The following is a 56,486-nucleotide window of genomic DNA, read 5'->3' on the forward strand; positions in this document are numbered from 1 at the left end:
CAGGGAGGGCCGATCCCCGAACGGTTCGTCGGCACGACGTCAAAGCCGAAGGTACCGCGTGAGCGGCGCGAGGACGGTCCGGCAGCAGCAGAGGTGCGCTGGCCCGCACTGCGGCTCGCTCGCCCGGAAAAAAAGCTGCCACGTTTGACCGTGACAGCCTTTACAAATTTAATCTTAACTGATCAGTATTAGCCCGGCAGGCGCGTTTTTATTTAATCCGATGCGGTTAATCTTCCTGCTGGAACTGCGCCATCACGGCCTGCTCACACTGCTGTTCGTTAACGCGCAGTTTGGCACGCTCATCATCTCCCAGCTGCAGCCAGGCACTGGCCACTTCACGCGCGGACTCTTCATCAAATTCAGGCTGATTCATCGCCGACGGCGACTGACTGCGCGCCACGGTCGATTTCATCTGTTCGACATACTGATCCGCACTGGCGACCTTTTTCTCGCCGCTGACAATGTGGCACAGCTGACTGGCATAAACATTCTGCTCAGTGTCAGCCTCGTCCGCCGCCAGCGCGCTGCCGGTGGCGAGGATGCTCAGCAGCACTATCTGAGTTACTTTCATTCTTAACTCCTGTTAGTTCGGGTTAAACCTTACGCTGAAGGGCTTCTAGGCGTTTCTGACGCCAGTTCAGCAGCGGCGACACGGTGGTGCCGTGGACCACCACGCTGCAGACCACCAGCGTTAACGCCATATTGGTCATAATTTCCATCTGCGGGCCTTCCATACCGTGCGTCCAGGCATAGGCGATGTAGTTCAGACTGCCAATCCCGCGGATGCCCAGCCAGCCAATCAGCAGACGCTGCCCCAGCGGCAGTCCGGCGCGCAGCGTCACCAGCCAGACGGCCAGTGGCCGCACCACCACAAACAGCACCAGGCCAATCAGCACGCCGTAGATGTTCCAGTGCTGCGCCAGTGTGACGCCCAGCACCACCATCATGCCAGCCGCCAGTAAACGTTCAATAGTATCGCCAAAAGAGAGGGCGTCGCCTACCACAAACCCTATCGACTTCACCATATTGTTGTCGCCCTGATGCGCCAGGCGTTTATTAGGGTTCACCAGTGCTTCAGAGGGCAGCACGCGCTCGTCGTCAGAGAGATCGTCCGGCTGATGGCGACGGAATACGCCCATCTCAGCACGGCGTAATCCCAGCCCGGCGGCGAAGGCAGCCAGGAAGCCGGAGGCACCCAGCCACTCCACCAGTGAATAACTCAGCGCAATCAGCGCCAGCGCCAGGAAATCATTGGGCGCCACATCGCCATTGGCATTGCGCAGTCGGGTCGCCAGCAGGCCAATCAACTGCCCCAGCACGAAACCGATGATCAGACCGCCGCCAATTGCCCAGAGCACCTCGACCGCACCCCAGTGCCCCAGCATCGCCACGCTCAGGCTTTCGCCATTAAACAGCAGCAGCGCCAGCATCAGCAACGGCAGCGCGGAACCATCATTCATACCCGCTTCACTGGAGATCGCCACGCGCAGCGAGTCATCATCCTGCGCATCGTTGACCGAGATTAAGCTCGCCAGCACCGGATCGGTCGGCGCAACAATGGCACCAAACGCCAGCGCAATCGGCCAGTCTAATCCCACCAGGAAGTGCGACAGCAGGGTCATCGCGGCCACGGTCAGCAGCATGGCGGGAAAAGCCAGTTTCAGCCCGGTGTGCCAGCAGTTGTTTTGCAGCGGCTGACGCAGCTTGAGGCCGGTGATGAACAGCGAGGCAGCCATGGTGATTTCAGTGATGTGCGCCACGGCTTCGGAATGGGTAACAATATCAATGTGGATAACATCAAATCCCCATGGGCCGCACAGCATGCCCGCGATAAGGAACAGACCAAATGAGGTGACTGGCCCCCGGTGAATCCAACCGGAAGCCAGCGACATCAGCAGCAGAAGGCCGCCCGTCGCTGCTGTCCAGGCTAAAAAGTTCATAACACTCCAGATTATTTCGGGTTTATGAATAAGCCTGGCACATTTTTTGACGGGCGAGGTGTCAGTTTTTCAGGTGTCGACTGGCGAAGCGGACCGCCAGCGCGGCTGCACCGGCTAAGGTCGAGAGCGCAACCACGCCATTCCAGCCCCAGTGTGCCAGCGCCAGACTTCCCAGCGCCGCACCGGTGGCCATACCGATAAACACCACGGTAAACAGCAGCGCATTCAGGCGACTGCGTGCTTCCGGCGCCAGGCCATAGACCAGCGTCTGATGCGCCACCAGCGTGGCCTGCACTCCTAAATCGAAGCCGATGGTGCAAAGGACAATCAGCGCCAGCTGGGCCGGCATCGGCAGCGGCGGCAGCAGAAACATCAGCGCAAAGGAGATTGTCACCAGCGCGGCGCCAGCCTGCGTGACCCTGGCCGGACCGATGCGGTCAGCAAAACTGCCCGCCAGCGGTGCCGCCATGGCACCCGCCGCACCGGCTAAACCAAACGCCCCGGCCACAGCACTGTCCAGATGAAAGCGGTCGCTGAGCATTAACGCCAGCGTCGACCAGAAGGCGCTAAAACCCACTGACAACAGCCCCTGAGCCAGTGCGGCACGACGCAGCGTCTGATGGTGACGCCACAGGTGCACCAGCGACAGCAACAGGCGCGGATAGCTCACCGAGGTGCCTGGCGCGAAACGCGGCAGTACCCGCCACAGCGTGAGCGTAATCAGCAGCACCGCCAGCGCGGCAATCATATACATGGTGCGCCAGCCGAAATACTCTGCCACCACCCCGCTGACCACCCGCGACAGCAGGATGCCCACCAGCAGTCCGGTCATCACCGTGCCGACTGTTTTACCCCGGCTGCGTTCCGGCGCCAGCGCCGCCGAAGCGGGCACAATATCCTGCGCCACGGTGGCGGTCAGGCCGGTGATAAAACTGGCAATCAGCAGCGCGCTGAGTCCACCGGAAAAACCACACAGCAGCAGCGCCGCCACCAGCATTAAGCCTTTGATAAAGATAATGGTCCGCCGGTCATGGCGATCGCCCAGCGGAGCCAGCAGCAGGATGCCCAGCGCATAGCCCGCCTGGGTCAGCATCGGCACCATGCCGACCGCGCCGATGCCGGCGTTAAACTGCTTGCTGATGATATCCAGCATCGGCTGGCTGTAGTAGATCGACGCGACGCTGAGTCCGGCACCGGCGGCCAGGGTAAACACCAGCGGCGCAGAGAGCGGTTCATTTTGAGTCTGGGTCTGTATGGCTGACATGCTGTAATCCTCATCATTTCGTCCTGCCATTAAAGCGCATTGCGGTTATACGCGGTAGACTGACATCAGGCAAAACCGTTATACATGGTGCGTATGAACAATCCTAACAGCAGCGATCGCATCGATCTGATGCAGACTTTTATCCGTATTGTGGAGAGCGGCAGCTTATCCGCCGCCGCCGCGCAGCTCGGCACGACACAACCCACCGTCAGCCGCCGACTGCAGAGCCTGGAGCAGCGGCTGGGCCTCAAGCTTATCCTGCGCACCACCCATGCGCTGAAGCTTACCGATGATGGCGAGCGCTGCTACGCCCAGGCGCGGCAGCTGCTGGCGACCTGGCATGCGCTGGAAGATGAGCTGACCGGGGCCAGCGATGACCCGGTCGGTACGCTGCGGGTTCGCGCCCCGCACGCCTTTGGCCAGGATCAGCTGATCGCCCCGCTGGTGGACTATCTGCACCGCTATCCCCGGCTTAATATTGAGTGGATGCTGAATGACCGCACGCCCGACTTTATGGCGGAGAATGTGGACTGCGCCATTCAGGTCGGCGCGCCAACCGATCCTTCGGTGGTGGCGATACTGCTGGCAGAAGTGCCGCGTATTGTGGTGGCCGCCCCGCACCTGCTGGCGCAGCAGCCGCCGATAGAGCGGGTTGAACAGCTGCGCGATCTGCCGTGGCTGGCACTGACCAGTTTTTACCGTAACGAAGTGGCGTTGCAGAAGATTGACGATGGCCAGCCGGTGAACCTGGCGATTACGCCCCGACTGAGCAGCGACAGTTTATATGCGGTGCGTAAAGCGGCACTGGCGGGGATGGGAGCCGCGATCGTCTCGTCCTGGGCGGTGCAGGAAGATCTGGCGGATGGCGGCCTGGTTCAGCTGATGCCCGCGTGGCAGGCACCGCCGCTGCCGGTGTGGCTGACTTATCCCTGGGCGAGTTACTACCCGGCCAGGCTGCAACACTTTTTTGCCATGATCAAAGAGGTGATGCCGCAGCTGGCGGGTACGCGTCCGGCCTCACAGCCAGCGGGTCGTTCAGGGGGAGCAGAGCGGAAAGGGTAAAGCAGGCGCCCGCCTCAGCGGGCCGCCAGAGAGGTTACTTCGGTTTTTTATCGCTGCGCGACATCTGATCCAGCCAGCCCATCACAAAGGCGGAGAGCACAAAGGTCAGGTGGATAATCACGTACCACATCAGCTTGTCGTTTTCGACGTTGCGCGCTTCCATAAACACCCGCAGCAGGTGAATCGAGGAGATGGCGACAATGGAGGCGGCGACTTTGTTTTTCAGCGAGCCGGAGTCCATCTTGCCCAGCCAGCTCAGCTTCTCTTTATCTTCGTCGATATCGAGCTTAGAGATGAAATTCTCATAACCCGACAGCATCACCATCACCAGCAGGCCGCCAACCAGCGTCATATCCACCAGCGACAGCAGCAGCAGGATCAGATCGTTTTCCGCAATGCTGAAAATGTTGGGCAGCAGGTGGAAAATTTCCTGGAAAAATTTAATGGTCAGCGCCAGCAATCCCAGCGAAAGTCCAATGTAAACCGGGGCCAGCAACCAGCGCGATGCATACATCAGGTTTTCGGTAAAACGTTCCATACAATCCCACGAATAATCAAACAGGTCCGGGAGTATAACCGATCAACTGTGAAGTTATTTCAGCCCTTCGTCAGAAATTTCAGGGACCGGCGGCAGCGGCAGCGAGAGACGAAATGCCGCGCCGCCTTCGGCCCTGTTCTCTGCCCAGATCTGACCACCGTGGCTCTCGATAATGGTTTTACAGATTGCCAGACCCAGCCCGACGCCCGGCACCGCCGACTCTTTGTCGCCCCGCCAGAATTTATCGAATATCCGGCTTAAATCGTCTTCGGCAATGCCCGGTCCGCTATCCCAGACCGAGATCTCCAGCCGTGACGCCGCACGCCAGGCGCGAATGCCGCGTGGTGCGCTGTTACCGGCATACTTCAGGCTGTTCTCAATCAGGTTGGTGAAGACCCGCTCCAGCAGCGTGCTGTCGCCTTTGATCAGCACGATGTCGTCCGGCAGATCGAGCCGGACCTCATGCCCTTTCAGTGATGGTGCCATGCTGCTCAGCGCCCCGCCGACCACCTCTTCCAGCGCCAGCCACTCCTCACGCAGATTGAGGCCGCCCGACTGAATGCGCGCCATATCCAGCATGTTGCTCACCAGCCGGATGGTGCTCAGCGTCTGCTCGCGGATCTGACTGGCCTGCGGCACATATTTTGAGTTGTCGCTGGCCAGGTCAAGCATCAGCATTTCCGCCTGACCAAACAGCACGGTCAGTGGGGTGCGCAGGTCGTGGGACAGCGCCGACAGCAGCGCGTTGCGCAGCTGTTCACGCTCCGCCGAGAGCCGGGACGCCGCCTCGCTATGCGACAGCGCCATTCGCTCCAGTGCGTTAGCAATCAGCACCGTAAAGGTTTCCACCAGCCGCTGCTGCTCGGGGATCATCAGCTGACGCAGGTTCTGCGGCTCCACCACCAGCAAACCCCGGCAGTGCGCGCCACTTTTCAGCGGCAGGATCTGATAAGGCACCGCCGGTAAGGTATCAGTGCCCGCACCCGCAGGCTGGCCTTTGCTGTAACTCCATTTAGCAATCGCGCGATCCGGCTCGCTGGCTGGTAACGCATCGCCCACCGGTTGCAGTTCGCCCTGCTCATCCGGCAGCAGCAGCAGGCAGCGCGCCTGTAACGTGGCATCCAGCACCCGCTGGCTGGTGGCGGCGATATCCTGCGGCGTTAACGCACTGCCCAGCGATTTCGCCATCTCATAGAGCTGGCGCGCCCGCTGCTCGCGGTAGCGCGCCACCCGCGCCTGATAACGCACGCCTGCCGTGAGATTGCCGACGATTACGCCTACCGCCAGCATCACGCCAAAGGTGACCAGATATTGCAGATCGGAGACCGCCACCGTGCCGGTGGGGGCAACAAAGAAGAGGTCAAAGGCGACGATATTCATCACCGTGGCGATCACCGACGGCCAGCGACCATAGCGCAGCGCCACGATCACCACCGCCAGCAGATAGATCATTACGCAGTTGGCGGGATCGAAACCGATCAGTACCGACTGTCCGGCGGCGGTTACAAGGATACAGAGCACCAGCGCCATCATTACGCCGCGCAGCTGAATACGCCATTTTTCGCTGGTGACGCGGCCATCCGGCAGCGGATGCGGCGCATCCTTCAGCGGCTCATCCAGCGCCACCACCAGCAGATCGAGATCCGGCCCCAGCTGGCCGAGCCGTTCGGCAAAGCTGTCACGCCGCCAGCGCCGCAGCGGGCGACGACCGGTGACAATTTTGCCCAGATTGTGCGCGCGGGCGTAACCCAGTACCGCTTCGGCTTCATCGGGTTCAGAGAGGGTCGCGGTTTCCGCGCCCAGCTCCTGCGCCAGCTGTAACGTACGGAGAATCGCCCGTCGCCGCGCTTCCGGCAGCCGGTGCAGCCGGGGCGTTTCGACATAGACCGCGTGCCATTCACTGCCAAGCCGCGCCGCCAGTCGGGCGGCGGTGCGCACCAGCTTTTCACTGCCGCTGTCGTCGCCAATGCAGAGCAGAATGGCGTCGCGGGTGTGCCAGACGCGCTCCCGTCCCTGCTGATCGCGCCAGGCGCGCATCTGATCATCCACCCGATCGGCGGTGCGACGCAGGGCCAGCTCACGCAGGGCGAACAGGTTACCTTTGCGGAAAAAGTTTTCGATGGCGCGTTCCGCGCGGTCGCCAATGTAGACTTTGCCCTCTTTCAGCCGCTGCCGCAGATCGTCGGGCGGCAGATCGACCAGCACCACTTCGTCGGCGCTGTCGAAAAAGGGATCGGGCACGGTTTCGCGCACCTGAATGCCGGTGACGCCGCCTACCACATCATTGAGGCTCTCAAGATGCTGTACGTTGACGGTGGTCAGTACATCGATGCCCGCTTCCAGCAGCTCCTCAATATCCTGCCAGCGCTTGGGATGGCGCGAGCCCTGCACGTTGGTGTGCGCCAGCTCATCCATCAGGATCACCGCCGGATGGCGAGCCAGCGCGGCATCAAGATCAAACTCTGCATGACGCGAGCGGCCGGTTGCGCGACGCGGCAGCAGAGTTAACCCTGTCAGCAGCTGTGCGGTTTCCGGCCGGTCATGGGTCTCTACCACGCCGATTAAGACATCCAGACCCTGCGCACGCAGCCGCTGTGCCTCCTGCAGCATGGCGTAGGTTTTACCCACGCCAGCACAGGCACCAAAGTAAATTTTCAGCTGCCCGCGATGAGTCTCGCGGTTAGCCTGCAGCAGCGCGTCGGGATCGGGACGCTGGGGTTCGTGGTTCATCGCTTCCTTAGAGCCTATGCCAGTAGGCGTAATTGTTGCAGACAGTCTGGACACGGACAGCGCGGAACAACCGGAGCGTACACGTAGTACGTGAGGATTGTGAGCACTGCCCAGGTTCAGACTGACAAATAAAATAGCCTAATGGGATAGGCTCTTAACACCATTACAGTTCGTTGAGCGCCATATTCAGCTGCAACACGTTGAGGGTCGGGGTGCCGAGGAATGGCAGCAGCGGACGATGCGTCATCTTATCAATCAGCGCCTCGACCTGCGGCAACGGCAACTGGCGGCTGGCGGCGATACGCGGTGCCTGCCAAAGGGCGGCCTGTGGCGAAATATCCGGGTCCAGCCCGCTGGCTGACGCGGTGACCAGTTCAACCGGGACGGCGGCCGGTGCCTGCGGATTCGCGGCCCGCAGCGCAGCGACGCGATCGGCTACCGCTTTGTCCAGCGCCGGGTTGCTGGCGGCCAGATTGCTGCCCCCTGAGGCCAGCGGATTATAAGGTTTATCACCACTGGCTGAAGGGCGGCCCCAGAAATAGTTGGGCTGGGTAAAGTTCTGGCCAATCAGCGCCGACCCGCGCGCCACGCCATCCTCCTCCAGCAGCGAGCCGCTGGACTGGGACGGAAACAGCCACTGCGCCAGACCGGTGGTGAGCAAAGGATAAACCACGCCGGTAACAAGCGTAAGCAGCAACAACAGTAAAATTGCCGGACGTAACTGACTCATTTTTCTCTCCTCAGGCCATGCCTGAAAACACTAACAGCAGATCGATCGCTTTGATGCCGACAAACGGCACCAGCAGGCCACCCAGACCGTAAATCAGCAGGTTGCGGCGCAGCAGCGCAGCAGCGCTCAGTGGGCGGTAGCTGACGCCTTTCAGGGCCAGCGGGATCAGGAAGACAATCACCAGAGCGTTAAAGATCACCGCCGACAGAATCGCACTGGCTGGCGAGTGCAGGTGCATCACGTTAAGCATGTTGAGCTGCGGATAGGTCGCCGCAAACGCCGCCGGAATGATGGCGAAGTATTTCGCCACGTCGTTGGCGATACTGAAGGTGGTCAGCGAACCGCGCGTCATCAGCATCTGTTTACCGATATGCACCACTTCCAGCAGCTTGGTCGGGTTCGAGTCGAGATCGACCATGTTGCCCGCCTCTTTCGCCGCCTGGGTACCGGAGTTCATCGCCACCGCCACATCCGCCTGCGCCAGTGCTGGCGCATCGTTGGTGCCGTCGCCGGTCATCGCCACTAAACGCCCTTCCGCCTGATACTGGCGGATCAGCGCCAGCTTGGCTTCCGGCGTGGCCTCTGACAGGAAGTCATCCACGCCCGCTTCCGCGGCAATCGCTGCGGCCGTCAGCGGGTTATCGCCGGTGATCATCACCGTTTTGATACCCATTTTGCGCAGTTCGGCAAAGCGCTCTTTGATGCCACCTTTGACGATATCTTTCAGCGCCACCACGCCCAGCACGTTCGCGCCCTCTGACACCACCAGCGGCGTGCCGCCACTGCGTGCCACCTCTTCCACCTGCGCATTGACCTCGGCCGGGAAACGGCCATGGTTCGCTTCGATGTGGCGCCGTACCGCATCGACCGCGCCTTTGCGGATCAGTCGATCCTGCACGTTTACGCCGCTCATGCGGGTCTGCGCAGAGAACGGAATAAAGCTGGCACCCATGCTGCTGAGATCGCGCTCACGCAGATTAAATCGCTGTTTTGCCAGCACCACGATACTGCGCCCTTCCGGCGTCTCATCGGCCAGCGAGGCGAGCTGTGCGGCGTCGGCCAGTTGCTCTTCGCTGACGCCCGGCGCGGGCAGGAACTGGGTCGCCTGACGGTTACCCAGCGTGATGGTGCCGGTTTTGTCCAGCATCAGCACATCCACATCGCCCGCGGCTTCCACCGCACGCCCGCTGGTCGCAATGACGTTAGCACCCAGCATCCGGCTCATCCCCGCCACGCCAATCGCCGACAGTAAGCCGCCGATGGTGGTCGGGATCAGACAGACCAGCAGCGCCACCAGCACCGTGATGCTGACCGGCGTTCCGCCCCATGCAGAGAACGGCCAGAGTGTCACGGTCGCCAGCAGGAACACGATGGTCAGTGACACCAGCAGGATGGTCAGGGCGATCTCATTCGGGGTTTTACGGCGTTTCGCGCCTTCCACCATGGCGATCATCCGGTCAAGGAAGGTTTCGCCCGGGTTGGCGCTACAGGTGATCACCAGCCAGTCAGAGAGAATGCGGGTCCCGCCGGTGACGGAGGCGAAGTCACCGCCCGACTCGCGGATCACCGGTGCGGACTCACCGGTAATGGCGCTCTCATCCACAGAGGCACCGCCCTCCATCACTTCACCGTCGCAGGGGATGATGTCGCCCGCTTCCACCAGCACGGCATCGCCTTTGCGCAGCTCATCGGCACTGACCTGCTGCCACTCGGCGCCATAGCGCGCCGCTGAGAGTTTTTTGGCAAAGCTGGTCTTTTTCACCCCTTTCAGGCTGCTGGCCTGGGCCTTACTGCGCCCTTCTGCCAGCGCCTCCGCCAGGTTGGCAAACAGCACGGTGAACCAGAGCCAGACCGCGATCGCCCCGGTAAAGCTGGCGCTGCCGCTGATCCGGCCGGTCAGCATCGCCAGCGCCAGCAGCGAGGTCAGAATGCTGCCGAGGTAGACTACAAACATCACCGGGTTACGGAACTGCACCCGGGGATCGAGCTTTTTCACTGCATCCCAGGCCGAGGTACGCAGCAATGCTGCGTCAAATAACGCCTGTTGTTGACGACTCATGAGGATTGTCCCTGAACAAGTTGCAGATGCTCAGCCACCGGGCCCAGCGCCAGAGCAGGAATAAAGGTCAGTGCACCCACCAGCAGCACCGTGCCGATCAGTAGTCCGATAAACAGCGGACCGTGGGTTGGCAGCGTGCCGTTACCCACCGGCTGCACTTTTTTCACCGCCATCGCACCGGCAATCGCCATCACCGGAATGATGATGCCGAAGCGGCCCAGCAGCATGCAGGCAGCCAGTAGCAGGTTCCAGAACGGCGTGTTAGCACTCAGGCCGGCAAAGGCGCTGCCGTTGTTGTTGGCCGCCGAGGAGACCGCGTAGAGCACTTCGCTGAAGCCGTGAATGCCGGGATTGGCCATGGCACTGCGTCCGGCGTCGGTCATCATCGCCAGTGCGGTACCGATCAGTACCAGCGCCGGTGTGACCAGAATCGCCAGCGCGGTCATCTTCATCTCCCAGACGTCGATTTTTTTGCCCAGGAATTCCGGGGTACGACCGATCATCAGCCCGGCGATAAACACCGCCAGCAGCACAAACAGCAGCATGCCGTAGAGACCGGCACCGACGCCGCCAAACACCACTTCGCCCAGTTGCATCAGCCACATCGGCACCATGCCGCCCAGCGCGGTAAAGGAGTCGTGCATGGCATTCACCGCACCGCAGGAGGCGGCGGTAGTGATAACCGCGAACAGGCTGCTGTTAAGAATGCCAAAGCGCGTCTCTTTACCTTCCATGTTGATGGCGCTGTCAGCACCCAGCTGGAGGAAATGCGGGTTGCCCTGCAGTTCGGCCCACATGACGACCGAGACCGCCGCCACAAACATCAGCGTCATCGCCCACAGCAGCATGTGGCCCTGACGACGGTCACGCACGCTTTCGCCAAACGCGAAGCAGAGCGCCGCCGGGATCAGGAAGATGCTCAGCATCTGCACCAGGTTAGTCAGCACCGTCGGGTTTTCAAATGGATGGGAGGAGTTGGCGTTAAAGAAGCCGCCACCGTTGGTGCCCAGCATTTTGATCGCTTCCTGCGACGCTACCGGTCCCATCGACAGCGTCTGCTGCACGCCTTCCAGCGTGGAGAAACTGTGATAAGGCGCGAAGTTCTGGATGCTGCCCTGGCTGACAAAGAACAGCGCCATCAGCAGGCTGATAGGCAGTAAGACATAGAGCGTGATGCGCGTCAGGTCGCGCCAGGCGTTACCCAGGGTCGCAGAGCTGCGATTAGCGAAGCCACGGATCAGCGCAAATGCCACGGCGATACCGGTCGCGGCTGAGAGGAAATTCTGCACCGTCAGGCCCACCATCTGACTGAAATAGCTCAGGGTGCTTTCGCCGCTGTAGGATTGCCAGTTGGTGTTGGTGACGAAGCTTACGGCAGTGTTCAGCGCCAGATGCCAGCTCAGGCCAGGCAGCTGCTGCGGATTCAGCGGCAGCGCGCCCTGCATCAGCAATATTGCCAGCAGCACCACGAAACCCAGCGCATTGAACAGCAGAATCGCCAGCAGGTAGTGCGGCCAGCGCATGTCCGATTGTTGCGCGCCCAGCAGTCGCCACAGCGGCGCTTCCAGCCGGGCAAACACCGGCTTGTCAGCCACTAACGACGCCAGACCCCGTCCGAGCGGCTGCGCCAGCACCATCAGCAGCAGCAGATAGAATGCGATGAGTAAAAAACCATTGGCCGCCATCAGAAGGCCTCCGCATTTAACAGGGCATAGATCAGATAGCCCAGTAACAACACCACCAGCACAATGCCGGTTATTACGCCCACGCTCACAGGAACCTCCAGAGGATTGGATTTATGGCTTAGCTTGCGCGGAGGCGTATAAAGAAGGGGTTAAAATGCAGCGGGCGGGCGTAAAAATAGTGTAAAAATGGCGAAAAATCAGGCGACTTCCAGCGCCCAGATACGATTGAGATCGACGTTACCCCACAGCGTGCTGTCCTCTGCACCCACAATGCTGTCGGTGCAGAAGCTGTCGCCAAGGTCGAGCTCTTCCGGTTTCACTTCACGCTGGGCGTGCAGTGACCAGAAGACATGCACGCAGGGACGCATCAGCGATTTTTCGCCCGCTTTCACCACCAGCGCCACCCGGCCGGAGGCCAGACGCACCAGCGATCCCACCGGATAGATGCCGATGGTCCGCACGAAGGAGTGCAGCAAGCCAGGGTCGAAATGTCCGCGCCAGCTCAGCATCTGGTGCATCGCCTCGGCGGGTGTCCAGCCGTTGCGATAGGAGCGGGTCGAAGTGACGGCATCATAGACATCGCACACCGCCGCCATGCGGGCGTAGAGCGAAATCGCCTCGCCTTTCAGGCGGTGCGGATAGCCGCTGCCATCATATTTCTCATGATGATGCAGGGTGATATCGAGCAGATCGTCATCGGCGTCGGCTTCTATCAGCATCTGCGCACCGACCACCGGATGCTCACGCATCACCCTGAACTCCTCTTCAGTCAACTTGCCCGCTTTGTTCAGGATCGCCAGCGGCACGGCCGCTTTGCCGACATCATGCAGTAAACCGCCCATGCCCACCCGACGCAGTTCCTGCTCATCCAGCCCGAGTTTTTTACCCAGCGCAATCATCAGCCCGCAGACCGCCATGGAGTGCAGATAGGTGTAGTCATCATGATTTTTCAGTCGCGCCACGCTCAGCATGGCAGAGGGTTCACGCGTGATCGATCCGGCGATTTCATCCACCAGATCCATCATATAATCGAGCTTCAGGCCGTTACCCAGCCGCGCTTCGTTGAACATCGCCAGCACTTTCGGTTTGCCCTGCAAAAAGATCTGCTGTGCCTGATCCAGTTCCTGGAAAAACGGGGTGCGGCCAATGGTTCTCTTCGCGACCGTGGAGGCGATCGGCGCCTGCACCGATCGATCGAGGTCGATCCAGAGCTGGCGGATCCCTTCAGTGCGAAGCATGGCGATTTGTCGGGGATCGGTGATCAGCATCTCATTATGAATGCGCTGGTCTTTTATCCACCAGACCTCCAGCTTGTGGATAAACATCCCTGGGCGCAATTCATCAATGGTAATCAGCTTTATCACGCTATCACTCTTTAATATCAGCGGGTGGTAAGGTGATATCGGCAGCCGGACAAATTTTCTTCAGGCTGTTTTGTGCGAAGGTGAGGGTCTGGTGAGTGGTCAGAGGAGAGGCGTCCTGCCTCGCCCCCGTTTCAGCAGGGGGGTTAAGACGCCGCTGCGGTTACACTACCCGGGTCAGCACCGGCTCACCACGGGCAAACGCCAGCATATTCTCAAAGACCAGGTCAGCCATCGCCGCCATGGTTTCGCGGGTACTGCTGGCGATATGCGGCGTGATCACCACATTGTCGCGCTGGCGCAGTGCGTCAGGCACCTGCGGCTCCTGTTCAAACACATCAAGCCCGGCACCGGCGATCTGCCCGGTTTCCAGCGCATCCACCAGCGCCTGCTGATCCACCACGCTGCCGCGCGCAATGTTAATCAGATAGCCCTGCGGTCCCAGCGCCTGCAGCACTTCCGCATTGATAATGTGGCGCGTCGCGGCACCGCCCGGCAGGGTCAGCACCAGGAAATCGGCCTGCTGCGCCAGCGCCACCAGGCTCTCATGACGGGTGTAGGGCACATCGGGCCGTGAACGCGGATTGTAATAGTGAATCGCCATATCAAACGCCTGCGCGCGCCTTGCCACCGCCTGACCGATATTGCCCAGCCCGACGATACCGCACACCTTGCCACCGATTTTGCTGCTCAGCGGAAAGCGGCCCTGCGTCCAGTGACCGGCGCGTGTGAAGCGATCGGCCTCGCTGATGCGGCGCGCCACATCCAGCAGCAGCGCCATCCCCAGATCGGCGACGCAATCATTGAGCACCTCCGGCGTGTTGGTCACCACAATGCCGCGCGACCGGGCGGCTTCCGTATCAATGCTGTCATAACCGACGCCGTTACTGCAGATCGCTTTCAGGTTTGGCAGCGCGGCGATCAGCACGGCCGGTGCGCCCATCACCGCGTTGCCGCTGGTGACCAGCATGTCGATATCTGCGCCCTGCTCAGCCAGAAAGGCTGCCTCATCTTCCGCCTCCCACAGCCGGAACGCGGTGAACGTCTTTTCAATGTTCTCTATCAGCTGTAGTGGCAGGAATTTCCCTCTGATCAGCACCTTACATTGCTTTAATGCCATCTTCTTTCTCCTGATTGTTATAGGATGCCGGGCGATCGCTCTCTTCACCGACGCGTTCAATCGGTCCCATCACCAGCAGGAACAGCAGCGCCGCTACCACGCAGTGTGCCGCCACAAACGCCAGCCCGATGCTGTAGCTGCCGGTCAGACCGACGATGATGCCGAACAGCAGCGGCGTGGTGAAACCGGCAATATTGCCGATGCCGTTAAAAATGGAGCCGGCCAGGCCCACCGCCTCTTTAGGTGCGGTGTCGCTGATCACCGTCCAGGTGCCTGCACCGGCCGCTATACCTTTACCGAAAAAGGCGAAGGACATAATGGCGATAATGCCGCCGTTACCGGGAATAATCGCCGCCAGCACCAGGCTGGACGCCATCAGCATGCCGACGATATAGGGCGTTTTACGCGCCCAGGAGACGCTCCAGCCCCGGGCGATTAACTTGTCTGACAGGTAGCCGCCGCTGATCCCGCCCAGAAAACCAAACAGCGCCGGAGCCACGGTGGCGAAGCCCGCCTCCATGATGTTCATGCCGCGCGCCTGCACCAGATAGATCGGAAACCAGGTAATAAAGAAGTAGCTGAGCGCGATGATGCAGTACTGACCGAGATAGGCGCACCAGAGCATGCGATTAGTGAGCAGCTTTCTGAACATCGCTTTACTGACCGGTGGCCGCGCTTTCAGCGTCTGCGCCGAGTCGATATCCACCAGCGCACCACCGTCGACGATGTGGCGCAGTTCACTCTCTGACACGCCAGGGTGATTGCGCGGCTCCCGCATCCAGGCAGCCCAGACAAACACCGCCAGCAGGCCGATGCCGCCCAGCACAAAGAACGGCCACTCCCAGCCAAAGCGCGACACCAGCCAGCCTGACAACGGCGAGAAGATGGCGACGGCAAAATATTGCGCCGAGCTGAACAGCGATGAAGCCCGTCCCCGCTCTGCGCCAGGGAACCACATAATCACCACGCGCGCATTGGCGGGAAAGCTGGGTGCCTCGATCAATCCCAGCATAAAGCGCAGACCAAACATCAGCATCAGCGCGCCGGTCATGCCGCTGGAGAACTCACCAACGAATCCCATCGCCAGCGTCGAGACTGACCAGAGCGCCAGCGTGACGCCATACACTTTTTTAGCCCCGAAGCGGTCAAGAAACAGTCCGCCGGGGATCTGACCAATAACGTAGGCCCAGCTGAAGGCAGAGAGGATCAATCCCAGCTGGATCGCTGACAGGCCGAACTCCTCTTTGATCGCCGATCCGGAGATCGAGAGGATCGAACGGTCAGCATAAGCCACGACCGACAAAAAGAGGATCAGGCAGAGGATCCAGATGCGTACATGAGACGTCCGGTGAGTCGTTTGGTCTTTAAGCATGAGCTGAATTCCTTAAAAAGCGGCAGGTTGCGCCACGAGGTTTTTTTCAGGAATAACGCTGAGATTTCCCGCTTAAGGAAATATAGATAGGAGGCTAACGATGGATCATTGTGCGGATGTTGAGATCGTCAGGCCCGATTCAGCGGTTTTCTGACAACCACCACAAAGGCCAGTGCGATGCTGCACAAAAGCGCAAAAAGCCGCGACTGCCTGCCGCAGAGTGTGCGCCACGTCGAGGATTTCATCGGCGCGGCCAGCTATGACGCGGCGATTTTACGGCAAAGTGTGGCGGCGCTAGCAAGAGTGAAAAGGGCCGGTTGTCAAACCCGGCGACAGTTCATAAGCTGCAAATGATAATCTTTGTCCATTTTTATAATAAATGAAAAATATATTCCACTCAGTTAACCTCGGGAGTCTGCAATGAAAAAACGTGCATGGGCAATACTCTGTCTGCTCTCTCTTTCCACGTCGGCGCTGGCAGAGAAGATTGGCGTCTCAATGGCCTATTTCGACCAGAACTTTCTGACCATTATCCGCCAGTCGATCGAGAAAGAGGCCAAAGCGCATCAACTGGATGCGCAGTTCGAAGATGCACGCGGCGACGTGGGCCGTCAGACCGATCAGGTGCAGAGCTTTATCAGTTCCGGGGTGGACGCGATTATCGTCGATCCGGTCGACTCCGCCAGCACCCCTGCCCTGACCAGGCTGGTGCAGCAGGCTCACATTCCGCTGGTCTACGTTAACCGCACGCCGGGCGATAAAACCCTGCCGCCGGGCGTGGTGTTTGTCGGCTCTGACGAACGCGAATCGGGCACGTTGCAGATGGAAGCGCTGGCGAAGCAGGCGGGTTATCGTGGCAAGGTCGCCATTATCATCGGTAACCTCAGCGATGCGGGTGCGCTGCAGCGCACCAAAGATGTCGAGCAGGTGGTGGCAAAGTATCCCAACATGAAAGTGGTGCTGAAGCAGACCGCCAACTATTCGCGTAATGAGGGCATGGATTTAATGCTCAACTGGCTGTCGAACGGGGAAGAGATCGATATTGTCGCCGCCAACAACGACGAAATGGCGATTGGCGCAACCATGGCAATTGCCCAGGCGAAACCGAAGAAAACCATTCTGGTGGGCGGCATTGATGCCACGCCGGATGGCCTGAAAGCCCTGGCAAGCGGCAAACTGGCCGTCACCGTGTTCCAGGATGCTGTGGGTCAGGGCAAAAAATCGGTCGAGGTGGCGCAGCAGATGATCAAAGGGGAAAAAGTCGATTCCCACCAGTGGATCCCGTTTGAACTGGTAACGCAGCAGAACATGCAGCAATACAGCAATAAAACTCCGTAATGAAAAGCGGAGCGGCAGCGCTGCCGCTCCGGTTATCACTTCTCGTGCAGCAGTTTCGCCATCATCACCACATCGCGCAGCTGACCGTCGCGCAGGGCAGCCTGCCGCATCACCCCTTCACGCTCAAAGCCCAGCCGCTCATAGAGCCGCAGCGCCCGTTCGTTGTCGTGAAACACCTCCAGCTCCATACGCGTAATCCCCAGCCAGTTACGGGAATAGTCGAGCGCGGTGCGGATCAGGCGCTCACCGACGCCGCGACCGGCGTAATCGGGATGCACACCCAGCCCAAAGCTGATGCAGTGGCGGGTGCGCGGCTTGTTATCCACAAACAGCGTCAGCTCACCGGCCAGCACGCCCTCGATCTCCGCGACAAAGGCGATAAACCCCTCAGCATCCATTCTGGCGATTTTTTTCTCCCAGGTGGCAACGCTGGGAAACGGCAGCTGCAGCGTCCAGGGATAGACATCGGGATGACTGTAGAGTCGCTGATAGGCGGCGGCATCCTGCGGTTCCCGTGCCCGAATAATGATTTCCATATTTTCTCCTTTTAGCCGAACGGGGTTCATGCACTAAGCTGTAGCTCTTTACCGGACGGAAAGAGTATCGCTATGTTGTATCGCCGTTTTGAGCGTTTTATCAATATTTTTCATGACGCGCCCACCGACTCGCCCCCCTCAACGGTCTGGTCGTTTTACCTCTACTATCTGCGGCAGGTCTGGCCGAGTTTCGCGGCACTGCTGGTAGTGGGACTGGCGTCAGCCCTGATTGAAGTGTCGCTGTTCAGCTATCTGAGCCGCATTATCGATATGGTCAATCACTCCACGCCCGCCAGCCTGTTTCGGGATAACTGGCCGATACTGCTGTGGATGGGGGCGGTGGCGCTGATTCTGCGGCCGATTTTTATCGCCCTGCACGACATGCTGGTGCATCAGAGCATCAGCCCGAGCATGACCAGCATGATCCGCTGGCAGAATCACAACTACGTGCTGCGCCAGAGCCTCAATTTCTTCCAGAACGATTTCGCGGGTCGCATCGCCCAGCGCATTATGCTGACCGGCAGTTCACTGCGCGATTCCGCGGTGCAGCTGGTGGATGCCATCTGGCACGTGCTGATCTACGCGGTGACTTCACTGGTGCTGTTTGCCGGTGCCGACTGGCGGCTGATGATCCCGCTGATTCTGTGGATGGTGGCCTACAGCGCCTCGCTGCGTTTCTTTGTGCCGCGCGTTAAAGCGCGTTCGGTGGTCTCCTCAGAGTCGCGATCTAAGCTGATGGGCACCATTGTCGATGGTTATACCAACATCGCCACCATCAAGCTGTTCGCTCACAGCGATCTGGAACGGCAGTATGCGCGTGAGGCGATTCAGGAGCAGACCGAAAAAACCCAGAACGCCGGTCGCATGGTCACCAGCATGGATCTGACCCTGTCGGCGCTGAACGGCCTGCTGATTGTCTCGACCTCCGGGCTGGCGCTGTGGTTATGGAGCCAGTCGCTGATTAGCGTCGGGGCGATTGCACTGGCGACCGGTCTGGTGATCCGCCTGGTGAATATGTCCGGCTGGATCATGTGGGTGGTCAACGGCATTTTCGAAAATATTGGTACGGTACAGGATGGCCTGAAAACCATTGCGCAGCCGCTGAGCGTGCAGGATGCGCCGCAGGCGAAGCAGCTTAAGGTGACGCGCGGCAACATCCGCTTTGAGGATGTGCGCTTCGATTATGGCGGTGGCCGTCAGGTGATTAACGGCTTTAATCTTGACATCAAACCTGGTGAGAAGATTGGGCTGATTGGTCCCTCGGGCGCCGGTAAATCGACGCTGGTGAACCTGCTGCTGCGCCTCTATGACCTGAACGCAGGGCGGATTGTGATCGACGATCAGGATATCGCCGCCGTGACGCAGGAGAGCCTGCGCAGCCAGATTGGCATGATCACCCAGGACACCTCGCTGCTGCACCGCTCAATCCGTGAAAACCTGCTGTATGGTCGTCCCGACGCCAGCGAAGAGGAGCTGCAGCTTGCGATTCACCGCGCCCGCGCCGATGAGTTTATCCCGCTGCTCTCCGACTCGCTGGGTCGCACCGGGCTGGATGCGCACGTGGGCGAGCGCGGCGTGAAACTGTCGGGCGGTCAGCGTCAGCGTGTGGCGATAGCCCGCGTGCTGCTGAAGGATGCGCCGGTTCTGATCATGGATGAGGCCACCTCGGCGCTCGACTCCGAAGTGGAAGCGGCGATTCAGGAGAGCCTGGAGTCACTGATGCAGGGCAAAACCGTTATCGCCATCGCGCACCGCCTGTCGACCATCGCGAAGATGGATCGGCTGGTGGTGCTGGATAAAGGCGGCATTGCCGAGATGGGCAGCCATCACGAGCTGCTGGCGCAAAACGGTCTCTATGCCCGGCTGTGGCAGCATCAGACCGGCGGTTTTGTCGGCATCGATTAATCGCCGCGTCGATAGGGTAAGGCGTCGCGGGCTTCTTCCGCCCAGCCGCGCACGCCTTCCCGCTCCTGCACCAGAAAATCAGCGACCGCATCACGCAGGCCGGGATGCAGCAGATAGTGCCAGGAGTGGGTAATCTGCGGCTCGAAGCCGCGCACCAGCTTGTGCTCGCCCTGTGCGCCAGCATCAAACCGCGTCAGCCCCTCATCCAGGGCCAAATCCATTCCCTGATAGAAACAGGTTTCGAAGTGCAACCGGTCAAACTCCGCAAGACAGCCCCAGTAGCGGCCATAGAGCGCGTTGCTGTCCCGCAGATAAAACGCCATGGCGGCCGGTTGCTGCTGTAAACGGGCGATCACCACCACAATGTTCTGCGGCATGCGTTCCGCCAGCAGGCTGAAAAAGTCACGCGTCAGATAGGGACGCTGACCGCGCACCGCATAGGTGTTGGCGTAACAGGTATAGACAAAATCCCACTGATCTTCGCGCAGCTGATAGCCCAGGTAGCGGTCAAACTCAAAGCCGCTCTGCATCACCTGCTCACGCTCTTTACGCAGCTGTTTGCGCTTGCGCGACATCAGCGAATCCAGGAAATCCTGAAAATCGCGGTAGCCACGGTTATGCCAGTGATACTGACAACCGAGCCGGGAGAGCCAGTCGGGCTGATCGGCCAGCAGCTGGTTAGCCTGCGCATCGGTAAAGTTGATATGTGCCCCGCTTAAGCCCTGCTGTAACAGGCTCTCAGGCAGGGCCGACAGCAGTTGCGCTGCGGCAGCGGTTTCGCCCAGCAGGCGCGCACCGCTGACCGGGCTGAAGGGGATCGCGCCCAGCCATTTCGGGTAGTAGCGGATCCCGGCGCGCTGGCTGGCATCCGCCCAGGCGTGGTCAAAGACGTACTCGCCCTGTGAATGGCGTTTGCGGTAGCCTGGCAGCGCGGCGCGGGTCACGCCCTCCTCCCGCCACAGCAGATGATCGGGCTGCCAGCCCGCCTCTAACCGCACGCTGCCGCTCTGTTCTAACGTGAGCAGAAAGGCGTGGCGCAAAAAGGGCTGGTCATCAGGCAACAGCGCATCCCACTCGGCGGCCGGGATCTCCGCCAGTGACGTCAGGTGAATCAGCGACATGAATTACTCCAGAGAACGTCGGGCAGAGAGTCAGTCAAGCAGGTTTTCCGCGTCAGCGAAAGGGTTAAGGCACGCAAAGTGAAGGCTGCATCAGCGGAGCACAGCTTCTATACTGCGACTTTATCTCCACAGGACACCGCCATGGATCGACTCGATTGTGACCGGATGTTTGTCACGGTGCTGGAAACCGGCAGCTTTTCTGCGGCGGCGTTACGTCTTGGCACCAGCAGCAGTCAGGCTTCCAAGCTGGTTTCAAAGCTGGAGCAGCGGCTCGGCGTCCAGCTGTTTAAGCGCAGCACGCGCGCCCTGTCGCCCACCGATGTCGGGCGCAGCTATTATGAGCGGGTCAAAAACCTGCTCGATGCGTTTGAAACGCTGGATGCCAGCGTGCGTGAAAGCGCCACCACGCCTACCGGCAGGCTGAAAATCAGCGCACCCGGCTCCTTTGGTACTGTGGTGTTGTCTGAGGTGCTGGTGGCGTTTGCCCGACGCTATCCGCTGATTGAACTGGATGTCAGCTTTTCAGACCGGTCCGTCAACATCGTCGATGAAGGCTTTGATATGGCGATCCGTATCGGCACCCTCAGCGACAGCAGCCTGGTCGCGCGCAAGCTGGGTGAGGTGCATGTGCGCATCGCCGCCTCGCCGGTCTATCTTGAGCAGTTTGGCACGCCGCAGCACTGGCGCGAGATGCCCCAGCATCAGTGCATCATCGACACCAATTTTCGCGATCCCTGGCACTGGCCGTTTGCCGGCGGCAGCGGCGGCAGCGGCGGCAGCGAGATTGTCACCGTACCGGTCCGCGGGCGTCTGCGCTTCGCCAATACCGAAGCCTGCCTGCAGGCCGCGATGGCCGGACTGGGCATTGCGCGGCTGCCCGGTTTTATTGCGGCTCCCGCGCTGCAACGCGGTGAGATTGTCCGGCTGCTGGAGAATTTTGACACGCCACCACTTGGCCTGTTTGCGGTTTATCCGCCCGCCCGTCATCTGGCACACCGGGCGCGCCTGCTTATCGACTTCCTGGTGAGTCACTTTACCCGTTTTCCGCCCGCGTAATTTCTTCCAGAATGGAAGAAATGATTGTCTTTATGACCGGATTATCAGCCGTTTAGTCATCAGTTAAGCTGCTTCTCACATTACAGAGGAGTCGCGCGATGTTAGTAGAAGGCAAATGGAGTAGTGACTGGCACCCGGTGCAGTCGACCGATAAACAGGGCGGATTTGTCCGTCAGACGTCCGGTTTCCGGCATTTTATCAGCAGCGATGGCTCCACTGAATTTGCGGCAGAAGCAGATCGCTACCATCTTTATGTGGCGCTGATCTGTCCATGGGCGTCGCGCGCGTTAATTGCCCGCAAGCTCAAAGGGCTGGAGTCGCTGATTAGCGTGACGGTGGTTGAACCGCAGCTCGGTGCCCAGGGCTGGCGCTTTGGCAATTTTCCCGGCGCACAGCAGGACCCGCTGAATCACGCGCAGTACCTGCATGAAATCTATACCCGCGTCGCGCCCGATTACACGGGCCGGGCCACCGTGCCGGTCTTGTGGGACAAGAAAAACGGCACCATTGTCAGCAACGAGTCCGCTGACATTGTGCGTATGTTCAACAGCGGCTTTGGCGATCTGGCCGATAACCGCATCGACCTCTATCCCGCCGCGCTGCGTTCTGAGATTGATGCGCTGAATGAGAGTCTCTATCCGCGTCTGAATAATGGCGTTTACCGCGCCGGGTTCGCCACCACATCGATCAGCTACCAGCAGGCATTTAATGACGTCTTCAGCCAGCTCGACGAACTGGAAGCCCTGCTCAGCGATGGTCGCACCTTCCTGCTGGGTGAACGGCTGACTGAAACCGATATTCGCCTGTTCGTCACCCTGATTCGCTTTGACGTCGCCTATCATGGCCTGTTCAAATGCAACCTGCGCCGGATACGCGACTATACGCTGCTGAATCGCTATCTTAAGAGCGTGCTGTCAGTCTCCGGCGTGCGAGAGACGGTCAGCATCGATCATATCAAACAGGGTTACTACTCAATCAAGGCACTGAACCCGAACGGAATCGTTCCGGCAGGCCCGGATCTGAGTGAGTACGGTCTTTAAAGGAGCAATAATGGCAAAAGCACTGGTAATTTTTCTGCATGGCGTAGGCAGTAACGGCGACGATCTGGCACCGATTGGCCGTCACTGGGCGACGCTGTTGCCGGATGTGATTTTTGCCTCACCCAATGCGCCCGAACGTTTTACCGCCGGTTTTGGCTGGCAGTGGTTCAGCCTGGAGGAGGTGACGCCAGAGAACCGGCCAGGTCGGGTACGGGCCGCGCGGGCGGCGTTTGACGCGACCCTCAGCGACGTTATCGCACAGCACGGCTTCGCCGACCGCTGGCAGGATGTGGTGCTGGTCGGCTTTTCACAGGGGTCGATCATGGCGCTGGATGCGCTGGCATCTGGCCGTTATCCGCTGGCGGGCGTGGTCGCCTTTTCGGGTCGTCTGGCGGTTGACGGTGAACTGACGCCACAGCCTCATCTGCCCGCGCTGCTGATCCACGGCCAGGCCGATGAGGTGATCCCGTGGCAGGAGAGCGAATCTGCCGCAGCACGACTCAGGGCCGCACTGGTGCCGGTAGAAGCGCGATTTGAACCTGCCACCGGCCACACCATCTCCGCTCAGGGTGCCATGCATGCCGCCGCGTTTATCGCGCAGTGCTTACAGGATTAACCCCAGCAGCGCTTTAATGCCTGCCAGGCATGACGGGCAGCGACCTCAGGCGGCAGGCGTTTCAGCGCATCATTAAAGACTTCAATGCCCACCGGTCCCTGATAGCCCGCGCTTTTGAGCTTATCGACAAAGCGTTCAATGTCGATAATGCCATCGCCGGGCAGCAGACGCTGATGCTTTGCCATCGCCATCAGGCTCTGCTTATCCTGCGCAGGCATGGCGGCCATATCACACAGCTGCACTTCATAGATGCGATCGGCAGGGATACCGTCCAGCTGTGAGGCATCGCCGCCCAGTGCGCAGATATGAAACAGATCGACCACCAGCCCGATATTGGGCTGATCGAGCCGCTGCAATCGCTGCCACGCCAGCGGCAGGGTGTTATCCACGCTGCACCAGGCCATCGGCTCATACATAATGCGCATGTTGTAGCGCGCAGCTTCAGAGGCCATCCAGCGCAGGTCATCATCAATCTGGTCGGCGCAGCAATCCTCACGGGTGCTGGCCGGCGCCTGAATGGTGTCGCAGCCCAGCGCCTGGGCAATCTGAATAAACTGGCGCAGCTCTTCGCGCTTCTGTCCGCGCAACGCACTGGGTGCCCCGGTGAAATCGCGCAGCACCTGGAGATTGGTAAAGCCAGGTCCCTGCCGGGCAGCGATCTCAGCCAGTGCCGCCGCGCCGCCCTCGCACGCCTCGACATCCTCGCGCCAGATCTCCACCTGATCGAAACCGGCGTCACGCGCCGCCTGAAGTTTCTGGCCGGGCTCACCGTTTAACAGCACCAGGTTAAGGAAAGTGGGGTTAGTTCGCATTGCTCGGCTCCTTAATCGTCCGGAATAATCGGTGACGTTCAGCTTCTGCGCCCGTTCATGCGGGATGGTCGGGCGTAAAACCTGAAACAGTATCTACCTATTAAGGAGTATGACAAGCGCCGCTTAGCCGGATCAGCCCAGCATCGTGACCAGTGCGAAACCGGCAAACGCCATCAGCAGCGAACCGATCACATGCACCAGCGCGCTGGTCATCGCCCAGAAATAGTTCCCTGATTGTAGCAACCCCATTAATTCCGCCGTAAAAGAGGAGAAGGTGGTCAGCCCGCCGCACAGTCCGGTGACGATCAGCAGTTTCCAGAATGGGTCGAGGTCGGGATGGCGAACAAACCAGGCCATCGCGCCGCCGATCACCAGACCGCCGATCAGATTCACCAGCAGTGTGCCAGGTGGCAGATTGGGAAAGAGCGAATTAAAGCGCATCGCAAAGAGCCAGCGCAGTACACAGCCGGCAGAGCCGCCGATCATCACAGCCAATAACGGTTTCAACATGTCTTGCTCCTGATTGCAGATTGACGCCGGGCTGAGGGGGAAAGGCAGAGATAAACTGCGCCTGACACCTCAGCTCCCGCGAAAGGATTGAGTGTCAGGCGTCATCAGCCGGTGTAAAGCCCACCGGCGGTTGGGGAAGGTGGCACGCCATCACCTTGAGCCGGTGATAATACGACGCCCGTTTCAGGCTGGCAACAGTGAGGTCATGGCGGCTGAAAACCTTGACGCGCACGCCACAGACGGAGTAATGCTGATGGTTTACAGCCTGTTGCGGAGACCCTATGCGTACCCTGATTTTTGATACCGATATCGGCGTGGATGACGCCTTTGCGCTGGCCTATGCGGCGCGGACGCAGCATCTGCTGGGGATTACCACGGTCTTCGGCAACGTGGCAGTGGGTCAGGCGGTGAAAAACGCCCGACTGTTTTGCGGGAAAATGGCGATTAACGCGGAGGTCTATCGCGGCTGTTCACGACCGCTGGCGCTGCCACCCTCTGCGCCTGCCAGACTGCACGGTGAAGATGGGCTGGGCGATGCGTTTGATAATACCTGCAGCGATCAGGCGCCGGGCGCGGTGCAGTTTATTATCGACAGCGTGCGGGCGCAGCCGCATCAGATCACCCTGGTGGCGATTGGTCCGCTGACCAATATCGCCACGGCCATTAATCAGGCACCGGATATTATTCCGCTGGTGAAAGAGCTGGTGATCATGGGCGGCGCATTTGGCACCGACGGGCACAGTGGCAACGTGACGCCCTTCAGCGAATTTAATATCTGGAAAGATCCGCATGCTGCCGATCAGGTGCTCGCCTCGGCGCTGAACGTGGTGGTGATCCCGCTGGATGTCACGCACAAGGTGCTGATCAGCGGCGATGAGGTTCAGCGTCTGAATCAGCCGGTGCTGAGTGCGATCTGTCGCCCTTACCTGGCTTATAGCCTGCAGAAAGAGGGGTTCGAGGGTATGGCGCTGCACGACACCCTGGCGGTGGCGTGGCTCACTCTGCCACAGGCGTTTACCCTGACCGAAAGCCCGCTGCGGGTGATCACGGAGGGCATCGCCTGCGGTCAGACGGTGCGTAAGCTGAGCGCGCTGGCCTCCCGCCAGGATCCCTTTAACGGCCTGCCCGCCCAGCGTATCGCACTTGGCGTGGATGCTGACGCGGTGCGGGCGCACTTCTTTCAGACCCTCACCGCGCCCTGAACCACGCGAACCGACTGGCCGCGTTACCGGTCGAAATGAATCACGCCTTTGATCAGCTCGCGGTTGTTGATAATTTGCGCCTCAAAGGTTTCATCCAGCGTGGAGAAGGCCAGATGGTGATTCAGCATCATTTCGGCGCGCAGCTGGCCGCTGGCCATCAGCGCACGCACCCGATCGAAATCTTCACGGGTGGCGTTGCGGCTGCCCATCAGGGTGGTCTCTTTTTTATGGAATTCACTGTCCGGGATCACCAGATCGCCTTTGTGCAGACCGACATAAACGATAGTGCCGCCGTGTCGCATCAGGTTGACCGCATTGTTCATCGCCGCCGGGCTGCCGGTGGCGTCGATCACCTTCAGCGCCAGACGGCCACCAAACTCCTCGCGCAGCGCGCTGTAAAACGCTTCATCAGCCGGATTCAGTGCCGCCAGGCCGAGCTGGTCAGCAACATGCTGGCGACGAAATACGCTGGTATCCGCGACCACCACCTGCGCGCCGCTGGCGGCGGCGATAGCGGCAACACCCAGCCCAATCGGTCCGGCTCCCACCACCAGCACCTGCTCATCCGCCACAATTGCGGCACGACGCACCGCATGGGCGCTGATGGCAAAGGGCTCAATCAGCGCAGCCGCTTCCGGCGCGACATCATCCACCGCCAGCAGCGTGCTGACCGGCACGCTCAGGTAGTCGCAGAACCCGCCATCCTGATGCACACCAATCACTGAGATCTGCTCACAGCAGTTGGTCTTGCCGCTCTGGCAGGCGTCACAGCGCAGGCAGGAGATGTAGGGCATTAACGCTACCCGCTGGCCCGGCTGAAAGTCCTCCGCATCACTTCCCGGCGCCACGACTTCGGCACAGATTTCATGGCCCAGCACCCGTGGATAGCTGAAGAATGGCTGATTACCGGACCAGGCGTGGATGTCGGTGCCGCAGATTCCCGCGGTGAGGATTTTAATCACTACCTCGCCAGCGGCGGGCGTGGGGATATCGCGGGTGGTCCATACCATCTTACGTGGTTCAGCGATGACCAGTGCTTTCATTGTTGTCATGGTGATTCTCCGGTTGTCCTGCAGGCAGTTATGGCGAATCCTGCACGCGCTGCGGTGTTCGTTTGCGGGAAGTGTGAAGCACCGCGATTTTTTTGGGCTTTGAATGGTTTTTAATGCATAAAAAACCGGAGAGTGAGATGAGCCGCAGCCAGAATTTGCGCCAGAACGTCATCAACCAGATGCTGGAAAGCATCGCTCAGCACCACATTCGTTCACCGCTGCCGCCCCAGGCGGCACTGGCGGAAATGTTTAATATCAGCCGGACTACGGTGCGCCACACCCTGCACTATCTGCATCAGTGCGGCGTGCTGGATAAGGTGGATCAAACCTGGGTTATCGTGCGCGATCCGCGCCAAGATGACGGTTTTAGCGCGTTAACGCCGCCGATTGAGCAGCAGGCCAGCCACTTTGAGCAGATGTTTTTTAATATGATTAATCAGCGGCAGCTGGTGCCCGGCGATACCTTCAGCGAGCTGCAACTGGCGCAGCAGGTGAAAGTCAGTCCGGTGGTGGTGCGCGAATTCCTGCTGCGCTTTATGCGCTATGACCTGCTGGAGCCGGTCAGACGCGGCCAGTGGCGGATGAAAAAATTCACCCAGGATTACGCCGAGAAGCTGTTTGAACTGCGCGAGATGCTGGAAACCCATGCCCTGAGCCGTTTCCTGAATCTGCCCGCAGGCGACGAGCGCTGGGTTCAGGCGCGGGATCTGCTGGATCGTCACCGATCGATGCGCGATACCATCGCCAGCAACTATCGCCACTTTGCCGCGCTGGATCGTCAGATGCATTCGCTGATTTTATCCGCCGCCAACAACCCGTTTTTCAATCAGTCGCTGGAGATTATCTCGGTGATCTTTCACTCGCATTATCAGTGGGATGAGAGCGACCTCAAGCAGAGAAATATTGTGGCGCTGGAGGAGCATATGGCGATTCTGACCGCGCTGATTGGCCGTCAGGATGTCGATGCCCTCTGTGCATTACATAATCATCTGGCGACCGCTAAAACCTCGATGGTGCGCTCAATCGGTCAGTACAATTAAAAACCGATTAAAAACCACAAAGCATTAGCTCCCGCACGATTCAGAAACATCTTTGCAACATCCTTAACCCTTTGCTCTTAGTCTCGACTGCAACGTCACGGCGGCCTTTTGCCGCTGCGCGCAGACCCCTTCTCACCATAACGATAAGTACCCAGTTTCGGGAGAGTGCAATGGAAAAGACTTCAGTAACCGGCCGCGACAGCGCAGCTGGTGACACGCCACCAGACCAGGATTTCGTGCCGATGCGTAGCGACGTGGTGCGTTCACCGCGTATCCGCAAGATTCAGATCACGGCGATGCTGCTGTTGCTGTTCGCCGCCATCATCAACTATCTGGATCGCAGCTCGCTGTCGGTCGCGAATATGACCATCCGCGAGGAGATGGGGCTGAGCGCCACCGAAATCGGCTTCCTGCTCTCCGCCTTTTCGCTGGCTTACGGCCTGGCGCAACTGCCGTGCGGCGCGCTGCTGGATCGTAAAGGGCCGCGCATTATGCTCGGCATTGGCATGTTTATCTGGTCGCTGTTCCAGGCCGCCTCTGGCCTGGTGCATAACTTTACCCAGTTCATCCTGGTGCGCATCGGCCTCGGCATTGGTGAAGCGCCGATGAACCCGTGCGGCGTGAAAGTGATCAACGACTGGTTCAACATTAAAGATCGCGGCATGCCGATGGGGATGTTCAATGCGGCTTCGATGATTGGACTGTCGGTGGCTCCGCCGATTCTGGCGGCGATGATGCTGGTGATGGGCTGGCGTGGCATGTTTGTCACGATCGGTATCCTCGGCATGTTCCTCGCTATCGGCTGGTATATGATCTACCGCGACCGCGACAACAACACCCTGAGCGCTGAAGAGATCCACTATCTGCAGGCGGGCAGCGTCGCCTCGCGTAAAGAGCCGATCAGCTTCAAAGAGTGGCGCGGCCTGTTTAAGCAGCGCACCATGTGGGGCATGATGATTGGCTTCAGCGGCATCAACTACACCGCCTGGCTCTATATCGCGTGGCTGCCGGGCTATCTGCAGTCGACCTACCATCTCGACCTTAAAAGTACCGGCCTGCTGGCAGCAATTCCGTTCCTGTTCGGTGCGGCGGGCATGCTGCTGAATGGCTATGTGGTCGACTCGCTGGTACGTCGCGGCTTTAACGCGGTGAAAACCCGCAAAGTCTGCATCGTAAGCGGGATGCTGCTGTCCGCCGGCTTTACCGCCGTGGTGACCCGCGCGACCGACACCACCAGCGCGGTAACGCTGATTGGGATGGCGCTGTTCTGTATCCACTTCGCCGGAACGTCGTGCTGGGGATTGATCCACGCCAACGTCACCGCCCGTATGACAGCGTCTGTCGGCAGCATCCAGAACTTCGCCAGCTTTATCTTCGCCTCGTTCGCGCCGGTCATCACCGGCTGGGTGCTCGACACCACCAAATCGTTCAGCATGGCGCTGATGATTTGTGCCTGCGTGACGCTGGTTGGCGCACTCGCCTACCTGCTGCTGGTGCGCCAGCCGATCACCGACGGCGAATAATCACGGCTGACGGCGCGACTGCTACGTCAGCGCCGTCAGGGTGACCCCATATTTCGCACCATAACGCTGAATACCCGTCATCACCTTCTCCGCGCTCAGCGCGGGTGGAGGTGGCAACAGCGGCGCCCGTTCACGCAGCGCCGAGTCGAAACGGGCAAACGTCGCGAAATCACGCGGGAAACGTTCTTCATCCACCCCGATGAATACGCCTTCATCACGTGCATGGGAGAGCAGCGCCCGCCAGCGGTCAATCTCCGCCAGACCGATACTGTCGGTGCCGTGAGAAAAGAGCATCATGTCGATGTTGCGGAACGGCGGCTGTTTTTCCAGGAAGCGTTGCAGGGCCGAGGCCGAGGATTCGTTGCTGAAGCTCAGCCAGAATGGAATCGCCTGCTGCTGCTGAGTGCACCACGGGTCCATCAACAGGAAGCTGTCCACCGTCAGCCGGGTCGGTAAAATTCCCGCCGCCAGATACCAGTCGCGGTAGATCTCTGCCACCACATAGCTCATCGCCTCCGGATCTTCGTAACGAATCTCCATCAGCTTCCAGTTCTGCGCCGCCGCCAGTTTTTTCAGCGGCGAAATCAGATAACCATCCAGTCCCCACTCCGCTTCCGGCACGTGGTCAGTAATGGCCGGCGGCGTCCAGCGCTCGCGATCGATGCCATAGCGTGCCAGATATTCCGCCACGCGCGGACCACCCTGCATAAACTCTTTTTCGCTGGCTCCGCCCGGCGCACCAAACTGGAAAAACGAGCGATCGCTGGTGCGCGTTACCGGCCACTGCCGGGTGCAGTGATTGATAAACAGCGTGGAGCCAGCGGGCAGACTTCCCATCAGGAATTCGTTAAAGGCCAGCGGCAGCTCGCGCAGTTTCAGCCGGAAATAGCGCATCTGATCGAGCATCAACCGATCCTGATTCGGGTCATGCATATGGTGAACCGCAAGACGCGGCCAGGCGGCCAGCAGTGCCGCCGCCACCTCTTTACCCTGCTCAAAACTCGCCTGTACATCATCGGGATCGCTATTGGCCGCGCGCACCGGACAGAGAAAGGTTTGCGGCAGCCAGGGCACGCTCATCGCTGACGCCAGATGCACCAGCGCGCCGTTCGATGAACCGATAAAGGCCGCCGGATAATCCTGTTGCGGGTATTCACTCACCATCCATTCGGCGATCCCTTCCACATCCAGTTCACCCGCCTGACGCAGGTTGATGCCTTCTGCCATGCCGCCCAGCGCATAGCCCCACTCACGCAGTCCGGTCGGCAGCCGGTTCAGTGAGGGCAACAGGCGATCCAGCGTCGGTGACTGGCTGGGGCTGGCAAAGGGGCGGTCGTGCAGCGCATTGGCCAGCGCAAGCAGCATGGCGGCAGCAGAGTCAAAGCGGGCAATCCCTCTTGGTGGTTTATTCATGTTGATCCTCCTGCTGGATACGTGCCAGGAACGGGCGGATGGCGTGACAGAAACTCCACGGGTAGACGTAGTGCAATGTGTGCGTCCCGTCGCGTAATGTCAGTCGTTCACTGCGCGGCATCAGGGCGGCGAGTTCATCCAGCCAGCGGGCCGGACAGACGGGATCGCGCGAGCCCCGCAGCAGCAACGTGGGTGCGTTAATGTAAGTAAGGCGATGCTCAATGCGGTCGCGCATCATGGCACGCAGGGTACCGAAGGCGCGCCGCAGGCCCGCTTTGGCGTAATCGATTCGGGCCAGTGGCCCCGGTGGACGACGTGATTCCAGCCGGCCATTACGCCAGTCGCGCCAGAGCTGACGCGGCAGACTGCGGGCATGACGATCGACCGTCGGTCCCTGCAGCACCAGTCCCGCCACAGCCTGTGGATGTTTCACCGCCAGCGCGGCCAGAATCTGGCAGCCAAACGAATTGCCGACCCAGATAGCGCGCTGGAAACCGTTATGCTGTAACCACAGCCACAGCGCATCCGCCAGCTGATCCACCGACATGATCGGCGCAGAAGGGGGCAGTGTGCTGGCGCCAAAACCGGGCAGATCCGGCACCAGCACGTGATAGTCGCGCCCCAGCGCCAGCGCCAGTGGCTCCATCGCCCGGCCCGACATCACCAGACCGTGGATTAACACGACCGGCAGTCCCTGAGCCTCATTGGGCGTAACGCGGGTAAACATGCGCCAGTCACCAATCTGCTGATAATAACCGGCCAGACCGGCGTGATGACTGTTCGGCGACACCGGCGGCGTCTCCTTAAGCTGCCGCCAGCGTTTCATGCCCCATAACGTGGCCGCCACACCCAATCCAACACCTGCCACAATCGCTGCCTGTTTTCGTCGATGCTTCTGGATCATCCGCTGCTCCTGGTTTGGGGAGAATAATTCAGTGTAGGTCGGGATCAGGCAGCAGGCGGGTTATCGGCGCGATGGTGTGAAAAAGTATGGGGTTTCGCATAAGAAGACGCTGGCATTGCGGGTGATGAACTCTGGCGGGAGATCTGTCTGGTGTAAGCGGGAAGGCAATGACTGAAACACCCGAGGAGTATCGCTTTACATTCAATGCCCGATATCCAGCGTTAGCAAAAGAAATGGATGACTTGCTGGCAATCAGTAATACGCCTCAGGGGAGCATCGCTGATTTCAAAAAGCGCGTTATGGCTTTTGCCCGATGGCTTAACGTAACATTTCATAACGAGCAGGGTTTATGAAGAGAGGATTAACATCGGGGTAGCCTGATAAACGCGGAGCAGGTCAACGGACCAGAGATGATGCGAATTTCAGGCAATAAAAAACCCGCACTGGGCGGGTTTCTTTTATTATCAGCAGAGCTTATCTGCTCAGACTTATGTCTTCATCGCTATTGTAAGCGTCGCTGATAATGAGCGCGGCTTACTGCGCTGTGACGTTGCCAGCTGCAGGACCTTTGGCGCCATTTTCAATGGTGAAGGAGACTTTCTGACCTTCATCAAGCGTTTTGTAGTTATCACCCTGGATAGCAGAGAAATGTACGAATACATCTTTGCTGCCATCATCAGGAGTGATAAAGCCAAAACCTTTATCTGAGTTAAACCATTTTACTAAACCAGTCATTTTGTTAGACATAGATATTTCCTTAATCGATTAGCCACTAAGAGCGGCGAAGATGGCCTGTAGTTAGAGATTTACTTATTGGGCACTTAGGAGGAGGCTCTCGAAGAAGGATATCTGTGGATAACACTTGAACTGAGGACTACTTTACTAAAACTGCTTTCATAAGGTCTGTGTTCCAAACCGATGACGCATTAAGACATAGCGATAATAATTTAGCAATGTATAAGTTTATTTATTTTAACCATTTAAACACTCAGATGGCTGAATGGCTGTTTTATTTTGACTGCTCAGGAAGTGCTTCAGGCTCCGCTGTGTGCGAAGAGGAGCAGGTTAAGCCCGTCATAATGACGGTGCCGATTTAACGTTGATGTTTAACAATAAACAGAGCCAGTGATATCACATCGCCTAAAAATTTCCGCACGGCCAGCGAAGGGGTTTCCTCGCCCTCCTTATCTGTGAGCTTTACCTGCTGCATGTCGTACGCCCGACTCTTCGGTATCTTTAATCCTGGTACCGGTCAGTATCCGGACGACCTGCCCGCCCTCACCCTGCATCTGAAATGCTGGAGGTTTGCCACCCGCCTCCATTCTGGTGCAGAAGCAGCCTGCCGCGATGAGCGAGAAGCGGGCTAAACCCTACCTGTCCGCCCATTTTGGGCATGCTGACTGTCTCAGTGACCGTGAACGGTCAATCCTACGAGCCGGATAACAACAGGACGGACAACCAGTATGCAAAAGAAAGCCGCTGGCATGGCGACCCGGTAAGCATTCATCACATTTGTCATGTAATGAGGCCCCATTCCGAATTCGGCTAACGTGATGACCAGACTCATCAGGAACGCCATGATGATCGCCATATAAAGTGCAAATATGTAAGGTGTCGTGCGCACCGGCAAGCGGGTTCGTAAGGTTTTTTTTGTTGCAGCATCAGTCATCTGAATATCCTGTTTAACAAAAGTAGATAAGACTGCGGCTAACTTAACAAGCTTATGCGGGGGGTTGTAGAGCGGTTATGCTTTAATCATTATTAAGTAAAAGTGACGAATTAACGGTTGAGGATACGATGGACATTTTAGGGCTGATTAGCACTTTTATCCGCGTGGTGGAAAACGGCAGTATTGCAGCGGCGGCACGCGCTAAAGGTATGAGTCCGGCAGCAATCAGCCAGAGTCTTTCCCGTCTTGAAGCGCATCTGGGCGTGCGACTGCTATCGCGCACCACCCGCAGCATGACCTTAACGGAAAACGGTAAACGCTATTTCGAGAAAGTCCGTCACATCCCACAGGATATCGAACTCGCCTCGCAGGCTGCTGCGAATGAAACCAAACCGCAGGGCCCACTTTGTATCGCTACGACAGCCGCGTTTGGTCGGTACGTTCTGGCTCCCCTTATGCCCGCTTTCAAAGCGTCTTTCCCCGATATAGATATTGAACTGATCAGTACCGATCGCAACGTCGATCATCGCCTGGAAGGCGTCGATGTCAGTATCCGCATCGAAGCACAGCTGAATGATCAACTGATCGCCAGAAAAATTGCATCGTTACCCTTTATATTCTGTGCGGCTCCCGCTTACCTTGATCGCTCTGGTACGCCTCAGACGCCTGGAGAACTTAGCCAGCACGCCTGCCTGGTTTTCCGCTATCCCACCGACAGACGGTTTCTGCCATGGACGTTTATGGTCAACGGACAGCCTGTTAATGCAAAACTCAACCCCAGTTTTATCAGCGATGATATTGATATCATCGCCAGAATAGCCGTAAACGGCGGCGGCATTGCCCGTCTGGCAAGTTTTGTTGCTCAGCCACTGATAGACAGCGGTCTGCTAAGGCCTTTGGCCTGGTCAGGTCACAGTGGCGAGAGCACCATTGAGTCCCTGCCGATGAATATCTATGCCTGTGTCACCGAACGTTCGGCACTCAATTCGAAAGTACGGACATTTATTGAATTTTTGGCCGATGCGATTTAAGACAGGAGCGTTTTTGCCGGGCGAAAATTGATGCATTTTCTGCTTATCCATCCGCAAAAGTAACTCACCGCTGCCGGTCGTGGTGATACAGAAAGCGGCCCTTTTGACGATGTGCAGAAAGGATATAAGTACGCTTTGAGAAGGGGTTTAACGCGGTGAGAATGGGATCCGAAAGTATCTGGCAGTCGGTGAAAACTGCCAGAATTGAGGAATAAAAAGTCGTTATCAGTCACTAATTCTGATGACGATTTTGCCAAATGCACCACGGGAGAGATGCCGGAAGGCTTCAACCGCCTCATTAAAGCTGTAAACCTGTTCAATGACGGGTTTAATATTATGTTTATTGAGGAACGGATTCATCCGATCAAACGAGGAGCGTGGTGCAACCGCAATGCCCCGGATTTTTGTCTGACGGAAAATTAACGGCATCAAATCAAGTTGTGCTGTCTGGCCGGTCAGAAATCCTACCTGAGCAATCGTACCGGCAACTTTTGTCGCAGCAATTGACTGATTGATGCCATTGCCCCCGGCGACATCTATCGTTACGTCAGCGCCTTTACCATCAGTCATTTCAAGCACTTTTCTTTCCCACTCAGGGTATTTTTTATAGTTAATTCCTTCATCAGCTCCCAGTGATTTAATGCGCTCAAGGTTTGCATCGTTACTGGAGGTGGCAATGACACGTGCACCATAGGCATGCGCTATCTGAGCAGCGAAGACCGATACACCACCGGTTCCCTGTACGAGCACGGTCTGACCGGGTTGCAGATTGCCGATATCCATTAGCGAGTACCATGCCGTAAGTGCAGCGATGGGAAGTGTAGAGGCTTCTTCATCTGTCATGCTGTCAGGCGCTTTAACTGCGCTGTCCTCATGAATGATCATGTACTCAGCCAGCCCGCCGGGTAACGGCATTCCAATACACCATGCTGGCTCATCGGCCGCAGGTTCACCCTCTAACCAGCGTGAATAGAGATGCGAGTTAACGCGATCACCCGTGCTAAAACGGGACACACCCTGCCCCGTGGCAACAACGGTACCCGTGGCATCAGAGACAGGAATCAGTGGCTTTGGAACCAGATGAGGCTCATAGAAGCCCTCTACTATTGCCTTATCCCTGAAGTTCAGAGACACCGCACCAACTTTAACCAGAAGTTCACCCGGACCAGGTACAGGCGTTTCCACCTCTTCAAGCTTTAAGTTTTCAAGGCCAAAATCTTTCAGTAACCATGCTTTCATTTTGTCATTTCCCATGTGTATGCATCGAATAGGACGATGATAAAAAAAGCAGGCAGGCGTAAAAAGCCACGTAAAAGGACTTCAGTGTTACTGCAGGAGAAACAATCGGAATGAGATATAATCCGCAATACACTATTTCGGCAGGAATATTTTTTGCGGAGTTAGATGATGCGCTCGAACATGCTGGAATTGATGGATATTTTTGTTCACGTCGTTGAATTCCGTAGTTTCAGCCGGGCCGCTGACGCCTTGCAGCTGCATCGCCCTGCGGTCAGTAAGTCCGTACAACAACTGGAAGACAAGCTTGGCGTTAAGCTATTGCACCGCACCACGCGCAGTCTGAGTGTGACCGTTGAAGGGGAGGAAATTTATCAGCGGGCTAAAGCGCTGCTGAGTGATGCCAGCGATATAATGGCTTCTTACTCTTCAAATCAGCGACCTCGTGGCCAGCTGCGCATTGATGTTCCACTGGCGCTGGCGCACAGTATCCTGATCCCACAATTAAGCGAGTTTCAGGCTTTATATCCTGAAATTGAAATAGTCTTAACCGCTTCAGATCGCCTGACCCATTTAATTACAGAAGGTGTGGACTGTGTTATTCGTCTCGGTGAGCTTGCTGATTCGAATTTTATTTCGCGCAGAATGGGCAGCCTGCAGATGGTCACCTGTGCAGCACCCTCTTATCTGGATAAATATGGCACTCCTTTAACGCCTGATGACCTTAAAGATCACAAAGCCATTTATTTTTTTAATGAACACAGTCGGGACATCCAGGAATGGAAATTTGTCATGAATGGCGAAATTGTTTCACGGCATCCGGGAAGCAGCATACGAGTTAACAATTCTGACGTCCTTCTTTCATGTGGCGTGGCGGGCCTCGGCATGCTTCACGCATTATATACGGCATTAAAGCCCTGCCTCGAAACAGGCCAGCTGAAGGAAGTATTATCGGGTTATGCGACTGTGACGAAACCGGTTTCTATACTCTACCCTGACCGACGCTATCTTCCGCCTAAGGTCCGGGTCTTTATCGAATGGTTTACTGAAATATTCAGGAAGAATCATCAGGGTTAACCGTGAATCTTTGTTTCGGCACAGGCAATCCCGTGACCCATTAAAAGTGCTTGTTTCCTGTTTAAGGTATGCCGCCATTTTGTCTGGCATCCGGAAATCTCCCGGGCAGATTAGATCACTGCAGCAACGTCTTTTCTGGCTCAAAGTGACGCATAACGGGAAAATCAGAAGGAGAGGAGTAGCAACAAACAGGATGCACCCGAAGTGCAAAAACGCGGGTTTAAATCAGCAGAAGCAAAGGCAGAAAAAGCAGAAAAGGTGATAATCACAGGTCGATCCCTGACCGCGATTATCGAGGGTTTCTTGCGGGGTGCTTAGTACATGGCACCCGGCGGTACGTGTTTGAACGTCTCAACGTAAGCGCGGAACACGTGTTTAAAAATACGTTTCATGGAACACCTGATTCAAATTTAGTTGAACATATACCGAAAAAGTATAGCTCCTGTGCGTTTTAACAGCAAATAAATTTGAACCAGATCACAAAAATGACGGTTTTATGTGCAAAAGCCCTACGCGGTGTAGCCGAGATGCTGCAACAGAATGGTGGAGCCGACGGCAATCAGCACGACTCCACCCAGCACTTCCGCCCATTTTCCCAGGATCGGACCAATAAAGCGCCCGACTAATACGCCAGTCGTCGCCATCACCGTAGTGGCTGCACCAATGGTCAGCGCGGTAGTAATGATGTTCACCTGCAGGAAAGCCAGACCCACACCAACAGCCAGCGCATCCAGGCTGGTCGCTACCGCGGTGGTCGCCAGTACCATAAAGCCATGGCTTTGCGGGGCTTCACAGGGTTCTGCGACAGCAGTCTGACGGAAGCCTTCCATCATCATACGGCCACCCAGAAACGCCAGCAGGATGAAGGCAACCCAGTGATCCCACGCCATGATGTAACGGCTGGCGGCCAGGCCAAGCGCCCAGCCAATCAGCGGCGTCAGCGCTTCAATTGAGCCGAAAATCAGACCGGTACGCAGCGCTTCTTTAAAACCGGGACGATGCAATGTGGCACCTTTGCCCAGAGCAGCAGCAAACGCGTCCATCGACATGCCCAGCGCAAGAATTAAAGTGGCAATAAAGGTCATGATTTATTCACCTGGGGCGAAAAAGCGGCAATTCACGCTGAATTCACCACACAAAGTGTTCAGTTATGAAAAAGTGGGCGCAGTCTACCATGCAAACCCAAAGATAAAAAGACAGTAAAATCAGGGATTTAAGTATAGCAAAGGCTATAACTCTTATCATCCGCTATGAATCGCGCTAAGTCGATGGTAGCAAAGCGTTTTCTGACCATTTCTCTGGCCATGTAGCATGCCGGATGCGCACGAAGCAGCGCGCCACCATTGAACCGTGTCGCCGTTTACCGGAAAATGCCGGGCTGATAAATATGGGATACCGGTTATGAATAACCCTTTTGAAACGTTGATCGTGCCTGGTGGCATTTTACTGCTGGGCTTTCTCTCGGCGCTGCTGCTGCCCGCGCCCGCCTTTAGCGTGACGGTAGCGCAGCATCTGTTGCAGATGTTCCATTTGCAGGACCTGAATCAGCTCTATACGGTGGTGTTTTGCGTCTGGTTTTTGCTGCTGGGCGCACTGGAGTTTTTTGTTATCCGTTTTGTCTGGCGTCGCTGGTTCAGGGGCTGACCGCCTGCGCATCGACCAGCGCTTTTAGCCGTTCGGCACTGCGCGCATAACCTTCACGTGGCAGATGTGCCGTCCCCAGTAACAGGCCCGCACCGCGCTGATCCGCCTGCTGATACCAGATCGACAGCGGCGACGGTGCCATGCCCCACTCCACCGCCTGCTGCGCAATCACCTGATCCGGTGAACCGGCGGGTAAACGGACAATCACCGCCAGCCCGGCGCGTTGCAGGTCAGGAAAGTGAGGATGCAGCGCCGCGATCATCTGCTCCAGCCGCTCATGATAGACGCGCTTCATGCGCCGCAGATGCCGCATAAAGTGGCCATCCCGCAGAAATTCCGCCACCGCGTTGTGCAGCAATCCGGAGGAGGCAGGCGAAAGCAACGCGCAGACCTCACCGAACCGGGCCATCAGCGCGGGTGGCACCACCATAAAACCGAGACGCAGTTGCGGCGTCAGCGTCTTGCTGAACGTGCCGATGTGCAACACCCGCCCCTGGCTGTCGAGCGCGGCCAGTGCCGGCGCGGCGCGATTGCCGGGCTGAAGCTCGCCGAGATAGTCATCTTCGATAATCCAGCGCTGCGCGCGGCTGGCCCAGTTAAGCAATTCATGGCGGCGTGCCAGGCTCATCGTCATGCCAAGCGGCGCCTGCTGTCCCGGTGTGACCAGCGCAAAAGCGGCATCCGGCGCGCGGGCAATCCCGGCCTCAACCTGCAACCCTTCGGCATCAACCGGCACGGCAACCGGCGTGACGCGCAGCACTTCAACCGCGCGACGCGCCACCCAGAATCCGGGATCTTCCAGCCATGCTGTTTTACCCTGAAAATTCATTGCCAGCCCAATCAGCCCCATTGCGCCAGCATAGCCGCTGGTAATAATAATCTGGTCCGCCTGACAGCGCAGGCCGCGTGCCACCGCCAGGTAGGCCACCAGCGCCTGCCGCAACGCTAAGCTGCCGCGGGGATCGGGATAGCTGGCCGGTCTGCTGACCTGCATGCGCGTCTGACGCTGCAGAATGCGCAGCCAGACTTTGGCCGGGAATGCATCGCTGGCAGGAATGCCCATCTGGAAGGTCAGCGGTGGCGCTTCATACTCCTCTGCACCCTCCAGCAGCTGGCGTTCAGCCTCGGCATTGACCGGTTTTAACGGCGGTAATGGGCTGACGAAGGTACCCGCCGCGCCTCTGGCCTGCAGAAACTGACCATCAACCAGCATGTCATAACTGGCGCGAACGGTGCCACGCGCCACGCCGAGCTGAGCGGCCAGATCGCGGCAAGAAGGCAGACGTGCGCCAGGTTGTAAACGTCCTTCACCAATCGCCTGTTCAATCAACTGGCGCAGTTGTTCACTGAGGCCACGTGACGCGCCGCGCTGCAGTGTCAGCGTGGAAAGCGGCGATGGACCAGTCAGACTCTCATTTTTTGGCACTTTATCTGCTCCATTGAAAGGCTGAAAATCGCCTTATCAACCCTGAATGAGGCAATAAGATGAGCGAACGTATCGATTTTCACAGTGCAGCACCGGCAGGCATGAAAGCGCTGGGCGGCGTATACAGTTATCTGGCACAAACCGATCTGCCGCTCACTTTACTGGAACTGCTGTTCCTGCGCATATCGCAGATTAATGGCTGTGCCTACTGCATTGATTTACATACCAAAGCACTGAATAAAGCGGGCATGGGCTGGGATAAGATCGTGCTGACCTCGGTCTGGCAGGAATCCGGTACGCTGTTCAGTGATAAAGAGAAGGCTGCCCTGCACTGGGCTGAATGCCTGACCCTTATTGCTCAGCAGGGTGCGCCAGACGACCGCTATACCGCACTGAAAGCGCACTTCAGTGAAAAAGAGATTGTCGATCTGAACATCGCGATTGGTCTGATGAACACCTACAACCGCATGGCGATAAGTCTGAAAAAGTTGCCCGCCAGCGCCAGTCAGTCATAAGTGAATCCGATGCGTGCGCCGGTGTGCACGCATTTTCAGACTCACAAAAATGTAACATTATTTTTACACAAGCAGCCTTTCAGCCTCTCTTCCCCCGATTCCCGTTATTCCTTACTGCATAATAAATCGCTAAATTTCAGCGGATTAAATAATTCCGCACGGTTCATATCCATTCCGTCGTTGCACCAGTATGGGGCTTTTCAGCAACATGCCATTTCCGTTAACCCACTGACTTCACACTAAAAAATCCCTAATACGCCGCTGGCCCTGATGATTAATTCTTATGCTGAATCATTTCTGCATTTAAAAAATAAACAAATGTTTAATTCAGATGCGAGAATGTTATATTCAGATGACAAAGCATAACGTGCAGTTAACGCGTTATTACCGCTTTAACCCTATACCTGAGACTTAACCTTTGAGAAATAGCGCAACGCGCTCGTAAGAAGCGTGACTATTTCGCCTGCAAAACTGTTGGGCTTCAGGTCAACAGAAGAGGAGATGTCGCCTCATGTGCAATTCAGCTGTAAACCTTGCGCTCGCGATGAGTGCCATGGCAAAGGACACCACTACTACCGCGCAGGAGCGCAAAGACGTTGACGTGCTGCTGATTGGCGCAGGTGTGATGAGCGCCACCCTCGGCGCGTGGCTGCAGGATTTAGAGCCGGACTGGTCCATCGAAATGGTGGAGCGGCTGGATAGCGTGGCCGAAGAGTCGTCCAACGGCTGGAATAACGCGGGCACCGGTCATGCGGCGCTGGCAGAGCTGAACTATACGCCTCAGCAGGCGGATGGCAGCATCGACATCTCTAAAGCGGTGACGATCAACGAATCGTTCCAGATTTCCCGCCAGTTCTGGGCTTATCAGGTCCAGAAAGGCAACCTGCGCAACCCTAAAAGCTTTATTCACAGCACGCCGCACATGAGCTTTGTCTGGGGTGACGACAATGTCGACTTCCTGCGCAAGCGCTTTAAGGCGCTGCAGAAAAGCACCCTGTTCCGTGGCATGGCCTACTCCGAAGATCCGCAGCAGATTGCCCGCTGGATCCCGCTGGTGATGAATGGCCGTGACCGCAGCCAGAAAGTAGCCGCGACCTGGACGGAGATGGGCACCGACGTGAACTTCGGTGAAATCACCCGTCAGCTGATCGCCTCATTAGAGAAGAAAGCGAATTTCCAGCTGCGTCTGCGCCAGGAAGTGCGTGAGCTGAAGCAGCTCGCCGACGGTCGCTGGCAGGTTACGCTGCAGTGTCTGAACAGCGGCACACGTCGCACACTGACGGCGGGTAGAATATTTATCGGTGCTGGCGGCGCAGCGTTACCGCTGTTGCAGAAGGCTGGCATCCCGGAAGCCAACGGTTACGCTGGTTTCCCGGTGGGCGGTTCATTCCTGGTAACGGAAAATCCGCAGGTCGTCGCGCAGCACATGGCCAAGGTCTATGGCAAAGCCAGCGTCGGTGCGCCGCCGATGTCCGTGCCGCACGTCGACACCCGCGTGCTGGATGGCAAGCAGGTGCTGCTGTTTGGCCCGTTCGCCACCTTCTCGACTAAGTTCCTGAAGCAGGGTTCGCTGATGGATATGTTCACCTCACTGAACAGCAGCAATATGCTGCCGATGGTGAAAGTGGGGCTGAAAAGTTTTGATCTGGTGAAATACCTGATGGATCAGGTGCTGCAAAGCGATCGCGACCGGATGGACGCCCTGCGCGCCTATGTGCCGCAGGCGAAGCAGGAGGACTGGCGCTTAGTGACTGCCGGTCAGCGTGTGCAGATCATCAAGAAAGATGAGAAAGAGGGCGCCGTGTTACGCCTGGGCACCGAAGTGGTCGCCTCACAGGATGGCTCGATTTCAGCACTGCTGGGTGCATCGCCTGGCGCCTCTACGGCGGCACCGATCATGCTGGAGCTGCTGCACAAGGTTTGTCCTGAGCAGATGGCTTCGCCGGAATGGCAGAACAAAATCCGTGCGGTGATCCCATCCTGGGGACGTAAGCTGAACGGCGACGTAGCGCTGACAGAGAAAGTGTTAGCCGAAACCAGCCGGATTCTGCAGCTCGACTATTCGCCGGTCACTCCGATGGCGGCAAACGATGAAGGACGGGAAACCGCGTTCGTCGTCGGCAAATAATTCAGCGCCATTGATAAAAAGGCTCCGCACTGCGGGGCCTTTTTTATTGGCCGGTTACCTGGTCGATCCGGGCATTCTCTATTAGGGTTAAGGCATCTTTTAGCTGCACGATCAGGAGGAAACTGCATGTCTTACTCCCCTGCTTCACCGGAATTCACGCTGCTCGACCGCTACTGGCGGGCCGCGAACTACCTCTCCGTCGGACAAATTTACCTGATGGATAACCCGCTGTTGCGTGAGCCACTCAGGCCTGAACACATTAAACCGCGTCTGCTGGGTCACTGGGGCACTACGCCAGGCCTGAATTTTATCTATGCCCACCTCAACCGCGTTATCCGGAAGCAAAACCTGGATATGATCTACATCTGCGGACCAGGACATGGCGGCCCCGGCATGGTGGCGAATACCTGGCTTGAGGGCAGCTACAGCGAGATTTATCCGCACATCACGCAGGATGCGGCGGGCATGCAGCGTCTGTTCAAACAGTTCTCCTTTCCGGGGGGCATTCCCAGTCACGCGGCACCGGAAACGCCTGGCTCGATTAATGAAGGCGGTGAACTGGGCTATTCGCTCTCCCATGCGTTTGGCGCGGCCTTCGATAATCCCGAACTGGTTGTACCCTGCGTGATTGGCGACGGCGAAGCGGAGACCGGTCCACTGGCCTCCAGCTGGCACGGCATTAAATTCCTGAATCCTGAACGTGACGGCGCGGTCCTGCCGATTCTGCACCTCAATGGCTACAAAATCGCCAACCCGACGCTGCTGGGTCGCAGCAGCGATGAAGATTTGCACCAGTTGTTCAGTGGCTACGGCTATGAGCCGCTGTTCGTCTGCGGGCATGAGCCTGAAAAAATGCATCCGATGATGGCGGAGGCGCTGGATAGTGCCTTCAGTAAAATCGCCGCTTATCAGCGCGAGGCGCGCCAGGGCAAAGCCACCACCGGGGTGCCGCGCTGGCCAATGATTATCCTGCGCAGCCCCAAAGGCTGGACCGGCCCCAAAACGGTCGACGGCAAGAAAGTGGAAGATTTCTGGCGGGCGCATCAGGTGCCGGTCGCGGCCTGTCGCGAAGATGAAGGACATCGCCAGATCCTTGAGACGTGGATGCGGAGTTATCAGCCAGACGACCTGTTTGATGAACAGGGGCGCTTAAAGCCGGAACTGCAGGCGCTGGCACCGGAAGGTGATAAACGCATGGGGTCTTCGCCTTATGCCAATGGCGGCCTGTTGCGCCGTGAGCTGGATACGCCTGAACTCGCGGAGTTTGCCTGCGATGTCAGCGAGCCAGGCGCCCAGATGGCGCAGGCCACTGAGCATCTGGGCCGCTATCTCAGCGTGCTGTTCCAGCGCAACCGCGATAATTTCCGCCTGTTTGGCCCGGATGAAACCGCCTCTAACCGCCTGACGCCGGTCTTCGACGTGACCAGCCGTACCTGGCTGGAACGAACAGAGCCTTACGATGAGCAGCTGGCGCGTGATGGCCGGGTGATGGAAATTCTCAGTGAGCATCAGTGTCAGGGCTGGCTTGAGGGCTATCTGCTGACCGGCCGCCACGGGCTGTTTAACTGTTATGAAGCTTTTATCCACATCGTCGATTCGATGTTTAACCAGCACGCCAAGTGGCTGAAAGTCTCGCGTAAACTGGGCTGGCGTAAGCCGATCTCGTCGCTGAACTATCTGCTCTCTTCGCACGTCTGGCGACAGGATCACAATGGCTACAGCCATCAGGATCCAGGTTTTATCGATCACGTTGCCAATAAAAAAGCGGACATTGTGCGCATCTATCTGCCGCCCGATGCCAATACGCTGCTGTGGGTTGGCGATCACTGCCTGCGCACCTGGGACCGCATCAATGTGATTGTGGCGGGCAAGCAGCCTGCGCCGCAGTGGCTGGATATGGCGAGTGCGGTGACCCATTGTGAAGCGGGCATGGGCGAGTGGCGCTGGGCGGGCACCACCCCAGAGCATGAGGAGCCGGATGTGGTGATGGCCTGTGCCGGTGATGTGCCGACCATGGAGACGATGGCGGCGGTGGATCTGCTGCGCGGTATGCTGCCCGAACTGCGTATCCGCGTGGTGAACGTGGTCGATCTGCTGGCGCTGCAGCCGCAGGATCAGCATCCGCATGGCAAATCTGATGCGGAATTCGACGCGCTGTTTACCCAGGATAAACCGGTGATCTTCGCCTTCCACGGCTATCCAACGCTGATACATCGCCTGACCTATTCGCGTACCAACCACCGCAACTTCCATGTGCGCGGCTTCAATGAAGAGGGAACCACCACCACGCCATTTGATATGACGGTGCTGAACGAGCTTGACCGCTATCATCTGGCGCAGGAGGCGATTCTGCGCGTGCCGGGCCTGGCCGATGCGCATCCTGAGCTGCTGGACAATCTGCAGGAGCGCATCGCTGAGCATCATCGCTACGTGCGTGAACACGGTGAAGATGTGCCGGAGGTGCAGAACTGGAAATGGCCGTCGGCCACAGCACCAGGTGCACCCGATTAAGCGGCCAGCAAGGCGTCGGTCAGCATCCAGATGGTAGTCGCCACCAGCGACAGCGCCATCAGGCTGTTGAATAACTGACGCTTCCAGGCAACCTGCAGATGGCTGCGCAGGCGATCGCCCAGCGCAGCCCAGATCAGAATGCATGGCAGGTTCAGCAGCATAAAGCCGATCATCACCGTCAGCACGCCGCTGCTGGCGCTGTACAACAGTGCCACATTGGTCGCCATCAGCCAGGCTTTGGGATTGATCGCCTGGAAACAGGCTCCGCCCAGCAGCGTCATGGGCTGCGGCTTGCTGCGCACTTCAGGTGCTGCCGCACGGAAAATCTTCCACGACAGCCACAACAGATAGGCACAGCCTGCCAGCGTCAGCGGCAGGCGAATCGCCGCCATCCAGTGCAGTAAGACCTCCAGTGCGACGCCGGCGATCACCGTTTGCAGCGCACAACCTACCAGTATGCCAAACACCATCGGCAGCGTGCGGCGCATGCCGAAATTGACGCCTGAGGTCGCCAGCAGCAGATTGTTCGGGCCTGGCGTAATCGACATGACGGTAACGTAACTGAAGAAAGAGGGATCGAGCATGGTGACTCTCCTGAAAACAGACAGAGTTCTATGCTACGGCGGGAAAAGGGATGGTAACAGTGACACAAAATCACTATTGTTATGGTTACAGTTCCCGTTAACAGCAATTGTACCCATCCAATCCGGAGGCTACTGTGTCCCTTGCTCCCACTTCCGATCGGCCGCTCTATCAGCAGCTGGCAGACAGCTTCGCTGAGGCTATCCATCAGGGAACGCTGAAACCTGGCAAACGCCTGCCGGCGATCCGCCGCGTCGCCCAGTCACATCAGGTCAGCGTCAATACGGTACTGAATGCCTGGCAGTTGCTGGAAGATCGCGGGCTGATTGAGGCGCGTCCCCAGTCGGGCTATTACGTGCGCGGCGTGTTGCCCGCCGTGACCCGCCATGGTCAGCATAAAACCCGGGTACGCGACCCCAGCAGCAGCAAGCTCGACCTGATCGATAAGGTATTTGCGGCGCAGAACCATCCCGACTACATCAATATTTCCCTGGCCTGTCCCCAGGATAGCGAGCTGTTTCCTGCGGCGCGTATTGCCCGGATTACTGCCTCACTGCTGCGCCGTGATCCGAACATGATTGGGCGCTATGCGCTTCCGCCCGGTAGTGAGCGCTTACGGGAGGAGATTGCGCGACGGGCGCTGCACGCCGGACAGACGCTCACCGCCGATGAGATCACCCTGACCCACGGCTGCATGGAGGCGCTTCAGCTGGCGCTGCGGGCGGTCACGCAGCCCGGCGACTGCGTCGGACTGGAGTCGCCGACCTACTTTTTCCTCTTCCCGCTGCTGGCTTCACTGGGCCTTAAGGCGCTGGAAATTCCCACCGATCCGCAGCATGGGCTGTCGCTGGATGCGCTGGAGATGCTGCTTCAGGAGCAGCGAATTAAGGCGCTGATTGCGATGCCGAGCGCGCAGAACCCGCTGGGCTGCGGCATGTCGCTGGAGAACAAGAAGCGGCTGGCGAAGTTAGTGAATACTTACCACGTTCCGCTGATAGAAGATGGGCTGTATGACGAGTTACAGTTCGACTGGCCGCTCTCGCCCGCGGTAAAAGCCTTTGATCGCGACGGCTGGGTGATCTACTGCACCAGCTTCACCAAAACCGTGGCGCCCGATTTCCGTATTGGCTGGACCGCCGCTGGCCGTTTTCATGATGCGATTGCCCGACTGAAAGCGGTGTCGTCGATGGCAGAATCCGCCCTGCTCTCTGAAACGCTGGCGGAGTTTCTTGCTTCCGGCGGTTATGACCACCATCTGCGCACGCTGCGCCGTCGCTACGCGGCCAACCTGGATGAGGCGCGGGGGCTGATCGCCCGCTACTTCCCGGAGGGCACCCGCGCGACGCTGCCGCGCGGTGGCTTCGTCTTCTGGGTCGAGTTACCGGGCGGCGTAAATACCACCGAGATGTTTGATCGGCTGCTGCAGGAGCAGATTTGCGTCACGCCCGGCGCGCTCTATTCGCTGAGCGAGCGCTACAACCATGCACTGCGCCTCTCCTGCTGCTATCCGTTTGATGCGCGCTACAGCTGGGCGATCAGACGCGCGGGCGAAATCGCCTGTGAACTGGCGGGAGTATCCTGCGGCGAGGCTCAGGGTGTACCGTTGCGGCCCCAGACAGTATAGCCGTGGCGTTCAGTCAGGCGTTCGTAATAGGTGCGTACCGCCGGATAATCAGGGTGTTCGAGCGGCGTTTCAAACCAGCGGTTCACCGCCAGACCAATCGGAATGTCTGCCAGCGTGAAATTACGTCCGGCAACGTAACGACCGGTTTTTTCCAGCTGCTGATTGAGAATGCTCATGGTGTGTGCCCAGCCTTTACTGGCCGCGGCCAGCAGACGTGGATCCTGATGAGCCGGTGAATTTCGCACCAGCGACATAAATGCGTAGCGCCATGAGGTGTTGAGTTCAGTGGACTGCCAGTCCATCCACTGATCGACAGGCGCACGCGTTTGCGGATGATGAGGATAGAGCCACTCGCCGCCATAGGCATTCGCCAGATAGCGCAGGATGGCGTTGGATTCCCACATCACAAAGTCATCATCTTTCAGTACCGGCACCATCGCATTGGGGTTGAGTGCCATGAATTCGGGCAGGTGCGTTGAGCGGAATCCGTCGCCCCACTCTTCGCGCTGGTAATCAAGGTCAAGCTCGTCACACAGCCATAATACTTTGCGCACGTTGATTGAGGAGGCGCGTCCCAGGATCGTTAGCATTCACAGTCTCCGGTAAAATCTTTAACTTATTGATAACGCTGTTAGCTGTTATAAGCAATCATCCGGCAGAGAAAAGGCCGCACTGAACCCAATCGCAAGGAGTCACCATGAAGGTCGCGTTTAAGCAAGTCGATGTGTTTACCTCAGCAGCCTTTAATGGCAATCCGCTGGCGGTGATTATGGATGCTCAGGGGTTGAGCGACAGCCAGCTGGCGGCGATTGCCCGCTGGACTAACCTGTCGGAAACCACCTTTGTGCTGCCGCCACAACATGAAGAGGCGGACTACCGGGTGCGTATTTTTACCGTGGAAGGCGAACTGCCGTTTGCCGGTCATCCGACGCTGGGCACCGCACACGCGCTGCTGGAGGCGGGCTGGCCAACCCGTACGCCGGGTGAAATCGTGCAGGAGTGCGGCGTCGGTAACGTGACGGTGAAGATTAATGAGACGGGCGGACTGGCCTTTGCCGCGCCAGCTGCCACCCTGATGCCATGGCAGGATGCGCTGATGGGTAACGCCTTAAACAGCGATGCATTCGATCTGACGCAAAGCCCGACCGTGGTGGATATGGGTATCCGCTGGCTGCTGGTGCCGATGGTCAGCGCCGAGGCCGTGCTGGCGCTGCAGCCCAATGTCAGCGATTTGCAGCGCCTGATTAAACATGCGGGTGTCTCGGGCGTGATGCCCTTTGGCCGTTTGCCCTCGGGCGAGCATGAACAGTATGAAGTGCGTGGCCTGCTGGTGGAAAATGGCAGCCTGACCGAAGATCCGGTGACCGGCAGCGCCAACGCCTGTCTGGCGCGTTACTTTGCAGCCGCAGGCCATACCACCTCCTATCGCGTGCGTCAGGGTACTGCCCTGCAGCGTGCCGGTCGGGTGAACGTAACCTTTAATGGTGAAACCATCTGGATTGGCGGTAATACCGTTACCGTCATCGATGGCACCATTACGCTGTAAAAGGCGGCGGCGACGTCGCGGGGTGCTTTCCGCGACGCCACCAGCGGTTAAATCCCCTGCCCGCCTGAGGCTTCAATACGCTGAGCGGTGATCCAGCCGGTTTCGTCACTGAGGATCGCGCTGATGGCGTCGCCGATATCATCCGGCAGTCCGACCCGGCCCAGCGCCGTCAGCCCGGCAATCTGATGGTTAATCTCGGGGGTATCGCGTACCCGGCCACCGCCAAAGTCGGTCTCTATCGCGCCAGGTGCCAGGATATTAACGCGAATGCGCCTTTCGCCCAGCTCCTTCGCCTGATAGCGCGTCAGTACCTCCATCGCCCCTTTCATTGACGCATAGGTCGAGGAGCCAGGATAGATCAGCCGGGTCAGACCGCTGGAGATATTCAGGATGCGGCCACCGTCGTTGATCAGCGGCAGCAGCTTCTGGGTCAGGAAGTAAGGCCCTTTGAAATGCACATTAACCAGCGCATCAAATTCCGCCTCGGTGGTGTCGGTAAACGGCTTGTAGTGTCCGTGTCCGGCGTTGTTCACTAAATAGTCAAAGCGCTCACGCTGCCATTGCTGTTGCAATGCCTCTTTCACCTGGCCGACAAAACGATCGAACTGACCGGTTTCGCCGACGTCCAGCGCCAGTGCCACTGCACGTCGTCCCAGCGCCTTGATCTCCTTCACCACCGTCTGTGCCTCATCGGCATGGCTGCGGTAAGTCAGGATAATGTCTGTCCCCCTGGCTGCCAGTTTTAACGCGCCATTACGGCCTAAACCGCGGTTTGCACCGGTAATTAACGCCACTTTCTGATTCATCTCTCGCACCTGTTGAAAAATTGAACACAGGTTAAGGATATTCGCGAATTATTGATCTATAAACAGTGTTAAATGCGCATCACTGTTTCAATAAAAACAACAATCGGTGAACAACATGGACAAAATTCACGCAATGCAGGTGTTTGTGCGGGTGGCCGAAATGGGCAGTTTTACCCGCGCGGCAGAGAGTTTAGGTGTCCCCAAAGGCAGCGTTTCGCGGCAGATACAGGCGCTGGAGAATCAAATGGCAACACGTTTGCTGCATCGCACCACGCGCCGGGTGCAACTAACCCAGGACGGGTTGGTCTATTACGATCGCTGTCTGGATTTATTGTCGATGATTGACGATATGGACAGCCTGTTCCAGCACGAGCCTGCCTCGCTCAGCGGTAAACTCCGGATTGATATGTCTGTGGCCATGGCCACCAGTTTTATCCTGCCACGGCTGCCGGAATTTTTGCAGCACTACCCCGGCGTAGAGATTGAGCTGAGCAGCAGCGACCGTCAGGTAGATGTGATCCGGGAAGGGTTTGACTGCGTAATCCGCGTCGGTGAGCTCAAAGATTCTGGCCTGATTGCGCGAAAAATTGGTACCCATACCTTGATCAACTGCGCCAGCCCTGGCTACCTTTCGCGTTTCGGCATGCCGATCCGGCTGGAAGAGCTGTCGCAGCATGCGATGGTGCATTACAGCCAGCAACTGGGTCAGGCCTCACCGGGTTTTGAATATTTTGATGGCAGGCAGTGTCACTATGTTCACACCGGCGGTGTGGTCACCGTGAACAGCACCGAAACCTATCGCGCCGCCTGTCTGGCGGGGTTAGGCATTATTCAGGTGCCAGCCGCCGGAATTCAGACATTACTGGAAAGAGGCGAGCTGGTAGAAGTGCTGCATCGCTTTCCCGCCAGACCGATGCCGATCCACCTGCTCTATCCGCACCGGCGCAATGTGGCACGTCGCGTGCGGGTTTTTATGGAGTGGCTGAGTCAGGTGTTACAGGAGTACGTCACCTGAGCGGCTATACTTTGATTTTAATGATAAACAGGACAGTGAAGGTCTATGACAGACAAGCAGGAAAACCCGCAGGATACGCAGCCGCAAAAGCCGCTTATCGATATTAAAACCGGCAACGAGACGGTTGATCATTCGATTGTGCGCGTGTCGCGTTTTGCCGCCTGGTTTCAGGCGATCCCGGCAGTGGCGCATTTTATTCGCGCCCTTGACCGCTTTAATGATCGGCTCGGCAGCCAGTTTGGCGCGGCCATTACCTATTTCTCTTTTTTATCGCTGATCCCCATTCTGATGGTGTCGTTTGCCGCCGTGGGTTTTGTGCTGGCATCGAACCAGGATCTGCTGACCGATATCATCAACAAAATCGTCAGCAGCATCAGCGACCCGACGCTGGCCACCACGCTGAAGAATACGGTAAATACCGCCATTCAGCAGCGTGCCACCGTGGGTATTACCGGTTTACTGCTGGCGCTCTACTCCGGTCTTAACTGGATGGGTAACCTGCGCGAAGCGATTCGTGCCCAGTCGCGCGACCTATGGGAACGCAAACCGGATGACAAAGAGAAGATCTGGAAGCGTTATATTCGCGATTTCCTGTCGCTGACCGGTCTGATGCTGGCGCTGGTGATTACGCTGTCGCTGACCTCGGTAGCCGGTTCGGCGCAGGCAATGATCGTCAGCGCACTGGGGCTGGATGGCATCGACTGGTTACGGCCCGCCCTGACCATTATCGCCACCTCGATTTCCGTTATGGCTAACTATCTGCTGTTCCTGTGGATTTTCTGGATTCTGCCGCGTCATAAGCCGCGTAAGAAAGCACTGTTCCGCGGCACGCTGCTGGCGGCAATCGGTTTTGAGGTGATCAAGTTTGTGATGACGCTGACGCTGCCGAAGCTGGCGACCTCGCCTTCCGGTGCGGCCTTTGGTTCCGTGCTCGGCCTGATGGCGTTTTTCTACTTCTTCGCCCGTCTGACGCTGTTCTGTGCGGCGTGGATCGCCACCGCCAAATATAAAGACGACCCACAAATGCCTGAAGCGGGCAGCGCGTCACGACACAAATCATCGTAATCCGTTAACAACAGCGGAAAATATTACCCCTCGGCTATTTTTTAACCAGATAACAGGATGAATAGCTGAGGGGTCACTTTTATTTAGCCCTTTCGTAGAGTATCCCGCCAGATATCGTCCGGATTACCCCGGTATCACCCGACATTCGTCGCACCTCAGAAATTATCCTCTTTTTGCCCGCTGAAGCCAGACGCGGCGCGGGTTTTCATCATTGAATGCGCTCTGGCAGATGCGTAAGATTCTTTGTCTGTATTTACAAATAAGAAACAGTTATGCAAGCCTCCCTCACAGACACGCTCGACAAACAGCAGGATCCCACGCCGGTTAACTCACGCAGTAAAGTGGTGATTGCCTCGCTGGTCGGAACGGCCATCGAGTTCTTCGACTTTTATATTTATGCCACTGCTGCGGTGATTGTTTTCCCGCACATTTTCTTCCCGCAGGGTGATGCCACGGTCGCGACGCTACAGTCGCTGGCCACGTTTGCTATCGCCTTTATCGCGCGTCCGATTGGCTCCGCCGTGTTTGGTCACTTTGGCGATCGCGTGGGTCGCAAGGCCACGCTGGTTGCCTCGCTGCTGACCATGGGGATTTCCACCGTGGTGATTGGTCTGCTGCCCGGCTATGAAACCATCGGCGTGATGGCTCCGCTGCTGCTGGCGCTGGCGCGTTTTGGTCAGGGACTGGGACTGGGTGGTGAATGGGGTGGCGCGGCGCTGCTGGCGACGGAAAATGCCCCGGCGAAGAAGCGTGCGCTTTACGGTTCCTTCCCTCAGCTGGGTGCGCCGATTGGCTTTTTCTTCGCTAACGGCACTTTTCTGCTGCTTTCGTGGCTGTTGACCGACGAGCAGTTTATGCAGTGGGGCTGGCGCGTGCCGTTTATTCTCTCTGCCGTGCTGGTGCTGATTGGCCTGTATGTGCGCGTTTCGCTGCATGAGAGTCCGGTGTTTGCCAAAGTACAGAAAGAGAAGAAGCAGGTTCGGGTGCCCATTGCGGCGCTGCTGAGCAAGCATCTGACTGCCACCATTCTCGGCACCTTTATCATGCTGGCGACCTATACGCTGTTCTATATCATGACCGTCTATTCGATGAGCTACGGCACCACGGCAGCACCGGCCGGTCTGGGTATTCCGCGTAATAGTATGTTGTGGATGCTGATGCTGGCGGTGATTGGCTTTGGAGTGATGGTGCCGATTGCCGGTTTGCTGGCTGACCGTTTTGGTCGCCGCAAGACGATGATTACCATTACGCTGATGATTATCGCGTTTTCGTTCCTGTTCCCGGCGATGCTCGGTTCCGGATCGCAGGCGCTGGTGATGGCGTTTCTGTTGCTGGGTCTGAGCATTATGGGCCTGACCTTTGGTCCGATGGGCGCGCTGCTGCCGGAGCTGTTTCCGACCGAAGTGCGTTATACCGGCGCATCGTTCTCTTATAACCTCTCATCGATTCTGGGTGCCTCTGTTGCGCCTTATATCGCGACCTGGCTGAATGCGCATTATGGTTTGCAGGCGGTGGGACTTTATCTGGCGTCGATGGCCGTGCTGACGCTGATTGCATTGCTCGCTTGTAAAGAGACGCGTAATCAGACGCTGTATGACGTTTAATCCGGCTGGATGAAGGTCAGTGAAAACCCGGCGGCTGCCGGGTTTTTTTATGGAGCAGGCTCACAGAGTACAACCGCTCTGAAGGGCTAAACAATATCAGGCGACAGGCTCAGGGAGCATACGCCTTAAGCGGGTTAGCTTTCCGGACCTCGCTGAAAAGCGTATTGATACTGGCAGCAATAAAGAAGCTTAAGGGCACAGGGAATACGGTCAGAAGAGGAAAGCGTCCCGCCGCCCGGATAAAAACGCCGGGAGCGTTTTTGAACAACGCAAAGCGTTGGCCCGGAAACGGGCGCACCTCAGGGATGAGGTGCGTAATCGCGCGGGCCGAGCATGCCATGGATGGCGGTTTTGCGTCTTTCCGATCTGACCGTATTCCATGTGCCTGCACTGTCTCACAGCAGTGCAGGCACTAACTTACAATCGGCCTTGCCTGGTATGGTTCATCAACAAAAAACCCCGGCAAGCCGGGGTTTGTTTTGCTGAAAACTGTGATGACGGTAATTAGCCCGCGACAGCGATACGCTTCATGTCGGTCATGTAGCCACGCAGCTTACGGCCAACGGTTTCAATCGGATGCTGGCGAACCGCTTCGTTAACGTCACGCAGCTGCGCGTTATCAACCTGCGTGCCTTCTACCGCTTTACCCAGATCGCCTGGCTGCAGCGTGGTCATGAACTCTTTCAGCAGCGGCACCGCGGCGAAGGAGAACAGGTAGTTACCATATTCGGCGGTATCGGAGATCACCACGTTCATTTCATACAGGCGCTTACGGGCGATGGTGTTCGCGATCAGCGGCAGCTCATGCAGTGATTCGTAGTAAGCAGACTCTTCAATGATGCCGGCGTCTACCATGGTTTCAAACGCCAGCTCAACGCCCGCTTTAACCATCGCAACCATCACCACACCTTTGTCGTAGTACTCCTGCTCTTCGATTTTGCCTTCATACTGTGAAGCGGTTTCGAACGCGGTCTGGCCGGTCTCTTCACGCCAGGTCAGCAGGTTTTTATCATCGTTGGCCCAGTCCGCCATCATGCCGGAAGAGAATTCGCCGGAGATGATGTCATCCATGTGTTTCTGGAACAGCGGTGCCATGATGGTTTTCAGCTGCTCTGACAGCGCATAAGCGCGCAGTTTAGCCGGGTTAGAGAGGCGATCCATCATCAGTGTGATGCCGCCAAACTTCAGTGATTCGGTGATGGTTTCCCAGCCGAACTGGATCAGTTTTTCTGCGTAAGCCGGGTCAGTGCCTTCAGCCACCAGCTTGTCGAAGCAGAGCAGTGAACCAGCCTGCAACATGCCGCACAGGATAGTCTGCTCACCCATCAGGTCAGATTTCACTTCTGCAACGAAAGAGGACTCCAGCACGCCAGCACGATCGCCGCCAGTTGCTGCTGCCCAGGCTTTGGCAATCGCCATGCCTTCGCCTTTTGGATCGTTTTCCGGATGAACCGCGATCAGCGTCGGTACACCAAAGCCACGTTTGTACTCTTCACGAACTTCTGTACCCGGACACTTCGGTGCCACCATCACCACGGTGATGTCTTTACGGATGCTTTCGCCCACTTCAACGATGTTGAAACCGTGCGAGTAGCCCAGCGCAGCGCCATCTTTCATCAGCGGCTGAACAGCCTGAACTACAGCGGAGTGCTGCTTGTCTGGCGTCAGGTTTACCACCAGGTCAGCCTGCGGGATCAGTTCTTCGTAGGTGCCCACTTTGAAACCGTTATCGGTCGCTTTGCGCCATGAAGGGCGTTTTTCCGCAATTGCTTCAGCACGGAGTGCATAGGCCACATCCAGACCGGAATCACGCATGTTCAGACCCTGATTCAGGCCCTGCGCACCACAGCCAACGATAACGACTTTTTTGCCTTTCAGGAAACTGGCACCATCCGCGAATTCATCGCGTGCCATGAAACGGCACTTGCCTAATTGCGCCAGCTGGTTGCGCAGGTTCAATGTGTTGAAATAGTTAGCCATGGGTACTCCGGTAAGGTTGTGTTTGCTTTTTTTGTTCAGGAACGGCGTGTCATGCAGCGCCGCGAATGACCCCATCATATGACAGGAATTCTGTTGCTTAAATTGATATATTAACAACGTCACATTGCAATAAATGCAACACCACCCAGAGGCGACGCGCACATGGATTTACGGGATCTGAAACTGTTTCTTCATCTGGCAGAAAGCTGCCACTTCGGGCGCACTGCGCGTGCTATGCACGTCAGCCCTTCCACGCTGTCACGCCAGATCCAGCGGCTTGAAGAAGATGTCGGCCATGCGCTGTTTCTGCGCGATAACCGCACCGTGACGCTGACAGAAGCGGGCGAACGCCTGCGCCAGTTTGCCCAGCAGACGCTGTTGCAGTATCAGCAACTGCGCCATGTGATGGATCTTAACGGTCCCTCGCTCAGCGGCGAGCTGCGCCTGTTCTGCTCAGTGACGGCGGCCTACAGTCATCTGCCGCCCATCCTCGACCGCTTTCGCGCTGAACATCCGCAGGTCGAAATCAAACTGGATACCGGCGATGCCGCGGATGCGGTGGAAAAAGTGCACTCCGGCGATGCCGATCTGGCCATTGCCGGCCGTCCTGAAACGCTGCCCGCCAGCATTGATTTTATGCCACTGGGGCTGATCCCGCTGGTGCTGATCGCGCCTGCACTGCCCTGTGCCGTTCGTACCCAGGCAACACAGCCGCAGCCCGACTGGTCAAAAATTCCGTTTATCCTGCCGGTGCAGGGACCGGCACGGCGACGTATCGATCTCTGGTTCCGCCGCCAGCGCATCCCGAATCCGGTGATTTACGCCACGGTCTCGGGGCATGAGGCGATTGTTTCGATGGTGGCGCTGGGCTGCGGTATTGCACTTTTGCCGGATGTGGTGCTGGAAAACAGCCCGGAGCCGGTGCGTAACCGTGTGCTGCTACTGGAGAATATTGACTCGGTTGCGCCGTTCGAACTCGGCATCTGCGTGCAAAAAAAGCGGCTCGGAGAGCCGCTGATCAGTGCTTTCTGGAGCCAGCTGTAATCAGTTGCCTGACAGGAAGAAGCGGAACGCCGGGTTCTGGCTTTCGTCATGAAA

The 56,486-nt window shown here is 57.8% G+C and carries 53 protein-coding genes and 1 riboswitch (1 of these 54 running past the window's edge); of the genes, 23 read left to right on the forward strand and 30 right to left on the reverse strand.

Going from position 1 to position 56,486, the window contains the following annotated elements:
- Positions 1-192: hypothetical protein (locus HFD94_RS22935; protein WP_207712424.1), on the forward strand; the 192-nt coding region annotated here is incomplete at its 5' end.
- A gap of 34 nt (positions 193-226) precedes the next feature.
- On the opposite strand, the gene HFD94_RS20770 is transcribed toward HFD94_RS22935, so the two are convergent.
- From HFD94_RS20770 to HFD94_RS20780, 3 genes are all read right to left on the reverse strand, one after another.
- Positions 227-571 (reverse strand): hypothetical protein, encoded by a 345-nt coding sequence (locus tag HFD94_RS20770; protein WP_010671501.1) that lies wholly within the window; start codon positions 569-571, stop codon positions 227-229.
- A gap of 22 nt (positions 572-593) precedes the next feature.
- Positions 594-1,940 carry a sodium:proton antiporter gene (locus HFD94_RS20775; protein ID WP_010253425.1) on the reverse strand — a complete coding sequence of 449 codons (1,347 nt, stop codon included), beginning with the start codon at positions 1,938-1,940 and terminating at the stop codon, positions 594-596.
- Between the two features lie 61 nt (positions 1,941-2,001).
- Positions 2,002-3,204 (reverse strand): MFS transporter, encoded by a 1,203-nt coding sequence (locus HFD94_RS20780; protein ID WP_167433513.1) that lies wholly within the window; start codon positions 3,202-3,204, stop codon positions 2,002-2,004.
- Positions 3,205-3,297: 93 nt separating this feature from the next.
- Between HFD94_RS20780 and HFD94_RS20785 the strand changes: the two genes are divergently transcribed.
- Positions 3,298-4,266, forward strand: coding sequence for a LysR family transcriptional regulator (locus tag HFD94_RS20785; protein WP_062759567.1), 969 nt, complete (start codon positions 3,298-3,300; stop codon positions 4,264-4,266).
- A 34-nt stretch (positions 4,267-4,300) separates the two neighbouring features.
- Here HFD94_RS20785 and HFD94_RS20790 read toward each other — a convergent pair whose 3' ends face one another.
- The 9 genes from HFD94_RS20790 to HFD94_RS20830 all read right to left on the reverse strand — a co-directional run bounded on the left by HFD94_RS20790 (position 4,301) and on the right by HFD94_RS20830 (position 15,861).
- Positions 4,301-4,804, reverse strand: a complete 504-nt coding sequence (locus HFD94_RS20790) for a TIGR00645 family protein (protein ID WP_010253431.1) — start codon at positions 4,802-4,804, stop codon at positions 4,301-4,303.
- 54 nt (positions 4,805-4,858) lie between these two features.
- Positions 4,859-7,534, reverse strand: coding sequence for a two-component system sensor histidine kinase KdpD (kdpD, locus tag HFD94_RS20795; protein ID WP_010671497.1), 2,676 nt, complete (start codon positions 7,532-7,534; stop codon positions 4,859-4,861).
- A gap of 163 nt (positions 7,535-7,697) precedes the next feature.
- Positions 7,698-8,264 (reverse strand): potassium-transporting ATPase subunit KdpC, encoded by a 567-nt coding sequence (gene kdpC, locus HFD94_RS20800; RefSeq protein ID WP_010253435.1) that lies wholly within the window; start codon positions 8,262-8,264, stop codon positions 7,698-7,700.
- Between the two features lie 10 nt (positions 8,265-8,274).
- Positions 8,275-10,323, reverse strand: a complete 2,049-nt coding sequence (gene kdpB, locus HFD94_RS20805) for a potassium-transporting ATPase subunit KdpB (protein ID WP_010671495.1) — start codon at positions 10,321-10,323, stop codon at positions 8,275-8,277.
- Entirely contained in the window at positions 10,320-12,008 is a 1,689-nt protein-coding gene (gene kdpA / locus HFD94_RS20810; protein WP_167433514.1) for a potassium-transporting ATPase subunit KdpA, read from the reverse strand. The genes kdpB and kdpA overlap by 4 nt, the downstream gene beginning before the upstream one ends.
- Positions 12,008-12,097, reverse strand: a complete 90-nt coding sequence (kdpF, locus tag HFD94_RS20815) for a K(+)-transporting ATPase subunit F (protein WP_010253443.1) — start codon at positions 12,095-12,097, stop codon at positions 12,008-12,010. The genes kdpA and kdpF overlap by 1 nt, the downstream gene beginning before the upstream one ends.
- A 108-nt stretch (positions 12,098-12,205) precedes the next feature.
- Positions 12,206-13,372: an HD-GYP domain-containing protein gene (locus HFD94_RS20820; RefSeq protein WP_010671493.1), complete on the reverse strand. Its 1,167-nt coding sequence runs from the start codon at positions 13,370-13,372 to the stop codon at positions 12,206-12,208.
- Between the two features lie 160 nt (positions 13,373-13,532).
- Entirely contained in the window at positions 13,533-14,489 is a 957-nt protein-coding gene (locus HFD94_RS20825; protein ID WP_167433515.1) for a 2-hydroxyacid dehydrogenase, read from the reverse strand.
- Positions 14,470-15,861, reverse strand: coding sequence for an MFS transporter (locus HFD94_RS20830; protein WP_033759126.1), 1,392 nt, complete (start codon positions 15,859-15,861; stop codon positions 14,470-14,472). The genes HFD94_RS20825 and HFD94_RS20830 overlap by 20 nt, the downstream gene beginning before the upstream one ends.
- Before the next feature lie 420 nt (positions 15,862-16,281).
- Here HFD94_RS20830 and HFD94_RS20835 point away from each other — a divergent pair, with 420 nt between their 5' ends.
- Positions 16,282-17,199 (forward strand): sugar ABC transporter substrate-binding protein, encoded by a 918-nt coding sequence (locus HFD94_RS20835; RefSeq protein WP_167433516.1) that lies wholly within the window; start codon positions 16,282-16,284, stop codon positions 17,197-17,199.
- A 35-nt stretch (positions 17,200-17,234) separates the two neighbouring features.
- Here HFD94_RS20835 and HFD94_RS20840 read toward each other — a convergent pair whose 3' ends face one another.
- Entirely contained in the window at positions 17,235-17,735 is a 501-nt protein-coding gene (locus tag HFD94_RS20840; protein ID WP_010253457.1) for a GNAT family N-acetyltransferase, read from the reverse strand.
- 72 nt (positions 17,736-17,807) lie between these two features.
- Here HFD94_RS20840 and HFD94_RS20845 point away from each other — a divergent pair, with 72 nt between their 5' ends.
- A complete protein-coding gene (locus HFD94_RS20845; RefSeq protein ID WP_033759129.1) occupies positions 17,808-19,640 on the forward strand; it encodes an ABC transporter ATP-binding protein in 1,833 nt (610 codons plus the stop codon).
- Here the strand turns inward: HFD94_RS20845 and HFD94_RS20850 are convergent.
- On the reverse strand, positions 19,637-20,761 hold the full coding sequence (locus tag HFD94_RS20850) for a GNAT family N-acetyltransferase (RefSeq protein WP_010253462.1): 1,125 nt from the start codon (positions 20,759-20,761) through the stop codon (positions 19,637-19,639). The two genes, HFD94_RS20845 and HFD94_RS20850, sit on opposite strands and share 4 nt — an antisense overlap.
- A 141-nt stretch (positions 20,762-20,902) precedes the next feature.
- Between HFD94_RS20850 and HFD94_RS20855 the strand changes: the two genes are divergently transcribed.
- The 3 genes from HFD94_RS20855 (at position 20,903) to HFD94_RS20865 (ending at position 23,473) form a co-directional block, all read left to right on the forward strand.
- Positions 20,903-21,817: a LysR family transcriptional regulator gene (locus HFD94_RS20855; protein ID WP_167433517.1), complete on the forward strand. Its 915-nt coding sequence runs from the start codon at positions 20,903-20,905 to the stop codon at positions 21,815-21,817.
- 98 nt (positions 21,818-21,915) lie between these two features.
- Positions 21,916-22,857: a glutathione S-transferase family protein gene (locus tag HFD94_RS20860; RefSeq protein ID WP_167433518.1), complete on the forward strand. Its 942-nt coding sequence runs from the start codon at positions 21,916-21,918 to the stop codon at positions 22,855-22,857.
- Between the two features lie 10 nt (positions 22,858-22,867).
- Positions 22,868-23,473, forward strand: coding sequence for an alpha/beta hydrolase (locus HFD94_RS20865; RefSeq protein ID WP_010671486.1), 606 nt, complete (start codon positions 22,868-22,870; stop codon positions 23,471-23,473).
- Here HFD94_RS20865 and HFD94_RS20870 read toward each other — a convergent pair.
- The gene (locus tag HFD94_RS20870; RefSeq protein WP_109653026.1) at positions 23,470-24,285 is read right to left on the reverse strand and encodes a sugar phosphate isomerase/epimerase; all 816 of its coding nucleotides are present in this window, start codon (positions 24,283-24,285) and stop codon (positions 23,470-23,472) included. The two genes, HFD94_RS20865 and HFD94_RS20870, sit on opposite strands and share 4 nt — an antisense overlap.
- A 132-nt stretch (positions 24,286-24,417) precedes the next feature.
- Positions 24,418-24,795: a fluoride efflux transporter CrcB gene (gene crcB / locus HFD94_RS20875; protein ID WP_061704379.1), complete on the reverse strand. Its 378-nt coding sequence runs from the start codon at positions 24,793-24,795 to the stop codon at positions 24,418-24,420.
- Positions 24,796-24,883: 88 nt separating this feature from the next.
- A riboswitch (Fluoride riboswitch) is annotated at positions 24,884-24,959 on the reverse strand.
- Between the two features lie 117 nt (positions 24,960-25,076).
- On the opposite strand from crcB, the gene HFD94_RS20880 reads away from it, so the two are divergent.
- Complete coding sequence (locus HFD94_RS20880; protein ID WP_167433519.1) at positions 25,077-25,997, forward strand: nucleoside hydrolase; 921 nt, start codon at positions 25,077-25,079, stop codon at positions 25,995-25,997.
- A 23-nt stretch (positions 25,998-26,020) separates the two neighbouring features.
- On the opposite strand, the gene HFD94_RS20885 is transcribed toward HFD94_RS20880, so the two are convergent.
- Positions 26,021-27,049, reverse strand: a complete 1,029-nt coding sequence (locus HFD94_RS20885; protein ID WP_167433520.1) for a zinc-binding alcohol dehydrogenase family protein — start codon at positions 27,047-27,049, stop codon at positions 26,021-26,023.
- A gap of 137 nt (positions 27,050-27,186) precedes the next feature.
- Between HFD94_RS20885 and HFD94_RS20890 the strand changes: the two genes are divergently transcribed.
- Together HFD94_RS20890 and HFD94_RS20895 are read left to right on the forward strand one after the other, a co-directional pair.
- Positions 27,187-28,089, forward strand: a complete 903-nt coding sequence (locus HFD94_RS20890) for a GntR family transcriptional regulator (protein WP_010253484.1) — start codon at positions 27,187-27,189, stop codon at positions 28,087-28,089.
- A gap of 170 nt (positions 28,090-28,259) precedes the next feature.
- On the forward strand, positions 28,260-29,612 hold the full coding sequence (locus HFD94_RS20895) for an MFS transporter (protein WP_010253488.1): 1,353 nt from the start codon (positions 28,260-28,262) through the stop codon (positions 29,610-29,612).
- Between the two features lie 21 nt (positions 29,613-29,633).
- Here the strand turns inward: HFD94_RS20895 and HFD94_RS20900 are convergent, their stop codons facing one another.
- Together HFD94_RS20900 and HFD94_RS20905 are read right to left on the reverse strand one after the other, a co-directional pair.
- Positions 29,634-31,025 (reverse strand): hypothetical protein, encoded by a 1,392-nt coding sequence (locus HFD94_RS20900; RefSeq protein ID WP_167433521.1) that lies wholly within the window; start codon positions 31,023-31,025, stop codon positions 29,634-29,636.
- Positions 31,018-31,929, reverse strand: coding sequence for an alpha/beta fold hydrolase (locus HFD94_RS20905; protein ID WP_033766570.1), 912 nt, complete (start codon positions 31,927-31,929; stop codon positions 31,018-31,020). The genes HFD94_RS20900 and HFD94_RS20905 overlap by 8 nt, the downstream gene beginning before the upstream one ends.
- Before the next feature lie 167 nt (positions 31,930-32,096).
- Here HFD94_RS20905 and HFD94_RS20910 point away from each other — a divergent pair, with 167 nt between their 5' ends.
- Positions 32,097-32,282 (forward strand): hypothetical protein, encoded by a 186-nt coding sequence (locus tag HFD94_RS20910; protein WP_181955370.1) that lies wholly within the window; start codon positions 32,097-32,099, stop codon positions 32,280-32,282.
- A 181-nt stretch (positions 32,283-32,463) separates the two neighbouring features.
- On the opposite strand, the gene cspA is transcribed toward HFD94_RS20910, so the two are convergent.
- Positions 32,464-32,676: an RNA chaperone/antiterminator CspA gene (gene cspA, locus HFD94_RS20915; RefSeq protein ID WP_010671477.1), complete on the reverse strand. Its 213-nt coding sequence runs from the start codon at positions 32,674-32,676 to the stop codon at positions 32,464-32,466.
- Positions 32,677-33,334: 658 nt separating this feature from the next.
- Complete coding sequence (locus HFD94_RS20920; RefSeq protein ID WP_010253502.1) at positions 33,335-33,598, reverse strand: DUF2798 domain-containing protein; 264 nt, start codon at positions 33,596-33,598, stop codon at positions 33,335-33,337.
- Between the two features lie 128 nt (positions 33,599-33,726).
- Between HFD94_RS20920 and HFD94_RS20925 the strand changes: the two genes are divergently transcribed.
- Positions 33,727-34,629, forward strand: coding sequence for a LysR family transcriptional regulator (locus tag HFD94_RS20925; protein WP_122457504.1), 903 nt, complete (start codon positions 33,727-33,729; stop codon positions 34,627-34,629).
- A gap of 225 nt (positions 34,630-34,854) precedes the next feature.
- Here the strand turns inward: HFD94_RS20925 and HFD94_RS20930 are convergent, their stop codons facing one another.
- The gene (locus tag HFD94_RS20930) at positions 34,855-35,868 is read right to left on the reverse strand and encodes an NAD(P)-dependent alcohol dehydrogenase (RefSeq protein ID WP_022623962.1); all 1,014 of its coding nucleotides are present in this window, start codon (positions 35,866-35,868) and stop codon (positions 34,855-34,857) included.
- A gap of 168 nt (positions 35,869-36,036) precedes the next feature.
- On the opposite strand from HFD94_RS20930, the gene HFD94_RS20935 reads away from it, so the two are divergent.
- The gene (locus HFD94_RS20935; RefSeq protein ID WP_167433525.1) at positions 36,037-36,942 is read left to right on the forward strand and encodes a LysR family transcriptional regulator; all 906 of its coding nucleotides are present in this window, start codon (positions 36,037-36,039) and stop codon (positions 36,940-36,942) included.
- Positions 36,943-37,256: 314 nt separating this feature from the next.
- On the opposite strand, the gene azuC is transcribed toward HFD94_RS20935, so the two are convergent.
- Together azuC and mntP are read right to left on the reverse strand one after the other, a co-directional pair.
- Positions 37,257-37,334, reverse strand: coding sequence for a stress response protein AzuC (gene azuC / locus HFD94_RS23195; protein ID WP_111534772.1), 78 nt, complete (start codon positions 37,332-37,334; stop codon positions 37,257-37,259).
- Positions 37,335-37,451: 117 nt separating this feature from the next.
- The gene (gene mntP, locus HFD94_RS20945; RefSeq protein WP_010253515.1) at positions 37,452-38,027 is read right to left on the reverse strand and encodes a manganese efflux pump MntP; all 576 of its coding nucleotides are present in this window, start codon (positions 38,025-38,027) and stop codon (positions 37,452-37,454) included.
- A gap of 316 nt (positions 38,028-38,343) precedes the next feature.
- On the opposite strand from mntP, the gene HFD94_RS20950 reads away from it, so the two are divergent.
- Positions 38,344-38,586 (forward strand): DUF1158 domain-containing protein, encoded by a 243-nt coding sequence (locus HFD94_RS20950; RefSeq protein WP_010253517.1) that lies wholly within the window; start codon positions 38,344-38,346, stop codon positions 38,584-38,586.
- On the opposite strand, the gene HFD94_RS20955 is transcribed toward HFD94_RS20950, so the two are convergent.
- Positions 38,576-40,012, reverse strand: a complete 1,437-nt coding sequence (locus tag HFD94_RS20955) for a PLP-dependent aminotransferase family protein (protein WP_167433522.1) — start codon at positions 40,010-40,012, stop codon at positions 38,576-38,578. The two genes, HFD94_RS20950 and HFD94_RS20955, sit on opposite strands and share 11 nt — an antisense overlap.
- Before the next feature lie 59 nt (positions 40,013-40,071).
- On the opposite strand from HFD94_RS20955, the gene HFD94_RS20960 reads away from it, so the two are divergent.
- From HFD94_RS20960 to HFD94_RS20970, 3 genes are all read left to right on the forward strand, one after another.
- On the forward strand, positions 40,072-40,527 hold the full coding sequence (locus tag HFD94_RS20960) for a carboxymuconolactone decarboxylase family protein (RefSeq protein WP_163640512.1): 456 nt from the start codon (positions 40,072-40,074) through the stop codon (positions 40,525-40,527).
- Positions 40,528-41,038: 511 nt separating this feature from the next.
- On the forward strand, positions 41,039-42,655 hold the full coding sequence (mqo, locus tag HFD94_RS20965) for a malate dehydrogenase (quinone) (RefSeq protein WP_062759585.1): 1,617 nt from the start codon (positions 41,039-41,041) through the stop codon (positions 42,653-42,655).
- Positions 42,656-42,781: 126 nt separating this feature from the next.
- The gene (locus HFD94_RS20970; protein WP_167433523.1) at positions 42,782-45,166 is read left to right on the forward strand and encodes a phosphoketolase; all 2,385 of its coding nucleotides are present in this window, start codon (positions 42,782-42,784) and stop codon (positions 45,164-45,166) included.
- Here HFD94_RS20970 and HFD94_RS20975 read toward each other — a convergent pair.
- Positions 45,163-45,750, reverse strand: a complete 588-nt coding sequence (locus HFD94_RS20975) for a LysE family translocator (protein ID WP_064691004.1) — start codon at positions 45,748-45,750, stop codon at positions 45,163-45,165. The two genes, HFD94_RS20970 and HFD94_RS20975, sit on opposite strands and share 4 nt — an antisense overlap.
- Before the next feature lie 134 nt (positions 45,751-45,884).
- Between HFD94_RS20975 and HFD94_RS20980 the strand changes: the two genes are divergently transcribed.
- The gene (locus HFD94_RS20980) at positions 45,885-47,372 is read left to right on the forward strand and encodes a PLP-dependent aminotransferase family protein (RefSeq protein WP_052270739.1); all 1,488 of its coding nucleotides are present in this window, start codon (positions 45,885-45,887) and stop codon (positions 47,370-47,372) included.
- Here HFD94_RS20980 and HFD94_RS20985 read toward each other — a convergent pair.
- Positions 47,339-47,962, reverse strand: coding sequence for a glutathione S-transferase family protein (locus tag HFD94_RS20985; RefSeq protein WP_010253536.1), 624 nt, complete (start codon positions 47,960-47,962; stop codon positions 47,339-47,341). The two genes, HFD94_RS20980 and HFD94_RS20985, sit on opposite strands and share 34 nt — an antisense overlap.
- A 107-nt stretch (positions 47,963-48,069) precedes the next feature.
- On the opposite strand from HFD94_RS20985, the gene HFD94_RS20990 reads away from it, so the two are divergent.
- Positions 48,070-48,918, forward strand: a complete 849-nt coding sequence (locus tag HFD94_RS20990) for a PhzF family phenazine biosynthesis protein (protein WP_010253539.1) — start codon at positions 48,070-48,072, stop codon at positions 48,916-48,918.
- Positions 48,919-48,965: 47 nt separating this feature from the next.
- Here the strand turns inward: HFD94_RS20990 and HFD94_RS20995 are convergent, their stop codons facing one another.
- Positions 48,966-49,724, reverse strand: coding sequence for an SDR family NAD(P)-dependent oxidoreductase (locus HFD94_RS20995; RefSeq protein ID WP_122889820.1), 759 nt, complete (start codon positions 49,722-49,724; stop codon positions 48,966-48,968).
- Between the two features lie 115 nt (positions 49,725-49,839).
- On the opposite strand from HFD94_RS20995, the gene HFD94_RS21000 reads away from it, so the two are divergent.
- The 3 genes from HFD94_RS21000 to HFD94_RS21010 all read left to right on the forward strand — a co-directional run bounded on the left by HFD94_RS21000 (position 49,840) and on the right by HFD94_RS21010 (position 53,408).
- Positions 49,840-50,739: a LysR family transcriptional regulator gene (locus HFD94_RS21000; RefSeq protein WP_010253546.1), complete on the forward strand. Its 900-nt coding sequence runs from the start codon at positions 49,840-49,842 to the stop codon at positions 50,737-50,739.
- Positions 50,740-50,784: 45 nt separating this feature from the next.
- Positions 50,785-51,804, forward strand: a complete 1,020-nt coding sequence (yhjD, locus tag HFD94_RS21005) for an inner membrane protein YhjD (RefSeq protein ID WP_167433524.1) — start codon at positions 50,785-50,787, stop codon at positions 51,802-51,804.
- 272 nt (positions 51,805-52,076) lie between these two features.
- A complete protein-coding gene (locus tag HFD94_RS21010) occupies positions 52,077-53,408 on the forward strand; it encodes an MFS transporter (protein WP_010671462.1) in 1,332 nt (443 codons plus the stop codon).
- 504 nt (positions 53,409-53,912) lie between these two features.
- Here the strand turns inward: HFD94_RS21010 and ilvC are convergent.
- Entirely contained in the window at positions 53,913-55,388 is a 1,476-nt protein-coding gene (gene ilvC / locus HFD94_RS21015; RefSeq protein ID WP_010253551.1) for a ketol-acid reductoisomerase, read from the reverse strand.
- 162 nt (positions 55,389-55,550) lie between these two features.
- Between ilvC and ilvY the strand changes: the two genes are divergently transcribed.
- Positions 55,551-56,432 carry an HTH-type transcriptional activator IlvY gene (ilvY, locus tag HFD94_RS21020; RefSeq protein ID WP_010671461.1) on the forward strand — a complete coding sequence of 294 codons (882 nt, stop codon included), beginning with the start codon at positions 55,551-55,553 and terminating at the stop codon, positions 56,430-56,432.
- Here the strand turns inward: ilvY and ilvA are convergent, their stop codons facing one another.
- Positions 56,433-56,486, reverse strand: partial view of a threonine ammonia-lyase, biosynthetic gene (ilvA, locus tag HFD94_RS21025; RefSeq protein ID WP_010253553.1) — the 3' end only. 1,494 nt of this gene lie beyond the right edge of the window; only the last 54 of its 1,548 coding nucleotides appear in the window; its start codon lies beyond the right edge, outside the window — the gene reads right to left on this strand; the stop codon is at positions 56,433-56,435. It lies immediately after the preceding gene.

The organism is Pantoea sp. EKM20T (genome assembly GCF_011800485.1).
In the GTDB taxonomy this organism is placed as follows: domain Bacteria; phylum Pseudomonadota; class Gammaproteobacteria; order Enterobacterales; family Enterobacteriaceae; genus Pantoea; species Pantoea agglomerans.

What these genes read in the sequence shown, in the direction of transcription:
- HFD94_RS20770 (WP_010671501.1), bottom strand. Translation starts at nt 571, where the DNA reads ATGAAAGTAACTCAGATAGTGCTGCTGAGCATCCTCGCCACCGGCAGC.
- HFD94_RS20775 (WP_010253425.1), bottom strand. Translation starts at nt 1,940, where the DNA reads ATGAACTTTTTAGCCTGGACAGCAGCGACGGGCGGCCTTCTGCTGCTG.
- HFD94_RS20780 (WP_167433513.1), bottom strand. Translation starts at nt 3,204, where the DNA reads ATGTCAGCCATACAGACCCAGACTCAAAATGAACCGCTCTCTGCGCCG.
- HFD94_RS20785 (WP_062759567.1), top strand. Translation starts at nt 3,298, where the DNA reads ATGAACAATCCTAACAGCAGCGATCGCATCGATCTGATGCAGACTTTT.
- HFD94_RS20790 (WP_010253431.1), bottom strand. Translation starts at nt 4,804, where the DNA reads ATGGAACGTTTTACCGAAAACCTGATGTATGCATCGCGCTGGTTGCTG.
- kdpD (WP_010671497.1), bottom strand. Translation starts at nt 7,534, where the DNA reads ATGAACCACGAACCCCAGCGTCCCGATCCCGACGCGCTGCTGCAGGCT.
- kdpC (WP_010253435.1), bottom strand. Translation starts at nt 8,264, where the DNA reads ATGAGTCAGTTACGTCCGGCAATTTTACTGTTGTTGCTGCTTACGCTT.
- kdpB (WP_010671495.1), bottom strand. Translation starts at nt 10,323, where the DNA reads ATGAGTCGTCAACAACAGGCGTTATTTGACGCAGCATTGCTGCGTACC.
- kdpA (WP_167433514.1), bottom strand. Translation starts at nt 12,008, where the DNA reads ATGGCGGCCAATGGTTTTTTACTCATCGCATTCTATCTGCTGCTGCTG.
- HFD94_RS20825 (WP_167433515.1), bottom strand. Translation starts at nt 14,489, where the DNA reads ATGGCATTAAAGCAATGTAAGGTGCTGATCAGAGGGAAATTCCTGCCA.
- HFD94_RS20830 (WP_033759126.1), bottom strand. Translation starts at nt 15,861, where the DNA reads ATGCTTAAAGACCAAACGACTCACCGGACGTCTCATGTACGCATCTGG.
- HFD94_RS20835 (WP_167433516.1), top strand. Translation starts at nt 16,282, where the DNA reads ATGAAAAAACGTGCATGGGCAATACTCTGTCTGCTCTCTCTTTCCACG.
- HFD94_RS20840 (WP_010253457.1), bottom strand. Translation starts at nt 17,735, where the DNA reads ATGGAAATCATTATTCGGGCACGGGAACCGCAGGATGCCGCCGCCTAT.
- HFD94_RS20845 (WP_033759129.1), top strand. Translation starts at nt 17,808, where the DNA reads ATGTTGTATCGCCGTTTTGAGCGTTTTATCAATATTTTTCATGACGCG.
- HFD94_RS20850 (WP_010253462.1), bottom strand. Translation starts at nt 20,761, where the DNA reads ATGTCGCTGATTCACCTGACGTCACTGGCGGAGATCCCGGCCGCCGAG.
- HFD94_RS20855 (WP_167433517.1), top strand. Translation starts at nt 20,903, where the DNA reads ATGGATCGACTCGATTGTGACCGGATGTTTGTCACGGTGCTGGAAACC.
- HFD94_RS20860 (WP_167433518.1), top strand. Translation starts at nt 21,916, where the DNA reads ATGTTAGTAGAAGGCAAATGGAGTAGTGACTGGCACCCGGTGCAGTCG.
- HFD94_RS20865 (WP_010671486.1), top strand. Translation starts at nt 22,868, where the DNA reads ATGGCAAAAGCACTGGTAATTTTTCTGCATGGCGTAGGCAGTAACGGC.
- HFD94_RS20870 (WP_109653026.1), bottom strand. Translation starts at nt 24,285, where the DNA reads ATGCGAACTAACCCCACTTTCCTTAACCTGGTGCTGTTAAACGGTGAG.
- crcB (WP_061704379.1), bottom strand. Translation starts at nt 24,795, where the DNA reads ATGTTGAAACCGTTATTGGCTGTGATGATCGGCGGCTCTGCCGGCTGT.
- HFD94_RS20880 (WP_167433519.1), top strand. Translation starts at nt 25,077, where the DNA reads ATGCGTACCCTGATTTTTGATACCGATATCGGCGTGGATGACGCCTTT.
- HFD94_RS20885 (WP_167433520.1), bottom strand. Translation starts at nt 27,049, where the DNA reads ATGACAACAATGAAAGCACTGGTCATCGCTGAACCACGTAAGATGGTA.
- HFD94_RS20890 (WP_010253484.1), top strand. Translation starts at nt 27,187, where the DNA reads ATGAGCCGCAGCCAGAATTTGCGCCAGAACGTCATCAACCAGATGCTG.
- HFD94_RS20895 (WP_010253488.1), top strand. Translation starts at nt 28,260, where the DNA reads ATGGAAAAGACTTCAGTAACCGGCCGCGACAGCGCAGCTGGTGACACG.
- HFD94_RS20900 (WP_167433521.1), bottom strand. Translation starts at nt 31,025, where the DNA reads ATGAATAAACCACCAAGAGGGATTGCCCGCTTTGACTCTGCTGCCGCC.
- HFD94_RS20905 (WP_033766570.1), bottom strand. Translation starts at nt 31,929, where the DNA reads ATGATCCAGAAGCATCGACGAAAACAGGCAGCGATTGTGGCAGGTGTT.
- HFD94_RS20910 (WP_181955370.1), top strand. Translation starts at nt 32,097, where the DNA reads ATGACTGAAACACCCGAGGAGTATCGCTTTACATTCAATGCCCGATAT.
- cspA (WP_010671477.1), bottom strand. Translation starts at nt 32,676, where the DNA reads ATGTCTAACAAAATGACTGGTTTAGTAAAATGGTTTAACTCAGATAAA.
- HFD94_RS20920 (WP_010253502.1), bottom strand. Translation starts at nt 33,598, where the DNA reads ATGACTGATGCTGCAACAAAAAAAACCTTACGAACCCGCTTGCCGGTG.
- HFD94_RS20925 (WP_122457504.1), top strand. Translation starts at nt 33,727, where the DNA reads ATGGACATTTTAGGGCTGATTAGCACTTTTATCCGCGTGGTGGAAAAC.
- HFD94_RS20930 (WP_022623962.1), bottom strand. Translation starts at nt 35,868, where the DNA reads ATGAAAGCATGGTTACTGAAAGATTTTGGCCTTGAAAACTTAAAGCTT.
- HFD94_RS20935 (WP_167433525.1), top strand. Translation starts at nt 36,037, where the DNA reads ATGCGCTCGAACATGCTGGAATTGATGGATATTTTTGTTCACGTCGTT.
- azuC (WP_111534772.1), bottom strand. Translation starts at nt 37,334, where the DNA reads ATGAAACGTATTTTTAAACACGTGTTCCGCGCTTACGTTGAGACGTTC.
- mntP (WP_010253515.1), bottom strand. Translation starts at nt 38,027, where the DNA reads ATGACCTTTATTGCCACTTTAATTCTTGCGCTGGGCATGTCGATGGAC.
- HFD94_RS20950 (WP_010253517.1), top strand. Translation starts at nt 38,344, where the DNA reads ATGAATAACCCTTTTGAAACGTTGATCGTGCCTGGTGGCATTTTACTG.
- HFD94_RS20960 (WP_163640512.1), top strand. Translation starts at nt 40,072, where the DNA reads ATGAGCGAACGTATCGATTTTCACAGTGCAGCACCGGCAGGCATGAAA.
- mqo (WP_062759585.1), top strand. Translation starts at nt 41,039, where the DNA reads ATGTGCAATTCAGCTGTAAACCTTGCGCTCGCGATGAGTGCCATGGCA.
- HFD94_RS20970 (WP_167433523.1), top strand. Translation starts at nt 42,782, where the DNA reads ATGTCTTACTCCCCTGCTTCACCGGAATTCACGCTGCTCGACCGCTAC.
- HFD94_RS20975 (WP_064691004.1), bottom strand. Translation starts at nt 45,750, where the DNA reads ATGCTCGATCCCTCTTTCTTCAGTTACGTTACCGTCATGTCGATTACG.
- HFD94_RS20985 (WP_010253536.1), bottom strand. Translation starts at nt 47,962, where the DNA reads ATGCTAACGATCCTGGGACGCGCCTCCTCAATCAACGTGCGCAAAGTA.
- HFD94_RS20990 (WP_010253539.1), top strand. Translation starts at nt 48,070, where the DNA reads ATGAAGGTCGCGTTTAAGCAAGTCGATGTGTTTACCTCAGCAGCCTTT.
- HFD94_RS20995 (WP_122889820.1), bottom strand. Translation starts at nt 49,724, where the DNA reads ATGAATCAGAAAGTGGCGTTAATTACCGGTGCAAACCGCGGTTTAGGC.
- HFD94_RS21000 (WP_010253546.1), top strand. Translation starts at nt 49,840, where the DNA reads ATGGACAAAATTCACGCAATGCAGGTGTTTGTGCGGGTGGCCGAAATG.
- yhjD (WP_167433524.1), top strand. Translation starts at nt 50,785, where the DNA reads ATGACAGACAAGCAGGAAAACCCGCAGGATACGCAGCCGCAAAAGCCG.
- HFD94_RS21010 (WP_010671462.1), top strand. Translation starts at nt 52,077, where the DNA reads ATGCAAGCCTCCCTCACAGACACGCTCGACAAACAGCAGGATCCCACG.
- ilvC (WP_010253551.1), bottom strand. Translation starts at nt 55,388, where the DNA reads ATGGCTAACTATTTCAACACATTGAACCTGCGCAACCAGCTGGCGCAA.
- ilvY (WP_010671461.1), top strand. Translation starts at nt 55,551, where the DNA reads ATGGATTTACGGGATCTGAAACTGTTTCTTCATCTGGCAGAAAGCTGC.